Source organism: Sulfitobacter sp. AS92 (assembly GCF_038900015.1).
Lineage (GTDB): Bacteria > Pseudomonadota > Alphaproteobacteria > Rhodobacterales > Rhodobacteraceae > Sulfitobacter.
In genome coordinates, this window is record NZ_JBBMQL010000002.1 from 286006 (window position 1) to 341025 (window position 55020).

Annotated in this window: 60 protein-coding genes (2 of these 60 cut by a window edge); 27 read left to right on the forward strand and 33 right to left on the reverse strand. The window is 60.4% G+C overall.

Going from position 1 to position 55020, the window contains the following annotated elements; genetic code table 11:
* Positions 1–717: the 5' portion of an alkene reductase gene (locus WNY61_RS04555; protein WP_342850268.1), read on the reverse strand. 378 nt of this gene lie to the left of the window's left edge; 717 of the gene's 1095 nt are visible here — the first part of the coding sequence; the start codon lies at positions 715–717; its stop codon lies off the left edge, out of view.
* 106 nt (positions 718–823) lie between these two features.
* Positions 824–1951 (reverse strand): tRNA guanosine(34) transglycosylase Tgt, encoded by a 1128-nt coding sequence (gene tgt, locus WNY61_RS04560; protein WP_342850270.1) that lies wholly within the window; start codon positions 1949–1951, stop codon positions 824–826.
* Between the two features lie 126 nt (positions 1952–2077).
* Between tgt and WNY61_RS04565 the strand changes: the two genes are divergently transcribed.
* The 10 genes from WNY61_RS04565 (at position 2078) to tpiA (ending at position 11132) form a co-directional block, all read left to right on the forward strand.
* The gene (locus tag WNY61_RS04565; protein ID WP_040701502.1) at positions 2078–2956 is read left to right on the forward strand and encodes an SPFH domain-containing protein; all 879 of its coding nucleotides are present in this window, start codon (positions 2078–2080) and stop codon (positions 2954–2956) included.
* Complete coding sequence (locus WNY61_RS04570) at positions 2956–3231, forward strand: hypothetical protein (RefSeq protein ID WP_342850271.1); 276 nt, start codon at positions 2956–2958, stop codon at positions 3229–3231. Before WNY61_RS04565 ends, WNY61_RS04570 begins: the two co-directional genes overlap by 1 nt.
* A 152-nt stretch (positions 3232–3383) precedes the next feature.
* Positions 3384–5009 (forward strand): mechanosensitive ion channel domain-containing protein, encoded by a 1626-nt coding sequence (locus tag WNY61_RS04575; protein WP_342850272.1) that lies wholly within the window; start codon positions 3384–3386, stop codon positions 5007–5009.
* Positions 5010–5085: 76 nt separating this feature from the next.
* Positions 5086–6468 carry a 30S ribosomal protein S6--L-glutamate ligase gene (gene rimK, locus WNY61_RS04580; RefSeq protein WP_342850273.1) on the forward strand — a complete coding sequence of 461 codons (1383 nt, stop codon included), beginning with the start codon at positions 5086–5088 and terminating at the stop codon, positions 6466–6468.
* 91 nt (positions 6469–6559) lie between these two features.
* The gene (locus WNY61_RS04585; protein WP_120351293.1) at positions 6560–6922 is read left to right on the forward strand and encodes an SUF system Fe-S cluster assembly protein; all 363 of its coding nucleotides are present in this window, start codon (positions 6560–6562) and stop codon (positions 6920–6922) included.
* A gap of 187 nt (positions 6923–7109) precedes the next feature.
* Complete coding sequence (locus WNY61_RS04590) at positions 7110–8321, forward strand: glycerophosphodiester phosphodiesterase family protein (protein WP_342850275.1); 1212 nt, start codon at positions 7110–7112, stop codon at positions 8319–8321.
* Between the two features lie 114 nt (positions 8322–8435).
* Complete coding sequence (locus WNY61_RS04595; RefSeq protein ID WP_342850276.1) at positions 8436–9041, forward strand: hypothetical protein; 606 nt, start codon at positions 8436–8438, stop codon at positions 9039–9041.
* Positions 9042–9166: 125 nt separating this feature from the next.
* A complete protein-coding gene (locus WNY61_RS04600) occupies positions 9167–9880 on the forward strand; it encodes a DUF3307 domain-containing protein (protein WP_342850277.1) in 714 nt (237 codons plus the stop codon).
* Positions 9881–9934: 54 nt separating this feature from the next.
* Positions 9935–10297, forward strand: coding sequence for an iron-sulfur cluster assembly accessory protein (locus WNY61_RS04605; protein ID WP_067265014.1), 363 nt, complete (start codon positions 9935–9937; stop codon positions 10295–10297).
* 85 nt (positions 10298–10382) lie between these two features.
* Entirely contained in the window at positions 10383–11132 is a 750-nt protein-coding gene (gene tpiA / locus WNY61_RS04610) for a triose-phosphate isomerase (protein ID WP_342850278.1), read from the forward strand.
* 39 nt (positions 11133–11171) lie between these two features.
* Here the strand turns inward: tpiA and WNY61_RS04615 are convergent, their stop codons facing one another.
* Positions 11172–11633, reverse strand: a complete 462-nt coding sequence (locus WNY61_RS04615; RefSeq protein ID WP_007120312.1) for an Lrp/AsnC family transcriptional regulator — start codon at positions 11631–11633, stop codon at positions 11172–11174.
* Positions 11634–11777: 144 nt separating this feature from the next.
* Here WNY61_RS04615 and cysG point away from each other — a divergent pair, with 144 nt between their 5' ends.
* From cysG to WNY61_RS04670, 11 genes are all read left to right on the forward strand, one after another.
* Positions 11778–13172 carry a siroheme synthase CysG gene (gene cysG / locus WNY61_RS04620; RefSeq protein WP_342850279.1) on the forward strand — a complete coding sequence of 465 codons (1395 nt, stop codon included), beginning with the start codon at positions 11778–11780 and terminating at the stop codon, positions 13170–13172.
* 1 nt (position 13173) lies between these two features.
* Complete coding sequence (locus WNY61_RS04625) at positions 13174–13470, forward strand: DUF2849 domain-containing protein (protein WP_342850280.1); 297 nt, start codon at positions 13174–13176, stop codon at positions 13468–13470.
* Positions 13470–15146 (forward strand): nitrite/sulfite reductase, encoded by a 1677-nt coding sequence (locus tag WNY61_RS04630; RefSeq protein WP_342850281.1) that lies wholly within the window; start codon positions 13470–13472, stop codon positions 15144–15146. Before WNY61_RS04625 ends, WNY61_RS04630 begins: the two co-directional genes overlap by 1 nt.
* Complete coding sequence (locus WNY61_RS04635; RefSeq protein ID WP_342850282.1) at positions 15136–15927, forward strand: phosphoadenylyl-sulfate reductase; 792 nt, start codon at positions 15136–15138, stop codon at positions 15925–15927. Before WNY61_RS04630 ends, WNY61_RS04635 begins: the two co-directional genes overlap by 11 nt.
* Complete coding sequence (locus WNY61_RS04640; RefSeq protein WP_342850283.1) at positions 15924–16355, forward strand: DUF934 domain-containing protein; 432 nt, start codon at positions 15924–15926, stop codon at positions 16353–16355. The genes WNY61_RS04635 and WNY61_RS04640 overlap by 4 nt, the downstream gene beginning before the upstream one ends.
* A 68-nt stretch (positions 16356–16423) precedes the next feature.
* Positions 16424–17272, forward strand: coding sequence for a ferredoxin--NADP reductase (locus WNY61_RS04645; protein ID WP_342850284.1), 849 nt, complete (start codon positions 16424–16426; stop codon positions 17270–17272).
* 188 nt (positions 17273–17460) lie between these two features.
* Positions 17461–17721 (forward strand): hypothetical protein, encoded by a 261-nt coding sequence (locus tag WNY61_RS04650; protein ID WP_007120305.1) that lies wholly within the window; start codon positions 17461–17463, stop codon positions 17719–17721.
* A 65-nt stretch (positions 17722–17786) separates the two neighbouring features.
* Complete coding sequence (locus tag WNY61_RS04655) at positions 17787–18440, forward strand: SDR family NAD(P)-dependent oxidoreductase (RefSeq protein WP_342850285.1); 654 nt, start codon at positions 17787–17789, stop codon at positions 18438–18440.
* Between the two features lie 72 nt (positions 18441–18512).
* Positions 18513–19298, forward strand: coding sequence for a 5'/3'-nucleotidase SurE (surE, locus tag WNY61_RS04660; RefSeq protein ID WP_342850286.1), 786 nt, complete (start codon positions 18513–18515; stop codon positions 19296–19298).
* The gene (locus WNY61_RS04665; protein ID WP_007120302.1) at positions 19295–19951 is read left to right on the forward strand and encodes a protein-L-isoaspartate(D-aspartate) O-methyltransferase; all 657 of its coding nucleotides are present in this window, start codon (positions 19295–19297) and stop codon (positions 19949–19951) included. The genes surE and WNY61_RS04665 overlap by 4 nt, the downstream gene beginning before the upstream one ends.
* Positions 19952–20000: 49 nt before the next feature.
* The gene (locus tag WNY61_RS04670; protein WP_342850287.1) at positions 20001–21269 is read left to right on the forward strand and encodes a peptidoglycan DD-metalloendopeptidase family protein; all 1269 of its coding nucleotides are present in this window, start codon (positions 20001–20003) and stop codon (positions 21267–21269) included.
* A 64-nt stretch (positions 21270–21333) separates the two neighbouring features.
* On the opposite strand, the gene WNY61_RS04675 is transcribed toward WNY61_RS04670, so the two are convergent.
* From WNY61_RS04675 to WNY61_RS04690, 4 genes are read right to left on the reverse strand one after another with little or no spacing between them, the layout of a single operon-like run.
* Positions 21334–22182 carry an ATP-binding protein gene (locus WNY61_RS04675; protein WP_342850288.1) on the reverse strand — a complete coding sequence of 283 codons (849 nt, stop codon included), beginning with the start codon at positions 22180–22182 and terminating at the stop codon, positions 21334–21336.
* On the reverse strand, positions 22179–23036 hold the full coding sequence (tatC, locus tag WNY61_RS04680) for a twin-arginine translocase subunit TatC (protein WP_342850289.1): 858 nt from the start codon (positions 23034–23036) through the stop codon (positions 22179–22181). The genes WNY61_RS04675 and tatC overlap by 4 nt, the downstream gene beginning before the upstream one ends.
* A 5-nt stretch (positions 23037–23041) precedes the next feature.
* Complete coding sequence (tatB, locus tag WNY61_RS04685) at positions 23042–23704, reverse strand: Sec-independent protein translocase protein TatB (protein WP_342850290.1); 663 nt, start codon at positions 23702–23704, stop codon at positions 23042–23044.
* Between the two features lie 4 nt (positions 23705–23708).
* Complete coding sequence (locus WNY61_RS04690; protein ID WP_342850291.1) at positions 23709–23978, reverse strand: twin-arginine translocase TatA/TatE family subunit; 270 nt, start codon at positions 23976–23978, stop codon at positions 23709–23711.
* Between the two features lie 186 nt (positions 23979–24164).
* Between WNY61_RS04690 and WNY61_RS04695 the strand changes: the two genes are divergently transcribed.
* Complete coding sequence (locus tag WNY61_RS04695; protein ID WP_342850292.1) at positions 24165–24827, forward strand: HTH domain-containing protein; 663 nt, start codon at positions 24165–24167, stop codon at positions 24825–24827.
* Positions 24828–24834: 7 nt separating this feature from the next.
* Here WNY61_RS04695 and WNY61_RS04700 read toward each other — a convergent pair whose 3' ends face one another.
* The 6 genes from WNY61_RS04700 to WNY61_RS04725 all read right to left on the reverse strand — a co-directional run bounded on the left by WNY61_RS04700 (position 24835) and on the right by WNY61_RS04725 (position 30026).
* Positions 24835–25191 carry a Lin0512 family protein gene (locus WNY61_RS04700; protein WP_342850293.1) on the reverse strand — a complete coding sequence of 119 codons (357 nt, stop codon included), beginning with the start codon at positions 25189–25191 and terminating at the stop codon, positions 24835–24837.
* Positions 25184–25534: a Lin0512 family protein gene (locus tag WNY61_RS04705; RefSeq protein WP_342850294.1), complete on the reverse strand. Its 351-nt coding sequence runs from the start codon at positions 25532–25534 to the stop codon at positions 25184–25186. Before WNY61_RS04705 ends, WNY61_RS04700 begins: the two co-directional genes overlap by 8 nt.
* Positions 25531–26619, reverse strand: a complete 1089-nt coding sequence (locus WNY61_RS04710) for an ABC transporter ATP-binding protein (protein ID WP_342850295.1) — start codon at positions 26617–26619, stop codon at positions 25531–25533. Before WNY61_RS04710 ends, WNY61_RS04705 begins: the two co-directional genes overlap by 4 nt.
* A 42-nt stretch (positions 26620–26661) precedes the next feature.
* Entirely contained in the window at positions 26662–28020 is a 1359-nt protein-coding gene (locus WNY61_RS04715; protein WP_342850296.1) for a sodium:proline symporter, read from the reverse strand.
* A 93-nt stretch (positions 28021–28113) separates the two neighbouring features.
* Positions 28114–29241: a DNA alkylation repair protein gene (locus tag WNY61_RS04720; protein WP_342850297.1), complete on the reverse strand. Its 1128-nt coding sequence runs from the start codon at positions 29239–29241 to the stop codon at positions 28114–28116.
* A gap of 5 nt (positions 29242–29246) precedes the next feature.
* Complete coding sequence (locus tag WNY61_RS04725) at positions 29247–30026, reverse strand: SDR family oxidoreductase (protein WP_342850298.1); 780 nt, start codon at positions 30024–30026, stop codon at positions 29247–29249.
* 138 nt (positions 30027–30164) lie between these two features.
* On the opposite strand from WNY61_RS04725, the gene WNY61_RS04730 reads away from it, so the two are divergent.
* Complete coding sequence (locus tag WNY61_RS04730; protein WP_342850299.1) at positions 30165–31178, forward strand: Hint domain-containing protein; 1014 nt, start codon at positions 30165–30167, stop codon at positions 31176–31178.
* Here WNY61_RS04730 and WNY61_RS04735 read toward each other — a convergent pair.
* Positions 31175–31558 (reverse strand): nuclear transport factor 2 family protein, encoded by a 384-nt coding sequence (locus tag WNY61_RS04735; RefSeq protein ID WP_120352229.1) that lies wholly within the window; start codon positions 31556–31558, stop codon positions 31175–31177. The genes WNY61_RS04730 and WNY61_RS04735 overlap by 4 nt on opposite strands.
* Before the next feature lie 104 nt (positions 31559–31662).
* On the opposite strand from WNY61_RS04735, the gene WNY61_RS04740 reads away from it, so the two are divergent.
* The 4 genes from WNY61_RS04740 to WNY61_RS04755 all read left to right on the forward strand — a co-directional run bounded on the left by WNY61_RS04740 (position 31663) and on the right by WNY61_RS04755 (position 36785).
* Positions 31663–33282: a peptide chain release factor 3 gene (locus WNY61_RS04740; RefSeq protein ID WP_342850576.1), complete on the forward strand. Its 1620-nt coding sequence runs from the start codon at positions 31663–31665 to the stop codon at positions 33280–33282.
* A gap of 77 nt (positions 33283–33359) precedes the next feature.
* A complete protein-coding gene (locus WNY61_RS04745) occupies positions 33360–34295 on the forward strand; it encodes a glycosyltransferase family 2 protein (RefSeq protein WP_342850301.1) in 936 nt (311 codons plus the stop codon).
* A 149-nt stretch (positions 34296–34444) separates the two neighbouring features.
* Complete coding sequence (locus WNY61_RS04750) at positions 34445–36019, forward strand: DEAD/DEAH box helicase (RefSeq protein WP_342850302.1); 1575 nt, start codon at positions 34445–34447, stop codon at positions 36017–36019.
* 103 nt (positions 36020–36122) lie between these two features.
* On the forward strand, positions 36123–36785 hold the full coding sequence (locus WNY61_RS04755; protein ID WP_342850303.1) for a hypothetical protein: 663 nt from the start codon (positions 36123–36125) through the stop codon (positions 36783–36785).
* Here the strand turns inward: WNY61_RS04755 and WNY61_RS04760 are convergent.
* From WNY61_RS04760 to WNY61_RS04850, 19 genes are all read right to left on the reverse strand, one after another.
* Entirely contained in the window at positions 36769–38436 is a 1668-nt protein-coding gene (locus WNY61_RS04760) for a ribonuclease J (RefSeq protein ID WP_342850304.1), read from the reverse strand. The genes WNY61_RS04755 and WNY61_RS04760 overlap by 17 nt on opposite strands.
* 1 nt (position 38437) lies before the next feature.
* The gene (locus WNY61_RS04765; protein WP_342850305.1) at positions 38438–39214 is read right to left on the reverse strand and encodes a type III pantothenate kinase; all 777 of its coding nucleotides are present in this window, start codon (positions 39212–39214) and stop codon (positions 38438–38440) included.
* A 20-nt stretch (positions 39215–39234) separates the two neighbouring features.
* Positions 39235–39966 (reverse strand): biotin--[acetyl-CoA-carboxylase] ligase, encoded by a 732-nt coding sequence (locus WNY61_RS04770; RefSeq protein WP_342850306.1) that lies wholly within the window; start codon positions 39964–39966, stop codon positions 39235–39237.
* A gap of 32 nt (positions 39967–39998) precedes the next feature.
* A complete protein-coding gene (gene nuoN, locus WNY61_RS04775; RefSeq protein ID WP_342850307.1) occupies positions 39999–41444 on the reverse strand; it encodes an NADH-quinone oxidoreductase subunit NuoN in 1446 nt (481 codons plus the stop codon).
* A 14-nt stretch (positions 41445–41458) separates the two neighbouring features.
* Entirely contained in the window at positions 41459–43021 is a 1563-nt protein-coding gene (locus WNY61_RS04780; RefSeq protein ID WP_342850308.1) for an NADH-quinone oxidoreductase subunit M, read from the reverse strand.
* The gene (nuoL, locus tag WNY61_RS04785; protein WP_342850309.1) at positions 43021–45153 is read right to left on the reverse strand and encodes an NADH-quinone oxidoreductase subunit L; all 2133 of its coding nucleotides are present in this window, start codon (positions 45151–45153) and stop codon (positions 43021–43023) included. Before nuoL ends, WNY61_RS04780 begins: the two co-directional genes overlap by 1 nt.
* 4 nt (positions 45154–45157) lie before the next feature.
* Positions 45158–45463 (reverse strand): NADH-quinone oxidoreductase subunit NuoK, encoded by a 306-nt coding sequence (gene nuoK, locus WNY61_RS04790; protein ID WP_007119508.1) that lies wholly within the window; start codon positions 45461–45463, stop codon positions 45158–45160.
* 261 nt (positions 45464–45724) lie between these two features.
* Positions 45725–46327: an NADH-quinone oxidoreductase subunit J gene (locus tag WNY61_RS04795; RefSeq protein WP_342850311.1), complete on the reverse strand. Its 603-nt coding sequence runs from the start codon at positions 46325–46327 to the stop codon at positions 45725–45727.
* Complete coding sequence (locus tag WNY61_RS04800; RefSeq protein WP_259984919.1) at positions 46324–46740, reverse strand: carboxymuconolactone decarboxylase family protein; 417 nt, start codon at positions 46738–46740, stop codon at positions 46324–46326. Before WNY61_RS04800 ends, WNY61_RS04795 begins: the two co-directional genes overlap by 4 nt.
* Positions 46737–47231, reverse strand: coding sequence for an NADH-quinone oxidoreductase subunit NuoI (nuoI, locus tag WNY61_RS04805; RefSeq protein WP_007119504.1), 495 nt, complete (start codon positions 47229–47231; stop codon positions 46737–46739). Before nuoI ends, WNY61_RS04800 begins: the two co-directional genes overlap by 4 nt.
* A 1-nt stretch (position 47232) precedes the next feature.
* Positions 47233–48273 carry an NADH-quinone oxidoreductase subunit NuoH gene (gene nuoH / locus WNY61_RS04810; RefSeq protein WP_007119503.1) on the reverse strand — a complete coding sequence of 347 codons (1041 nt, stop codon included), beginning with the start codon at positions 48271–48273 and terminating at the stop codon, positions 47233–47235.
* Positions 48274–48279: 6 nt separating this feature from the next.
* Complete coding sequence (locus tag WNY61_RS04815; RefSeq protein ID WP_007119502.1) at positions 48280–48651, reverse strand: hypothetical protein; 372 nt, start codon at positions 48649–48651, stop codon at positions 48280–48282.
* A gap of 8 nt (positions 48652–48659) precedes the next feature.
* Positions 48660–50675, reverse strand: a complete 2016-nt coding sequence (gene nuoG, locus WNY61_RS04820; protein WP_342850313.1) for an NADH-quinone oxidoreductase subunit NuoG — start codon at positions 50673–50675, stop codon at positions 48660–48662.
* 4 nt (positions 50676–50679) lie between these two features.
* Positions 50680–51090 (reverse strand): DUF5333 domain-containing protein, encoded by a 411-nt coding sequence (locus WNY61_RS04825; protein WP_342850314.1) that lies wholly within the window; start codon positions 51088–51090, stop codon positions 50680–50682.
* A gap of 120 nt (positions 51091–51210) precedes the next feature.
* Positions 51211–51537 (reverse strand): hypothetical protein, encoded by a 327-nt coding sequence (locus WNY61_RS04830; protein WP_342850315.1) that lies wholly within the window; start codon positions 51535–51537, stop codon positions 51211–51213.
* Positions 51538–51676: 139 nt separating this feature from the next.
* Positions 51677–52972: an NADH-quinone oxidoreductase subunit NuoF gene (gene nuoF / locus WNY61_RS04835; protein WP_342850317.1), complete on the reverse strand. Its 1296-nt coding sequence runs from the start codon at positions 52970–52972 to the stop codon at positions 51677–51679.
* Between the two features lie 5 nt (positions 52973–52977).
* A complete protein-coding gene (locus tag WNY61_RS04840) occupies positions 52978–53211 on the reverse strand; it encodes a DUF5337 domain-containing protein (RefSeq protein WP_342850318.1) in 234 nt (77 codons plus the stop codon).
* 17 nt (positions 53212–53228) lie between these two features.
* Positions 53229–54179 (reverse strand): hypothetical protein, encoded by a 951-nt coding sequence (locus WNY61_RS04845; protein WP_342850319.1) that lies wholly within the window; start codon positions 54177–54179, stop codon positions 53229–53231.
* A 78-nt stretch (positions 54180–54257) separates the two neighbouring features.
* Positions 54258–55020: the 3' portion of an NADH-quinone oxidoreductase subunit E gene (locus WNY61_RS04850; RefSeq protein WP_342850320.1), read on the reverse strand. It continues 407 nt past the right edge of the window; only the last 763 of its 1170 coding nucleotides appear in the window; its start codon lies beyond the right edge, outside the window; its stop codon occupies positions 54258–54260.

Sequence of the window (55020 nt, forward strand, 5' to 3'; positions counted from 1 at the left end):
TTCGATCCCATTGGCGGGCGAGAAAGGCGAGAGCCGCAGGCCGACACGCTCACCACCCCAGACCTTTGTCACGGCATCCAGCACCTCAAACAGCAACCGCGCGCGGTTCTCCACGCTGCCGCCATAGGCATCGTCACGCTTGTTGCTGCCGGTCTTGAGGAATTGATCCAGCAGGTAGCCATTGGCGGCATGCACCTCGATCCCGTCGAAACCGGCTTTCTTTGCCATCTCAGCGGCATGGGCATAGTCGGCAACCAGACGTGGCATCTCATCCAAGTCCAGCGCGCGTGGCTCGGAAGTGTCTTCAAATCCATTGGCGGTGAATGTTTTCACCCCAGCAGCGATGGCCGAAGGCGCGACAGGTTTGGCGCCCTCGGGTTGCAGCGAGGTATGGCTGATCCGGCCCACGTGCCACAGTTGGATCACGATGCGCCCCCCTTCGGAATGCACGGCGTCCGTCACCTTGCGCCATGCGGCGACCTGTCCTTCGGTGTGGATTCCGGGGGTCTGAAAGTATCCTTTGCCCTCGGGGCTGATCTGGGTGGCCTCGGTGATAATGATGCCTGCCCCCGCGCGCTGGCGGTAGTACTCAACATGCATGTCCGAGACTTCGCCGGTCTCGTTATCTGCACGGTTGCGGGTCAGCGGGGCCATCACCAGACGGTTGTCGGCCACAATCTCACCGGCGGTGAAGGGGGTAAATAGCTTCTCGGTCATATTCGGGCCTTTCCTTGCAATAGACTGTGCAATGGCACCTAAGACCCTGCCGCGATGCAGCAAGGATCCTTAGCACAATTTCGCGTGAGAATACGCCGCCCTGCCCTTACAGCGGATCGATATCGCCCTGTTCGCGCCCTGCGTGGAAATCGGCCTGCCACTGGGTAAAGCGCCCTGCCGCGATGGCCTCGCGCATGCCCGCCATGATGTCTTGGTAATATTGTAGGTTGTGCCAAGTCAGCAGCATCGACGAGATGATCTCTTGGCTGCGGAAGACATGGTGCAGATAGGCCCGCGAGTAATTCTGGCAGGCCGGGCAGCTGCAATTCTCATCCAAGGGGCGCGGATCGTCCATGTGACGCGCGTTCTTGATGTTGAGCACGCCCATCCGGGTAAACACCTGCCCCGTGCGCCCCGAACGGCTGGGCAGCACGCAGTCCATCATATCAATGCCCCGCGCCACGGCACCGACGATGTCGTCAGGCTTGCCCACGCCCATCAGGTAGCGCGGCTTGTCCTCGGGCAGCATGTCGGTCGAGAAATCGAGGGTAGAGAACATCGCCTCCTGCCCCTCGCCGACGGCCAACCCACCGACGGCATAGCCATCAAAACCGATCTCGCGCAGTGCCTCGGCGCTCTCTTGGCGGAAGTCTTGCTCTAGCCCGCCCTGCTGGATGCCAAAGAGCATATGCCCCGGGCGGTCACCAAACGCCTCGCGGCTGCGTTTGGCCCACCGCATAGACATGCGCATGCTGCTGGCAATACGGCCGCGGTCTGCAGGGAGCGCGGGGCATTCGTCGAAACACATGACGATGTCGCTGCCCAAAAGCTCTTGGATTTCCATCGAGCGCTCGGGCGTGATCTCATGTTTCGAGCCGTCGATGTGGCTTTTGAAGGTCACGCCGCGTTCGGTCAGCTTGCGCAGCCCGGCAAGGCTCATCACCTGAAAGCCGCCGCTGTCGGTCAGGATCGGCTTGTCCCAATTCATGAACTTATGCAGCCCGCCGAGCTTTGCGATACGCTCCGCTGTAGGGCGCAGCATCAGGTGGTAGGTATTGCCCAGCAAGATGTCGGCCCCTGTCGAGGCCACACTCTCGGGCATCATCGCCTTGACCGTCGCTGCCGTCCCGACGGGCATAAAGGCCGGCGTGCGGATCTCGCCACGCGTGGTCTGGATCACGCCGCTGCGTGCCTTGCCGTCCTGCGCGTGTTTGGTGAATCCGGTGCTGGTCATACTCTGGCCCTCTCTGGCTGCGACTGGGGCGATAAACCAGTGGCGTGAAACATGCAATAAAGGTAAAATACAAGGAATTGCACGAATTTATCCCTTTAAAGGATTACCGCCTTGGACTTCGAAGACATGCTCATCGGCCTGCTGGAGAACAATCTTGCTTGGCTTTTACTGGCCCTGCTGGTCGTCATCCTAATCTTGAAATCAGTCAAAATTGTCCCGCAGTCTGAACAGCATGTGATCGAACGCTTTGGCCGGTTGCGCGCGGTCTTGGGGCCGGGGATCAACATGATCGTGCCCTTTATCGACAATGTGGCGCATAAAATCTCGATCCTTGAACGGCAGTTACCCACCGCCAGCCAAGATGCCATCACCCGTGACAACGTGCTCGTGCAGGTCGACACCTCGGTCTTTTACCGCATCACCGAGCCGGAGAAGACCGTTTACCGCATCCGCGACGTGGACAGTGCGATCTCGACCACCGTGGCGGGCATCGTGCGGGCCGAGATCGGCAAAATGGACCTAGACGAGGTGCAGGCCAACCGCAGCCAATTGATCACCACAATCAAGGCCAGCGTCGAAGACGCGGTGGACAGTTGGGGCATCGAAGTCACCCGGGCCGAGATTTTGGACGTGAACCTTGATGCAGCCACCCGCGCGGCGATGATGCAGCAGCTGAACGCCGAACGCGCCCGACGCGCACAGGTGACGGAAGCCGAGGGTAAGAAACGCGCCGTGGAACTGGCCGCCGAGGCCGAGCTTTACGCGTCAGAACAAACCGCCAAGGCGCGGCGCATTCTGGCCGATGCCGAAGCCTATGCTACGCAAGTAGTGGCAACGGCGATCAACGAAAATGGGCTGGCGGCGGCGCAATATCAGATCGCGCTGAAACAGGTCGATGCGTTGAACGCGATGGGCAAGGGGTCGGGCAATCAAACGATCGTTGTGCCCGCGCAGGCGTTAGAGGCCTTTGGCGATGCCTTTAAACTGCTGAAAGGCAAAGGCTGATGGCGGGCTGGTTGGCGCTTTGGTGGGTTTGGCTCTGCGCGGCACTGGCACTTGGCGTGGTTGAGCTTGTGTTGCCCGGCTCGATCTTTTTGGGCTTTGCCCTTGGCGCGTTCGCGATGGCGCTGGTCGTGGCATTTTGGGCGCCCGTCAATGTTGCGCTGCTGCTGGCCCTCTTTGCGGTCTTGTCGCTGATCGCTTGGGTGGTGCTGCGCCTACTGTTCAAACGCCAGTCTAGCGGGGCGCGGATCGTCACCCGCGACATTAACGACGGTTAATGGCGCCCAGATTGATCGCGTCCATTCGCGGCTTCCATTGCCTTGCGGCCTTGATTTGCGAAAACTCCCGCTACATTGCGCTATCCATGCAGCGGATTGCCCTACTCCCCCGCGCTTTTGCGTCTGTGTTTCCTCGTCTTGTGGGAGCATTTGTGCTGGGACTGGCGCTTTTTCTGGGCGCGACCGTCGGGCAGGCGCAAGAAGGATGGTTTGAAACCACTGAGCTAAACCCCGGCCTGCCGCCCCCGCCTGAGACATTGGATCGCGGCACACCGATGGCCGCACTTGAGAGTTTCATCTACCTGACCGACAATGGCCACTATTCAAGTGCTGCACATATTCTCGATCTGTCGGACCTGCCTCAAGGGGACCAAGCGGCCATAGGCGCAGAGCGTGCTTTTCAACTTTCGGTCCTGATGGAGCGCAAGGTCGTCGTGCCATGGGGGAAGCTGGCGGATCGCCCCGACGGGTGGCTTTCCGGCTCTGCTGAGAACAATGACACTGGACGCGTGCGCCGCTCTTTGCTGATCGACCGTCTGGAGCTTGGCGGCCATGAGGTGCCATTGCGGCTGAACCGGATCAAACCGGGCAAAGATGCTGAACCCGTTTGGGTTTTCTCACGCCAAAGCACGGACAACATCCCGCATCTTCACGCCCAATACGGCCCAACCGACCTTGAAACGATGCTACCCGATTGGCTTAGGATCAGGGCGTTTTGGGGGATGTATTTGTGGGAAGTGCTGTTTCTGCCCCTTCTGCTGGTGGGGGCATTCACCGCAGGTTGGTTCGCCTTCGGCTTTATGCGGCGTCTGGGTGAGGTCGCCAAGCGCCGGTGGATGCGCTTTGTGCTGCGGTCCTTCCGTTGGCCCGCGGCTATTGCGCTTTGTGCTGCCATCATCGGTACCGCGACCAGCCGGGTCTTGGTCGTGTCAGGCTTTATCGACGCGGTGCTCAGCCCCATTTTGCTAATCGCCTATGTGACGGCTGGCACCCTCGCCATCGTCTTTACCTTTGATGAGATTTTCGACCGGATCAGCCCTAACAACGCCTATGAGCTGGCCGATCCGATGAACGCGCATATGCGGTCGATCGCCACCACAATCGCGGCGGCGCGCAAAGGGGTGATCGTGATCGCGGTGCTGGTGGCCTCTGGCGTCATCCTGGTATCGAGCAACGCCGACAACACGATCGGCCTATCGTTGCTGGCCTCTGCGGGTGCGGTGACCATCGTGCTGGGTTTCGCCGCGCGCGAGGTCTTGGGAAATATCCTCGCCTCTATCCAGATCGCGCTAAACCGCTCCGCTCGGATTGGGGATCAGCTGATTTTTGAGGGGCATTTTTGCACCGTTGAGCGTATCCACTTCACCTACGTGCAACTGCTGAACTGGAACGGCACGCGTCTGATCGTTCCGGTCAGCTATTTCGTCTCTGACGCATTCGAGAATTGGTCGATCGAGGACCACGCCATGATCCGGCCCATCATCCTGACCCTGTCGCAGAATGCTGACGTAGCGGCCCTGCGCCGGGTCTTTTTTGACCTCCTTGCGCGGGAAAACCCTGACGATGTGAAGCCAATGGACAAGGCGAAGGTCCATGTCCTTGAACAAGACGCATTTGGCATAAAAGTTCGGTTTGAGCTGCCGACCGACAACGCGGCGACCTTCTGGGACATCGAATGCCGCGTGCGCGAAGAACTGTTGGCCGCGGCAGCAAAGATGGAACGAGAAGACAACATCCGCATGTTGCCTCCGGCCCCTGCGGATATGGGCAAACCCTAAAACAGCACCACAGCACCGCTTGAAGCAAACTCTGCCGCAGGTTAGGCAGACAGACCAATGATCCAAGGAGCAGGCAATGGAAAAACTAACATTCGGCTGGGAAGAATGGGTTGCCCTGCCCGATCTTGGCCTGCCCGCCATCAAAGCCAAAGTAGACACCGGCGCGCGCACCTCGGCGCTGCATGCCCATGATATCGAAGTTTTTGGCCCCGCGGCCAAACCCAAAGTGCGTTTTAACGTGCATCCCATTTCGGGGCGCGAAGATATCTCAATCACCTGTTCCGCGCCGATCATTGACCGGCGCGAAGTGACATCCTCCAACGGTGAATCTGAACATCGCTTCGTCATCGCCACAACCATTGAGGTCAATGGCCAAAGCTGGCCCATTGACGTGACCCTGACCAACCGCGCCGGGATGACGAGCCGCATGTTGCTGGGCCGTCAGGCGCTGACCGAGCATATCAACATTTCTGCAACCGAGCGGCGTTTGCAGCCTGACCTGAACTATGACGTCTACCATACCGCGAGCCTGCGCCACACGGCGCCACAGCGCGCGCTGCGCATCGCCGTACTCAGCCGGGAAGACAACTACTCAACCCGCCGTTTGGTCGAGGTCGGCGAAGCCCGTGGCCATGTGGTTGAGGTGATCGATACCACGCGCTGCTATATGGCGATCAACCAGCTGGCCCCCGAAGTGCATTACGACGGCAAGCGCCTGCCCCGCTATGACGCCGTAATTCCGCGTATCGGCGCGTCAATCACCCCCTATGGCACCGCCGTGATCCGCCAGTTTGAGACGATTGGCACCTATTGCGTCAACGGCTCTGCCGGGATCACTGCCAGCCGCGACAAGCTGCACGCGCATCAGGTGTTGGCCGCGAAAAAGATCGGCATGCCCACGACGGCCTTTGCCGCCTCGCCGAAAGATACGTCGAACCTGATGGCGCTGGTAGGCACCGCGCCGCTGATCGTAAAGCTGCTGGAATCGACCCAAGGTAAAGGCGTTGTGCTGGCCGAAACCAAAAAGGCCGCCGAGAGCGTTATCGACGCCTTCCGCGGGCTGCGTGCCAACTTCCTTGTACAGGATTTCGTCAAGGAAGCAGCCGGTGAAGACATCCGCTGTCTGGTGGTTGCAGGCAAGGTCGTGGCCTCGATGAAGCGTACCGGGGCGGACGGGGACTTCCGCTCGAACCTGCACCGGGGCGGCTCAGCCAAGGTCGTGCGCATCTCGAAAGAAGAGCGCGACACCGCCGTGCGTGCAGCGCGGGCCTTCAGCCTTGGTATCGCCGGGGTGGACCTGCTGCGCTCCGAGACGGGGCCGAAGGTGCTTGAGGTCAACTCCTCTCCCGGGTTCGAGGGAATTGAGAAGGCGACAAGCAAAGATATTGTCGGTAAGGTCTATGATGAGATCGAAGCCCGCGTGAAGCCGCAACCTGCGCGGCGTCGCAAGGGAGGATGACGGGGCAACGCCTGCCCCGCGTGCTCTGGGCCACTTTACGCCCCCGCCCGCAATCCCTATATAAAAAGTCGAGAATGATGCGAGGCTAGAAATGACCGAACAGACCCAACCGCTCGAAGGGACACCGCTGATTGCGCCCTCGTCCACCGATCACCCGCTTTACGAGCAGGTTGTCGAGGCTTGTCGCACGGTCTATGATCCTGAAATCCCGGTCAATATCTATGAGCTGGGGTTGATCTATACCATCGACATTAATGATGAGAACGAAGTCGACATTAAGATGTCGCTGACTGCCCCCGGCTGTCCCGTCGCAGGTGAGATGCCGGGATGGGTGGCCGATGCCGTTGAACCGCTCGCTGGCGTCAAGCAAGTCGAAGTAGCGCTGGTTTGGGAGCCGCCATGGGGCATGGACATGATGTCTGACGAAGCGCGGCTTGAACTGGGCTTCATGTAAGCTCTAGCGCCGCAGAGTGAATAATTAACGCCGTCAATATTGGAAATTGGCGGCGTTTTCTTTTGGCCCGGTCGCAGAATATGCATTTATCGTGCATAGTTCATTTGACTGACATCGCGCCGTCGTGAAGCCGTTACACCGGTCTTCCATAGAAGCCGCAGAACTTCACTCACGAACGGATAACATCATGCGTACACTTGTTTCTTTTGCCGCTCTGGCCCTCACGCCCGGTATGGCGCTGGCCGACGCCCATGCCGCCGCCACTGCAGTCAACTACGGGTCCCGTCCGGCCTATCTGGTGGATAAGCTTCCCGATGGCGAATTGAAGGACAAGCTGGCCTCCTGCATGGGTCAAGATGCCTCCAAGTCTGATTTCTCCATCGGTCACCGCGGCGCCCCGCTGATGTTTCCCGAACATACCGTGCAATCCAACGTCGCCGCGGCCCGCATGGGCGCTGGCATTCTGGAATGCGACGTGACCTTTACCGCCGATCATGAACTGGTCTGCCGTCACGCGCAGAACGACCTGCACACCACCACCAACATCCTTGTCTCCGATCTGGCCGAGAAATGCACCACCGGCTTTACCGCTGCCTCGGGCGACACGCCCGCCAGCGCCGAATGCCGCACGTCTGACATCACCTTGGCAGAGTTCCGCACCCTCACGCCCAAGATGGACAGCGCCGACAATACCGCCACGACAGCAGAAGACTATCAAGGCGGCGTGGCGAGCTTCCGCACCGAGCTTTACAGCGACAAAGCCGATCTGATGACCCATGCAGAATCCATCGACCTGTTCAAATCCTTGGGCGTCAAGTTCACCCCCGAGCTGAAATCCGCTTCCGTCGAGATGCCCCATGATGGTTTCTCTCAGGAAGATTACGCGCAAAAGCTGGTCGATGAATATGTCGCCGCAGGCATCCCCGCCTCTGATGTCTGGCCACAGTCCTTCGACCTCGACGATGTGCTCTACTGGGTTGAGAACACACCCGAATTCGGCAAGCAGGCCGTTTATCTGGTGCAGTGGGAAGACGGTTTTGACGAACAGAACCCCGAAACATGGGCCGAAGATTTCGCTGACTTGAAGGCCAAGGGCGTGAATTATCTCGCCCCATCGCTCAACATGCTGCTGACCAACAAGGATGGCGCGATTGCAGGCTCTGACTATGCCATGGCCGCGAAAGAGGCGGGTCTGACCCTGATCGCTTGGACGCTGGAGCGGTCCGGCCCGCTGGCCTCCGGTGGCGGTTGGTACTTCCAGTCGGTCAATGATGTTGTGAAAGATGACAGCGACTATCTGGTGGCACTGGATGTGCTGGCGCAAGACGTGGGCGTGGCCGGTGTCTTCTCTGACTGGCCCGCGACCGTGACCTACTACGCGAACTGCATGGGCCTCTGATCCGCCTCACGCTTTTGACCATTTGGGCCGCCCCTCACCGGGCGGCCCTTTTCTTTGGCCGGGCTTGCATGGGTTTCGCCTTCCTGCGACATTGTGCGAAACAAGAGGCAAGCCATGGAAACTTGGGCTATTTTTACCGGCGATATCGTAAAATCCACCGCGATGACACGCGCGGAATTGGACGCGGTTTTCGCCCGTCTTGATGACGCGGCCGACGCCGTCGCAACTTGGCAAAGCCATCCCACACGTATGACCCGCTTTCGCGGTGACGGCTGGCAAATGGCCGTGGCGCCTCAGTTCACCTTTCGCGCGGCCCTCGTCCTGCGGGCCGCCGTGCGCCGGTGCGGCAAGACCGCAGACACGCGTTTCGGGATCGGATTGGGTGATGCGCATTTCGCCGGTGATGACCTCTCCCGCGCCGATGGGACGGCGCTGGTTCGCTCCGGTCACGCGCTTGATGCCATGCCCCGCGCGCGGCGCATGAATGCGCCGGATGCCCCGCTCAGCCTGCGCGCGGCTCTCCCCCTCGCCGACCGGATCGTAGGGAGGTGGACGATGAGGCAGGCCGATGTCGCTTACTATATGCTCGCGCCCGAGCCCCCTGTGCAAGCCAGCCTCGCGCAGCAGTTCGACCTCACTCAGCAAAGCGTGCAGGGCCATGTCGACGCGGCGGGGATCGATGAGTTGCGAGAGGTCTGCGACATACTGGAGGAACAGTGAACAACCCATTAAAGCTGTTATATCCAATTACAGCCAAAAAAGACTGTATTTACTGCTGAGAAAGACCCTTGTCATAGCCCGCTGCAGCTTTTCAAATGCCCCCATCCTCAACAGCCGGAACCCATATGACCGAACAGGCCATCACCACCGCCCTCGCTTGCCTGCTCGCCCATCTGTTGGCAGATTTCGTCTTTCAGACGAATGCGATGGTGACTGCCAAACGCAAACCCCAAGTGCTCCTGCTGCACGGCGTCATCGTCTTTGCCCTGACGGCACTGGCCCTTGGTGGCAGCATCATCCCCGCCGCCCTTCTCGCCCTCGCCCACGTCGGAATTGATGCGGCCAAAACCTACGCCGTGTCAGAGCAGCACCGAGAACGACTTTGGCCCTATCTTACCGATCAGGCCGCGCATCTCGTCACCATCGCGCTCCTTGCCCTCTATGCGCCTGAGGCTTTCGCCAGCGGCATCTGGGCCGCCCACAGCACAACGCTTATTCCGCCCGCCCTCTTCCTTTCGGGGCAGATCACCGCCACCCTTGCAGGCGGCCCGGCCGTAGGTGGCTTGATGCTGCCTCATAAGGCGCAGGCCCAGCCCGATGGGCTTGATAATGCCGGCCGTATCATCGGCCTGCTGGAACGTGCGCTGATTTTCCTCATGGTTATGATTGGTGAGCCTGCGGGCATCGGCTTTCTCATCGCGGCAAAATCAATTCTGCGGTTCGATACGGTGAAAAAGAACCAAAAAATCAGCGAATACGTCATTATCGGTACGCTGGCGTCCTTTGGCTGGGCGCTCATCGTGGCCTTTGCCACCAAGGCTGCAATGAATTCCTACTGACGGCTTGAGATCGCCGCCGTGCACCCTTATCTTGGCGGCATAGGAGAATTTCTGATGTTTGGCATACCCGGCAAGCAAGCCGTCACCATGACCCCCAAAGCCGCTGGCCAGATTGCAAAGTTGATGCAATCGGCGGGCCACGCAGGGCTGCGCATTGGCGTCAAAAAGGGCGGCTGTGCGGGCATGGAATACACCATGGAATATGTCGAAGCGACCGACCCCAACGATGAGGTGGTTGAGCAAGACGGCGCGCGCGTGATGATCGCGCCGATGGCGCAGATGTTCCTATTCGGCACTGAAATCGACTATGAGACAACGCTGCTCGAGTCCGGTTTCAAGTTCCGCAATCCCAATGTGACCGAAGCCTGCGGATGCGGCGAATCCATCAAGTTCGACGAAAGCCTCGGGGCGAAGTAACCGCGCGGGTCCGGGCCACGGCCTTGACGAACGGCCACGGGCCTGCGAACTGATCTAGCAATATCAACAGATCAGGACGGATCCGATGCGCCCCAAAATCGCCGCCGGCAACTGGAAGATGAACGGCACCGCCGCCTCTTTGGCGGAGCTTCACAGCCTTGCCACTGGCCTGCCCGAAAACCCGCCTCAGGTCGTGATCTGCCCGCCCAGCACCCTGCTGTTTCGCGCCACCGACGCGACCCACGGCACCCCGATCCAAATCGGCGCGCAGGATTGCCACGCCGAGGACGCAGGCGCTTATACCGGTGATATCTCAGCCACGATGGTCGCCGATTCAGGTGCCACCCATGTGATCCTCGGCCACTCCGAGCGTCGCGATTTGCATCGTGAGATGGACGCCGACGTTAAGGCGAAGACCTGTGCCGCTTGGGCTGCCGGTCTCACCGCCATCGTTTGTATTGGCGAGAGCGAGGCCGAGCGGGTCGCCGACCAAACGCTCGACATCATTGGCGGTCAACTTGATGGCTCCCTCCCCGATGCTGTTGACGCTGAGAATGCCGTGATCGCCTATGAGCCGATCTGGGCCATCGGCACCGGTAAAGTGCCCAGCATCGCGCAGATCAAAGAAGTGCATGACTTCATCCGCACGCGCCTCATCAGTCGTTTCGGTGCAGATATCGGCAATGCGCTTCCCCTGCTCTACGGCGGCTCGGTCAAGGCCGCGAATGCTGTCGAGATTTTCGCCGTGGAAAACGTCGACGGCGCGCTGGTGGGTGGGGCCAGCCTCAAGGCCGAAGACTTCGCGCCCATTGTGACTGCTCTCACACAATCCTAAAAAAAACCGGGGCGGGCAGTGATGCCCGGCCCCGCGTTCTTACAGCGGCAGCATCGTCGTCGATTTGATCTCTTCCATCGACAAAAGCGCCGTCACGTTGTGCACCTTCACCTCTGAGATCAGCGCCTGATAGAACACGTCATAGGCCCGGGCGTTCTTGACCCGTACCTTAAGGATATAGTCGATATCTCCCGCCAAACGGTGCGCTTCTTGCACCTCAGGCCGATCTTGCAGCGCCTTGAGAAACGCTGCCTGCCAGGCGGCCTCATGCTCTGACGTGCGGATCAAAACAAAGAAACACGCCTCAAACCCAAGCGCCTCTGAATCCAGCACAACCGTCTGCTGGCCGATCACTCCGGCCTCACGCAACTTGCGGATGCGATTCCATACAGGTGTCTTCGAAGAGCCCACTTCGCGCGCAATATCGTCCAGCGATTGGCTGGCATCGCGCTGAAGCTGCGCCAAAATCTTCCGGTCGGTCTCATCTATTCGGACAGTCATTCTCTTCTTTCTCGTCCCGGCAGGACGTTCATGCTCAACCTACGGCCATAGCGAACACATGTTCTTATCTGCGCCAGCATATAGCCAATTATCGGGAATATTTCCTATATATGAGGTCAGGTCAAACAGAATACAGGACGCATCATGGATCACTTTCCCATCTTCCTCGCCACCAGCGAGCAAAAGATCCTCCTTTCCGGCGGCGGCGAAGCGGCGCTGGCCAAGCTGCGCCTGCTGATGAAAACCAAAGCAGCCCTGCACATCTTCGCGTCTGACCCCGCACCCGAGATCGTCGACTGGCACGTTGCAGGCAAGCTAACCCTCCATTGCCGCGCCCTCACCGCCGCCGACCTGCCCGGCGCGCTGCTGTTCTACGCCGCCGATGAAGACGACTTGTTGGATGCCGAGAACGCAGCCCTTGCCCGCGCGGCTGGTGTTTTGGTCAACATCGTCGACAATCTGCACGACAGCCAGTTCATCACCCCCGCCATCGTCGACCGTGACCCGGTGACCGTGGCCATCGGCACCGAAGGCGCCGCCCCGGTGCTGGCCCGCGCCATCAAAGCCGATTTGGAAGAGCGCCTGCCCGTCACCCTTGGCCCGCTCGCGCGGATCGGCAAAGGCTTTCGCAAACTGGCCGACGCCCTGCCCATGGGCCGCGCGCGCCGCGATTTCTGGCGTGAGTATTACTTCGCCACTGGCCCCCGCGCCATGGCCGAAGGCAAGGATACCGTGCACCCGGCGCTGAAAGACTTGCTGCAAACTCACCTTACCCGCGACGCCCGCGGCGGCCATGTGGCTTTCGTTGGCGGCGGCCCCGGCGATCCGGAACTGCTGACCCTCAAAGCCCGCCGCGCGCTGGATGAGGCCGATGTGGTGATCTATGATCGCTTGATCAGCCCCGAGATCCTCGAACTGGCCCGCCGCGAAGCGCTGATGATCGACGTGGGCAAGGAGGGTTTCGGCCCCTCCACTGCCCAAGATCACATCAACGCCCTGCTCGTCGAGCACGCTCAAAGCGGCGCGCAGGTCGTACGGCTGAAATCCGGCGATGCAACGGTCTTTGGCCGCCTCGACGAAGAGATCGACGCGGTCGACGCTTATGACATCGGCTGGCACATCGTGCCCGGCATCACCGCCGCCTCTGCCGCCGTGGCGGGCATCGGTCAAAGCCTGACCAAACGCGGCCGTAATGCCTCGGTCCGCTTCCTGACCGGGCATGATATGAAAGGCTTCGCCGATCACGACTGGGCCGCCCTTGCCCGCCCGAACGAGGTCTCCGCGATCTATATGGGCAAGAAATCAGCCCGTTTCGTCCAAGGCCGCCTGCTGATGCACGGCGCCGACCGCGCCACGCCCGTGACTGTGATCGAAAACGCCTCGCGCGCCGATCAACGGGTGCTGTCCACCACGCTCAACGATCTGCCGCGCGATCTGGCCGATGCCGAAATGACCGGCCCCGCGCTCACCTTCTACGGCCTCGCCCCGCGCGCCGCCGTCCAAGTTGCCAATGAAACCCCGCTAGAGGAGCTGGCCTGATATGCCCAAGCCTTTCACCCCCAAGGTCATCACCGCCAACGCCCTGCTCGAAGGCGATGTCGTCTATCAAACCGCCACAGGCTGGACCCGCAGCCTCGCCGAGGCCGAAGTGCTGACCGATGAGGCTGACGCAGACCTGCGCATGATCGACGCGCTGACCCAGCATGATCTGGTCGTTGGCGTCTACCTCGCCGATGTGGCCCCCGAAACGGGCGGCCCCCGCCCTACTCACTTCCGCGAAGAGTTCCGCGCCAAAGGCCCGTCGAACTACGCCCACGGCAAACAGGAGACCCTGTGATGTATAGCTATACCGAATTCGACGATAAATTCCTCGCCGAGCGCAACGCTCAGTTCCGCGCCCAAGTCGAGCGCCGCATCGACGGCTCGCTGACTGAGGATGAGTTCAAACCCCTGCGCCTGATGAACGGCCTCTATCTGCAACTGCACGCCTATATGCTACGCGTGGCGATCCCCTATGGCACGCTCAACAGCGCTCAGATGGACAAGCTCGCCTTCATCGCCGAGAAATGGGACAAGGGCTACGGCCACTTCACCACGCGCCAGAACATCCAGTACAACTGGCCTGAGTTGCGCGACGTGCCCGACATGCTCGATGCACTGGCCGAGGTGAACCTGCACGCCATCCAAACCTCCGGCAACACGATCCGCAACGTGACCGCCGACCATTTCGCCGGTGCCGCCGCCGATGAGGTCGCCGACCCGCGCCCCGTGGCCGAGTTGATCCGCCAATGGTCCACCGACCACCCGGAATTCCAATTCCTGCCGCGCAAGTTTAAGGTCGCCGTCACCGGTGCCGCCGCCGACCGTGCGGTCATCAAAGCCCATGACATCGGGCTGCGCATCGTCGAACGCGATGGCGAACAGGGCTTCGAAGTCATCGTCGGTGGCGGCCTTGGCCGCACCCCGATGATCGGCAAGGTCCTCTATGATTTCGTCAGTGCCGACGACTTGCTGCCCACGCTCGAAGCTATCGTCAGCGTCTATAACGTGCTGGGCCGCCGCGATAACAAATACAAAGCGCGCATCAAGATTACGGTGCATGAGAACGGCATCGAAGACATCCGCGCCCGTGTGGACGCGCAATATGCGCTGATCCGCAGCCAATTCACCGGCGTGGATCAACAAGTGCTGTCGCGCATCGAATCCGATTTCGCCGCACCCAAGTTCAAAACCGCCTCCCTCGCGGCCTACGAGTCTGCCTATACCAACGATCCCGTCTTCCGCGCGTGGGCCGACACCAACCTCGCCGAGCACCGCGCGCCGGGCTATGCCATTGTCTCGATCAGCCTCAAGGCCCACGGCGCCACACCGGGAGATGCCACCGCTGACCAGATGCGCGTGATGGCCGACCTCGCCCGCCGCTTCGGCCATGACGAGCTGCGCATCAGCCACGAGCAGAACGTGATCCTGCCCCATGTGCACCGCAGCGACCTGCCCGAACTGCATGCCGCCCTGAAAGAGGCCAAACTGGCCACCGCCAACATCGGCCTGATCTCAGACATCATCGCCTGCCCCGGCATGGACTATTGCGCGCTGGCCACCGCCCGCTCGATCCCCATCGCCCAAGAAATCGCCACCCGTTTCGACGAACTGAAGCTGGAGCACGACGTGGGCCCGCTGAAGATCAAGATCTCAGGCTGCATCAACGCTTGCGGCCACCACCACGTGGGCCATATCGGGATCCTCGGCCTCGACCGCGCGGGTGTGGAGAACTACCAGATCACGCTCGGCGGCGACGGCACCGAAAACGCCAGCATCGGTGAGCGCGCCGGCCCCGGTTTCTCGGCAGAGGAAATCATCCCGGCCATCGAACGTCTGGTGCTGGGATATCTCGACTTGCGCAACGATCCCACCGAGACCTTCCTGCAAGCCTACCGCCGCTTGGGTCTCGCGCCCTTTAAGGCCGTGCTCTACCCCGAGACGGCGGACAAGGACCGGGCCGATGCCGCTTGATACCCCTGAACTTCATCCTTTTTCAAATACCGCTGCGCGACCTCCCGAGGGGCTGCGCGCGGTCGAGGAAAAAGTCGCACAGCTCAACGCGGACCTGCGCCACCACGGGGCCACGGATGTCATCCGCCGCGCCTATGCCGAGATCGAGAACCTCACCCTCGTCTCAAGCTTCGGCGCGGAATCGGTGGCGCTCTTGCACCTTGCCTCAATGGTGTCGCGGGATATCCCGGTGCTCTTTATCGACACCGAGATGCTCTTTGCCGAAACGCTTGTCTACCAGCAGGAGCTGAGCGAACGCCTCGGCCTGCGCAAGGTCACCACGCTGCGCAGCGCAGAGATCGCAGCGCAGGATCCCGATGGCACGCTGCACCAATACGACACCGACGCCTGCTGCGCATTGCGCAAAACGCGGCCCCTGCAGAACGCGCTGGCGGGCTATGACGGCTGGATCACCGGGCGCAAACGCTTTCAATCCGGCAGCCGCGCGACGCTGAAGTTCTTTGAGGTGGAAATCCCCAAAGACGGTTCCGCCCCGCGCATCAAGGTGAACCCGCTGGCCTATTGGGCAACCTCGGATGTGGCCGATTACATCGCCGAGAACCGCCTGCCTCGACATCCGCTGGTGGCCAAGGGCTACCCTTCGATCGGCTGCGCGCCCTGCACCTCGCCGGTGGCACCGGGCGAAGACCCGCGTGCCGGACGCTGGCGCGATCAGAACAAAGAAGAATGCGGCATCCACTTTGTGAACGGCAAAGTGGTCCGAACAGGAGAAAAATCATGAGCGTACTCGTAACCGACAAGGGTTTCACCGCCGACGACTGGACCCATGGCTATTGTGGCGAAGGGGCGGCAAACGACTGCCGCGCTATCGATCTGGCCTCTGACGCCGACGCCCATGCCGTGACACTCAGCCCGGCGCTGGAGATGATCCGCGTCAATTTCCCCTCTTTCGCGGATGGGCGTGGCTTTACAATCGCCCGTATTCTGCGCTTGCGCGGCTACACGGGCCGCTTGCGCGCCCAAGGGCATGTGCTGGCCGATCAATATGCCATGGCGCGCCGCGCGGGTTTTGATGAAGTCGAAATCGACGATGATCTGGCCGCCCGCCAGCCAGAACACCAGTGGCTCGCCCGCGCCGATTGGCAGGCCCATGACTATCAATCGCGCCTGCGTGGCGCGGCTTCCCCGCAGGCAACGGCGGCCAAATAGGCCGCTACATTGCCCTCACCCCTTCCTTGCCATAAGTAGAGGCCGCAAACCGATTTGCGGAAACCATGATGACCGAGCAGAGCAAAGTGAACCAAACCGCCGCCAAACCCATCCCGACATTGCCGGACGCCCAGACCGTGACGTCGGTCACCCACTGGACCGACCAGCTATTTTCGTTCCGGGTAAGCCGCCCGGCGAGCTTGCGCTTTCGCTCAGGCGAGTTCGTCATGATCGGCCTCATGGGCGATCCGCACCCCGAGACCGGCAAGCAAAAACCGCTGCTGCGCGCCTATTCCGTTGCCTCGCCCGCGTGGGACGATGAGTTGGAGTTCTACTCAATCAAGGTGCAGGATGGCCCGCTGACCTCGAAACTGCAGCACATCCAGCCCGGCGATCAGATCATCCTGCGGCCCAAGCCAGTCGGCACGCTGGTGCATGACGCGCTGCTGCCCGGCGACCGGTTGTGGATGTTTGCGACTGGCACCGGCTTTGCCCCCTTTGCAAGCCTGCTGCGCGAGCCGGAAACTTACGAGAAATTCGACGAGGTTATCGTCACCCACACCTGCCGCGATGTGGCAGAGTTGGAATATGGCCGCCAGCTGATCGAAGGGCTAAAAGCCGACGAGCTGATGCAAGAGCTGATCGGCACCGAAAACCTCGCTAAGATTCGCTATTACCCGACCACCACCCGCGAAGAGAGCCCCAAAATGGGCCGTATTACGAACCTTTTGCAGGACGGCACCGTGTTCAAAGATCAGGGCGTGCCTCAGATCAATGCCGCCCATGACCGCGCTATGGTCTGCGGCAGCTTGGGCTTCAACAAGGATATCATGGAGATTCTAGAAGGCTTTGGTCTGACCGAGGGTGCCAACTCCGACCCCCAACATTTCGTCGTTGAAAAGGCCTTTGTCGGCTAACGCAAATTAAGCCTTCCGAAAGGTCGCAACGTTACACCAAGCATCGTCGGCGCTGCGTTGCCGACGATCAGGCAGAACCCTGCGCATCCAAAATCCGCCCCCTTCCGCCGCACTGCGGCACGGGTTAGCTGACGGCTTGCACGCGCGGGGGACTGCCGCGCGGAACGTAACAAGGCGAAAGGCATATCATGGCGAGCACTGGGACCCCGACCCCTAAGAAAGTCACCGATCTGGCAACCGAAAAAGCCGACCTGTCTAACACGGCGCTGATTGGCATCTTTGGCAGCGACTCCACGCCCGGCGCACTGATCCGCGAAGGCGGTGGCAAAATTTCCCGCGTCGAAGTGGGCGATCAAGTTGCTGGCGGCGTTGTGGCGGCTATTGGACAGGGCACACTCGTGCTCTCCAGCCGTCGCGGCAACAAAGTCCTGCGCTTGCCGCAAGGCTGACGCGTCCAAAGAGGCGCGACACCGCGCCTCTTGACCTGCCGCGCGGGGCAGTGCACATCGCGGGCATGAGCAAGACAGCATTAATCACCGGCGCGTCGCGCGGCCTTGGGGCCGCATTGGCAGAGGCTTTGGCCCCTACCCATCACATCATCGCCGTGGGTCGCACGACCGGCGCGTTGGAAGAGTTGGATGACCGCATCCAAGCCAAGGGCGGCAGTGCCACATTGGCTCCGATGGACATCACCAACGCCGATGCGATGGCCGTGCTCTGCCGTGGAATCCACGACCGTTGGGGCGGGCTTGACCTCTGGCTCCACTGCGCCGTGCATGCCGCCCCGCTGACCCCTACTGACCACATCGACGCCAAGGATATGGAGAAATCCATCGCGGGCAATATCACCGCCACGGCGCGGCTGATCACCTTTGTCTCGCCGCTTCTTGGGGCGGATGGCACAGCGGTCTTCTTTGACGATCCGCGCGCTGGCACGAAGTTCTTTGGCAGCTACGGCGCCACCAAGGCCGCGCAGATCGCACTGGCGACCTCTTGGCAGGTTGAGACCGCACAAATCGGCCCGCGCGTGCATATCATCACGCCCCAGCCGATGCCCACCGCCACCCGCGCGCGTTTCTTCCCCGGTGAAGACCGCACGGCGCTCAGCGACACGGCTACGCAGGCCGCTGCGGTATTGGCGCAACTTTCGGAAAACTCCGCCTCCTGAACCGCGCGGCACCGGCGCGCTGCGCTTGCCGCCGGTCCGCCCCTCGCCTATCAAGGCAAAAAGGGGCCTTTCATGCGTATTCTGATTACCAACGATGACGGCATCAACGCGCCCGGTCTGGCCGTGCTGCGCGCCATCGCCGAGGAATTGGCCGGGCCCGAGGGCGAGGTCTGGACCGTTGCACCTGCGTTTGAGCAATCCGGCGTGGGCCATTGCATCAGCTACACCAAGCCGATGATGATCTCGCAATTGGACGACCGTGTCTTTGCCACCGAAGGCTCCCCCGCCGACTGCGTGCTCGCCGCTATCCATGACACGATGACGGCAGCGCCCCCCGATCTGGTGCTTTCCGGCGTGAACCGGGGCAATAACGCTGCTGAGAACGCGCTTTACTCTGGTACCCTTGGCGGCGCGATTGAGGCCGCTTTGCAAGGTTTGCCCGCCATCGCCCTGTCGCAATACTACGGCCCCGCCAACCGCGATCTTGCCGATCCGTTTGAAGCGGCCGCCCAACACGGCGTTGAAACCTGCCGCCGCATTCTGGACCACAGCCCCACCGAAGACGCCGCCTATGGTCTTTTCTACAACGTTAACTTCCCCCCCGTCGCGGGCGCGGACGTGCGCGGCATCCGGCTCGCCCCTCAGGGCCGCCGCCCCGGCACCGGCTTTGCCACCGAAGCGCATCTGTCCCCGTCGGGCCGCCGCTTTCTGTGGATTAAAGGCGGCGATCAGCGCGTGCAAACAGCACCCGGCAGTGACGCCTGCGTGAATCTTGATGGTTATGTCTCGGTCACGCCAATGCGCTGTGACCTGACGGACCACGCAGCGCTTGAAACACTCACAGGCATCAACGGATGAACGAAGAGCCGATCTCTGAGGCGGAACGCAAGATGCAGTTCCTCTACGCGCTGCGCTCCAAGGGCGTGACCGATGCGCGCGTGCTGACAGCGATGGAAGCGATTGACCGCGGCCCCTTTATCCGCGGCCTCTTTGCCAGCCGCGCCTATGAGGACATGCCCCTGCCCATCGCCTGCGGCCAGACCATCAGCCAGCCCTCAGTGGTGGGGTTGATGAGCCAGGCCTTGCAAGTATCGTCGCGCGATAAGGTGCTCGAAATCGGCACCGGCTCGGGCTATCAGGCCGCGATCCTCAGCAAGCTCGCGCGGCGGGTCTATACAATCGACCGACACCGCCGTCTGGTGCAAGAGGCGCGTGGCGTATTTGAGGCGATGGATCTCAACAACATTACTGCGATCACCGCCGACGGCAGCTTTGGCCTTGCCGAACAGGCGCCGTTCGACCGGATCATCGTGACCGCCGCCGCCGAAGACCCGCCCGGCCCCCTGCTCGCCCAGCTCAAAGAAGGCGGCATCATGGTGCTGCCCGTGGGCCAATCCGACACCGTGCAACACCTCATCCGCGTGCGAAAGACCGCCGATGGGCTGGAATACGACGAATTGCGTGCCGTGCGCTTTGTCCCCCTGCTGGAAGGCTTGGGCAAGGACGGTTAATAGGTTAGAGAGACAGCGCCCCATACCATTCAGGGGCGAAGATGAGGACATGCAGATGCGCCAAACACGATTGCGCCGCCCCACGCGGCTGACCCTAATGGCCGGAACCAGTGCGATATTGCTGGCCGGTTGCGAAAATCAGCCGCTTGATTACGATATGCGCAGTACCTTTGGTGATGGTTTTTCAACTGCCGAGGCCGCGCGCGGCCCGCTTGCGGACCGACCCAAAGCCGATGCGCGGGGCGTGATTGCTTACCCCAATTACCAAGTCGCCGTCGCGCGCCGCGGTGATACGCTGGCGGATGTGGCCGGGCGCGTGGGGACCGACAGCAACGAATTGGCCCGGTATAATGGCATCGAACTGGGCGTGCCACTGCGCCAAGGCGAAATCATCGCCCTGCCGCGCCGCGTGGCCGAACCCGCGCCCGGCACCAATGGCAGTGTTGATATCACCACCCTCGCGGGCAGTGCCATCGACCGCGCGCCTGCGACCCCCAATGTGCAAACCCAAAGCCTGCCGCCCGTAAGCAGCAGCATCAGCACTCCTGCGACTCGTCCAGCACCATCGCCCCAGCCCGCACCATCGCCATCGACAGAACCGGTGCGCCACCGGGTCGAACGGGGCGAGACCGCCTATACCGTTGCGCGGCTTTACAACGTGCCGGTTAAGGCGCTGGCCGAGTGGAATGGCCTTGGCCCTGATTTCGCAATCCGGGAAGGGCAATTCCTTTTGATCCCGGTTGAGAAACAAGCGCCCCCACGTCAAGCAACAAACACCGCTTCCAGCGCCATTGCATCGCCTCCCCCGCCACCGGTCACCAGCGCGCCGGGCGCGGGCAGCCCCACGCCGACACCACCGTCGGCAGCCAAACCGCTGCCCCAAGATGACACAGCGCAGCCGCTGCCGCCCAAGGCCGAGCCTGCGAAACCTGTCGCCGATGTCGGCAAGCCGACTGCACCTGCCAAAGCCTCCAAGATGACACCGCCCGTCCAAGGCTCGATCATCCGCGCTTATTCGAAGGGCAAGAACGAGGGCATCAACATCCAAGGCAGCCCCGGTGCGCCGGTGAAGGCCGCCGAAGGGGGCACCGTAGCCGCCATTACCAAAAGCGCCGACGGCATCCCGATTGTCGTGGTGCGTCACCCCGACAACCTGCTGACCGTCTATGCAAATGTGGAGGGCGTGAACGTCGCCAAAGGTGACAGCGTCAGCCGAGGCCAGCAGATCGCCAAACTGCGCGGCGGATCGGAATCGCATGTGCATTTCGAGGTGCGCAAAGGCTTTGAGAGCGTCGACCCGACGCCCTACATTCAGTAAGACAACAAACAAAGGGGTCTGCAGATATTGCAGACCCCTTTGCTACTCTCCGACAGATCGCTGCTCAGCCTCCTGAGACGGCGACACCCTTTCGGCCAGCCAAATCCACAAAATATTGCCACGCCACACGGCCTGAACGCGCACCACGTGTGGCCTGCCATTCTACTGCTTCCACGCGCAGAGTGTCATCGTCGATCTTGACGCCAAACGCATCGCAATAGCCGCGGATCATCGCCAAATATTGATCCTGATCGCAGGGGTGGAACCCCAGCCAAAGCCCGAACCGATCAGAGAGAGAGACCTTCTCCTCGACCGCCTCGGAAGGGTTTATCGCACTGCCACGTTCATTTTCGATCATGTCACGCGGCATCAGGTGACGACGGTTGGAGGTGGCATAGAGCACGACGTTATCGGGCCGCCCTTCGATACCGCCATCCAGCACGGCCTTCAGCGACTTATAATGCGCGTCATCATGGCCAAAGCTGAGATCATCGCAGAACAGGATAAACCGCTGCGACGCACCCCGAAGCAGGCTTAGCAGACGCCCGACTGAAGGCAGATCTTCGCGCTGCAATTCCACGATACGCAAACCTTCATGTGATGACTGAACATCCGCATGTATCGCTTTGACAAGGCTAGATTTCCCCATACCGCGCGCGCCCCATAGAAGCGCATTATTGGCGGGCAATCCGGCCGCAAACTGACGCGTGTTGGCCAGCAGCGTATCCCGCGCACGGTCAACGCCAATCAACAGCGGCAGATCAATTCGCGCAACCTTTGCCACCGGAACCAGACGTTCGGGGTCTGTATGCCAAACAAAGGCCGTCGCCGCGTCAAAGTCGGGGGCTGAGAGCGGCGCCGGAGACATACGCTCCAGCGCCGCGGCGATGCGGTCCATCGGGTCATCGATCACAGCAGGTCTTCCTCGTCCTCATCATCGAAGTAACCTTCTTCGCGCAGTTTTTCGTCGCGCTTTTTCTCAACACGGCGCACGAGGAAGATCGAGATTTCGTAAAGGCCGTAGACAACGACGAAGAGGATCACCTGCGTGATCACATCCGGCGGTGTGACAAGGGCTGCCAGTAAAAGGATCGCCACCACAGCATATTTACGTACGTTTCCCAGACCCTCGGAGCTGACCAGCCCGGCCTTGCCCATAAGGGTCAGCAGAACGGGAAGCTGAAAGCACAGACCAAAAGCCACGATAAACTTGATGGTGAGCGACAAATACTCCTGCGCCGAGCCTTGGAAGGCAATGGCCGCAATGCCGCTCTCACCATCCGGCCCTTCACCGACGAGCGTGCCCGCCTGCTGGAACCCGAGGAAGAAATCGAACGCCAGCGGGGTGACGACGTAGAAGGCAAAGGAGGCGCCGAGGAAGAACATCGCCGGCGAGGAGATCAGAAAGGGCAGGAACGCCCCCTTCTCGTTTTTATAAAGCCCCGGCGCGACGAAGCGCCACAACTGGTAGCTAATGAAAGGAAAGCCCAGCACAAGACCGCCTAAGAGCGAGATTGAGATCGCGACGAAGAAACCTTCCTGCAGTTTGATCAGGATCAGCCCGCAATCTTCTTGTCCCCGCTCCGCCATGGCCGAGCACAGGGGCTCGGTTAGGAAGTTGAAGATCGGGTTCCAAACGGTAAAGCAGATCACCATCCCAATGATGAAAGCGATGACAGAGTGGATGAGCCGCGTGCGCAGCTCGGCCAGATGCTCGATCAGCGGGGCCGAGCTGTCGTCGATATCGTAATCGTCAGAGGCGCTCATTCAACTTACTCTTTTTTCGCGGCAGGTTTGGCTGCCGCTGGCTTCTTGGCGGCAGGCTTTTTCGCAGCGGGTTTCTTAGCGGCAGGTTTCTTGGCGGCAGGCTTTTTGGGCGCTGCTTTGGCAGGGACGGGTTTGGCCGCATCTTTTTCGATCACGGGCCGCGCAGGTGCCGTCTTTTTCGCAGGCGTCTTGGCAGTGGCGGTCTTGGCCCCTGTCTCTGCCGGGGCCGCGTCAGACAGCTTCGCCTCTGCCGCATCGGCCTGCGCCATGGCCTCTGTCGCCTCGCGTTGTTTGCGTTCTGCTGCTGCGCGGGCGGTGCTGGCTTGGATCTTTTTCACATCCTCCGCCTTTTGCGCCGCGAGTTTGCCGGTCTCGCTCTCGGGGTCGAAATTCGTCAGCGAGCGGGTCGCGTCTTTTACCTCGTCCATGGCACTGCCAAGCGGGTTGGTCGCGGTTTTCAACGACTTGTTCAACGACGAGGACATCTCGCGCATGCCGCTATCATCAGCGGCATCGTTCATGGCTTGGCTGAATTCACGCGCCATGCCCTTGGCTTTGCCCACGAATTGCCCGACGCGCCGAAACAGCACAGGCAGGTCCTTGGGGCCGACCACGATCAAGGCCACGACGCCGATGACCAGCAGTTCCGTCCAACCCAGATCGAACATGCGGTTACACCCGGTCTTTGTCGGTCTTCAAGTCGGTGCGAGGATGCGTGCCCTGATCGGTATGCTCTGGCAGGTCAGCGTGATGCACTTCGTCGACGTGTTTGATGTCGTCCGTGTGCTTGCTCTCTTCTTCGCCTTCGCTGATGCCCTTTTTAAAGCTGGTGATGCCTTTGCCGACTTCGCCCATGAGCGAGGAAATTTTGCCGCGGCCAAAAAGCACCAGCACGACAACCGCGATCAGCAGTAGGCCCGGCAGTCCGATATTGTTCAACATGTCTGTTCTCCCATCATGTTTGGCGCAAGTCATGCAGCGCCTGTCCTGCCTGTGATAGCGGGCCGCGCCGGGACCATGAAGGGGCAAAGCGGCGTGGCGGCGGTTCTGCGTGGGGTGGGAGGCAGAAATTCGGGCGTGCAATCTCTATTGTGACATGTTTTTGTCAGGAGCGCTGAATAGGAGCCGATGGTGTCAGTAAGAACCGAAGACCGCCTTGTGGCGCTGATCGACCGGCTGCGGGATGGGCAGGTGCACCGGGCCGAGGATCTGGCCCGTCGCTTTGGCGTCTCCACCCGCACGATTTATCGCGATATGGACAAGCTCAGCGCCTCAGGCCTCCCCATTGCAGGCACACGTGGCGAGGGCTACCGGATCACGCCCGCGATCACCCTGCCCCCGCTGACCCTGACCCCGGCAGAGCTTGAAGCGCTGAACCTCGGCCTTGCGGTGGCGGCGGAGGTTGGGGATCCCGCCCTGCAAGAGGCGGCAGAGACTTTGGCCGCGAAGTTCGACGCGGTCTTACCGACCGAGACCGTCGCCGAGGGGGCCGCTTGGTCTCAGGCGCTGAGGTCGCAGGGCAAAGCCACACGGGTCTTCGCCCATCTCCCGGTGCTGCGGGCTGCGGTTCAGGCGCGTCAGAAGTTACGGATCGGGGTGGCGGACAGCGGCAGCCAAGTCGTCCGCCCCCTCAAGGTTGAGAATTTGGGCCGGTTCTGGGTGTTGACCGCGTGGTGCGAGGGTACAGAGGGCTTCGCCACCTTCCGGCTCGACTTGATCAAGAGCGCCGAGGCCCTGCCCGAACTTTTCGTCGACGAGCCGGGGAAGACCTTGGCGGATTACTGGACCTGAACGCGGGTCAACGTTTGAGCCGCCAACCGGTTTGGGGGGGCAAGAACGCCTCGACACTCGCCTGTGCCACCACGATCGTATCCTGCCCCGTCGGCACATTCAGCCCGCCCATCACGGCACGCACCTCAGCCCGACCGCGCGGCAGCTTTGCCACCAGCGCGTCGATATCCACCTTTTCAGGCTCCTGCACCGCCACGGTGACCTGCACGCGCATTTGGTCTGGCGTCACATCCAACGCGCCAAACAGCGGCAGGGAAGAATGGCGCAAGGCGTCTTCGATCGCGCGGGCGCAGGCTTTGGTATAGTCCATCCCATGCAGATCGTTGCCCATGCCCATCTCGATGATGATCCGTTGTTCAGCCATCGCTGCGCTCCATGTCAAACCCCACGGAGAGCGCCACATTGGCCATCACGGTCGGGTTGCCCTCCCCTTCGGGGCGCGGCACGTCGAGGCCGCCGTGGTGCAGGTTCACCGTCACTTCGCCGTAAGGGAAGACTGCCCGCAGTGCGCCGGCATCCACCAGATCGGGGCGCTGCACGCCCACGTCGAGGGTGATGCGCATGTCGGCTTTATCAAAGCCAAAGAGTTCGGCCAGATTGATTGATTTATGCCACAGCGCATCCTGCACGGCGCGTTTGGCGGCTTGGGTATAGTCGCCCCGGCGCAGGGACGAGCCCATGCCGAATTCCACCATTAACGGGGTCATGATTTCACCGGAAAGACAAAGCAGCGGTCGCGGCGGACGGTCAGCCACATGACAGCGCCGGGTTGCGGCAGGAAAACGTTCGGCACCGTGGCTTTGAGCCGCGAGCCGTCTTGGTCGAGGACAAATTCCACAAGGCTTTCGTTGCCCATAAAGCGCGCGCGTTCGACCACCGCGCGTGCCGGGGTGCCATCGGTCGATGTGGGGCGCGGCCCTTGCCCGGCGCGGTCGAAGTCGATCCGTAGATGCTGCGGGCGGAACACGATATTCACCTTGGTGCCATCCGGCAGACCGGGGGCGAGGAACTCACCAAAGACCGTCTCGGCCAGTGCACCGTTCACCGTGGCCTCCAACACATTGGCATCGCTGAAAAATGCGACCGAAGCGCGGTCAACGGGCCGGGTATAGACATTGTAAGGCGCGCCTTGCTGGACGATCTTGCCATCACGCATCAGGGCGATCTCATCGGCCATGCGCATTGCCTCATCCGGCTCATGGGTGACCAGAAGAACGGCGGTGTCCTCTTCTTTCAGGATGCTCAGCGTCTCATCGCGGATGCCGTCGCGCAGGCGGTTGTCGAGGCCGGAGAAGGGTTCATCCATCAACATGATACGCGGTTGCGGGGCGAGTGCACGGGCCAGCGCCACACGTTGCTGCTCACCGCCCGAAAGCTGGTGCGGGTAGCCGTCAATGTAGCGCAGCAGGTCCACCCGTTCGAGCAGCAATTCAATCCGGGCGCGTTTTTCGGCCTTGGTGCCCTTCTTGAGACCAAAGCCCACGTTGTCGGCCACGCTCAGATGCGGAAACAGGGCGAAATCCTGAAACATCAACCCAATCTCGCGCCGCTCGGGCGGGACACGAAATACCGTGTCGCAGATCAACTTGCCATCGACATGGATCGTGCCACTGTCTTGCATCTCAACCCCCGCGATCATCCGCAGGGTCGTGGATTTGCCGCAGCCCGAGGGGCCAAGCAGGCAGGTCACCTGCCCCGGCATGATCTGCAGGGACACGTCGTCGACCACCTGCCGCCCGCCATAGCTGCGGCGCAGGTTCTTGATTTCCAGTCGGGGGGTGGGGTCACTCATGGAACTTGCGGTATCCGATCAAATCGCTCGGGAACCCAGCTATCAGCCTCGCCGCGCCCCCGCAAGCACCGCTGCGAAACCAGCGAGGAGTACAAGCACACAGATTGCCAGCAATTGCTCGTATTTATGCCCCTCAGGCAAAAGCGCTGCGACGGGCGCCCAGCCCCGTGCGAAGTACACCGTCGCCCCAAACATGGCAGCGGCGAAGGCGGCAAGGTAACTCCAAACCGCAATCCGCCGTCCGGCCACCAGCCCGACCAGCAGCACCGGGGTGAGGAACATCGACGCCGTCCCGCTGACCGCCACTGCGTCGAACAGCGTGGCATTGCCCCAAAGCGTCAGCAGCGCGCCCAAGATCATGAACCCTGCCATTACCAGCCGCCCGCCCATCAGGCTGCGCGGTGCGATGCGCCATTCCTCAACCATCAGCCGCGCGGCGGACGCCAACGCCGAGTCGAGCGTGGAGAGCGCCGAGACCAGCAAAGACAGCATCAGCGCCACGAAAATCCAGCCGGGGAACATCAGCCCCCATGTGCCGATCAGCTCGCCCTCATAGGCCGCCCCAGTCAGGCTGGCTTGGATGCCAAAAAAGCCGAAGCCGATGATACACAGCGTTGAAATCCAAAAGGCGTGGAGGAAGGAAGCCCGCGTCGTCGCCTCATCCGCAAGAAAGCCGCGGTCCATCATCACCGGATCATGGGCGGGATAGGAGAACACCTGCAGCAGCGCCACGACTAAAAGCACCCAGCCATTATAGGGCCCCGACACGCCCGGGGCGCTCAGCACCGCGCCAAGCTCGAAACCGGGGCTGAGCAGCAGCGCGCCGAGCGCGAGGCCAAAGACCACGAGAAACACCAGCATCTGCACCACGTCTGTGCGCAGCGCGGCAGACAGCCCGCCCCATGCCGAATAGCCAAAGCCCAAAGCGGCCACGATCAACACTGCCAACGTGCCCGACCCGGGCCAGACCGCTTCGAAAATCAGCGCCACGACCAGCAGGTTGGCAAAGACCTCGGACAAGAGCCGCAGGCCGATCACGAGGTTATAAGCCCCCGTTCCCACGCGCCCGAACTGCCCGTTCAGCCAATCCTGCACAGACCGAGCGCCGCCGCGGCGCAGGTGCCCGACGATGAAACCACCCGTGAGGAACGAGCCGTAGTAGGCTGCATAAGCCACCGTGCCCGCAATGCCGTAGAAATAGCCCAAGATCGCCGCGTTCATTAGGCTGCGGGCGAAAATCCATGTGGTGACTTGGCTTAGCACCAGCACCCAAAGCCCCGGCGCGCGGCCTGCCGCATTGGCTCCGCCAAAGAAACCTTCGACCGTGGCGCGACGTGGCGCGACCAGCAGGCTGGCAAGGATGACAGCGGCGAAGAGGACAATCAAAACGGTGGTTTGCATGGGCGCGGGCCTTTCTTGGCGGATCCTTAAAGCGTTAGCGACCTCACTCAGAGCAGACCATAGCTGAAACCGATGCTGGCAGAAACGTGACCGTTAGCGAGCAGGTAGCAGGTCGAAACTCACCTCAGCTACGTCGCGCCCGTTGACCTGCAAGGTGACCCGGTGCGGGCCCGGATGGAGGCGAAAGGTCGTCGCATTTCCTTTAAGCCGATGGCGCGTCGCAACTTGCAGGGTCTTTCCTGCCGCCAGCTTGGTAGCCTTCAGCTTAAACACCTTTTCCGCCTGTTTCCCGCCGGGTCGGGCAAAGCGGATGCGGTAGTCGACCATCACTGGCAAGCTTTGCTCTGCATGCAGGTCGCAGGTAATCTCCAGCACATCGCCGATCCTGACCTCCCCCGCCGCCAACCGCAGGTCAGCACGGATTAGCACATCGTCGCGATACCCCAGAAGACCAAGCGCGCCCCGGTGGCCCTGCTTCACCAAAACCCGCAGCGCATGGCGGGTGATCCAAGCCATCTCTTGCGCACCTTGTCGGCCCTCTGCCGCCCAGTCTTGAAGGGTTGCAACCACCAAATCGGGGTCATGCCTGGCAATGTCGTTAAGATGGTTGGCAACCGAGCGGGTGACGTAGCGTGTCGGGTCTGCATGGAGCCGCGTGAGCAGCGGCAGGGTCTGCGCCGGGGTCAAGCTGACCGCCCGCGCCCATGGCAGCCGAGGACGGGTGCCTTCGCTCACCAACCGCCGGACGTGGTAGTTTTCATCACCTGCCCAGAGTTCGAGACGTGCTAAAGTCTCCTCGGGCCAGCGGTTCAGGAAGGAACGGATGTAGAATTCCATTGAAAAGCGTTGCGTGGCCGCATGGATCAGGTCGAGCGCGCATTCGCGGTGATGCTCCAACCCATGCCGGACTGCCAGAATGCCGGGCATCGCATGGATGAAATGGCCAAAATCATCGTCGCGCCGCGATGGGTCCAATGCGGGCGGCATCGCGGCCTGCAACTGCTTGGCCATCGTGGGAAAGTCAGACGCCAACTGCGGCTCTAGACAATCAGCGATCCACTCCATCCGCTCCATAAGGGCACGGTCCGGCAGGCCGGCCATGACCTCGGCATGAAAGCGCGCAGCATCGAAACCCGGCAGGGCGGCGGCAAATTCACTTGACAGCCGCCCCACCGTATCTGCGTTGAACAGATGGTCCTTAAGGGAAAATGCCTCGGCCACCCCACTTACATCGTGATGTTGGTGCCGCCGCCGTCCAGCAACAGATTTTGGCCCACGATAAAGCCCGCGTGCTGTGAGCAAAGGAAAGCACAGGCCGCGCCGAATTCCTCGCGGGTGCCATAGCGGCCCGCCGGGATGGCTTCCTGACGCTCCGCACGAGCTTCATCCAGTGTGATCCCCTTGGCCTTGACCACCGCCCCATCGAGCGAGTCGGCCCGGTCGGTCGCATGTATCCCCGGTAGAAGGTTGTTGATCGTCACCCCCTTGCCCGCCACCTGACGCGAGGTGCCTGCAACATAGCCGGTCAGACCGGTACGCGCCGAATTGCTCAAGCCCAGCACCCCAATCGGCGCGCGCACGGATTGGCTGGTGATATTGACCACCCGGCCCCAGCCACGGTCCATCATGCCCGGCACCAGCGCTTTGATCAGCGCGATGGGGGCCAGCATATTCGCGTCGAGCGCCTTGATAAAATCTTCGCGGTCCCAGTCATGCCACATGCCCGGAGGGGGGCCGCCCGCGTTATTGACAAGGATGTCACAGCCCTCAGCGGCTTTGATGACCAGCTTTTGCCCCTCTTCGGTGGCCACATCCGCCGCCACGGTGACGACCTCGACGCCATAGTCCTGACGGATACGTTCTGCCGACGCCTCAAGCGCCTCGGCGCCGCGTGCGTTCATCACAAGGCTGACCCCTGCCGCCGCAAGCGCTTCGGCGCAGCCAAGGCCAAGCCCTTTGGACGAGGCGCAGACAAGCGCCTTCTTACCCTTAATTCCCAAATCCATTATGCGATTCCTCCTGTGCATTTGCATATGCCTACCACGGCCTGCGGCCAATGCCAGCAAATCACCCGAGCCTTGACCCATGGGGGCCACAATTCTACCTTATCCCGCTGGCGAAAGCCCCTAAATCAAAGGCCCGTCATGTCCAGCACTCGCACCGCCCCCGCCCAGAGCATCGCCGTTTACCGCGCAGCGGAATTGCGTGCGAGTGATGGGGCGAATATGGGTGATACGCTGTCTTTTGCCGCTGAACTGGTGCTTGACGATACCTATGAGTTGGATCGCGCAGCAGAGCCACGGCGGCTGTCATTGCTGACCCTTCCAGGCAACCACTTGCGACTTGCCGAGGATACCGCCGTGGGCAGCCCCGGTGCTGATCTGCACCTCGACAGTCTGCTGACGCTGATGTCGCCCGAAGGCCAAACCCAAGAGGCGCTGCTGCTGGTCGAAGTCGATGGCCAAGGGCGCGCGGCTGAGGTTTATCTTTTGCCACTGGGGCCACTGACCCCGCAAACGGGGTACTGCATCGTCGGGATTGATACCCAGACCGCGCAGCAGAAATTCGGCCAACTGGCCTGCGTCTCATTCACACGGGGCACCCATATCTCGCTCAGCACCGGTGAGTTGCGGCCCATCGAAGACCTCCGTATCGGTGACCGCATCCTGACCCGCGACGACGGTGTGCAGACCCTACGCTGGATCGGCCAGAGCACCCTGCGCGCGGTGGGCGATTTCGCGCCCATCTGCATTCGGGCGGGCACCTTGAACAATGAACATGACCTGATCGTCAGCCCCGACCACCGCCTCTTCATCTATCAGCGCAGTGATGAGATGGGCGCGGGCCGGTCAGAACTGCTCGTGAAAGCGCGGCATCTGGTGAACGGCGACAGCGTGACGGTGCAGGACGGCGGGTTTGTTGACTACTTCCAACTGCTCTTTGACGGGCATCAGATCATCTATGCCGAAGGGATCGCCGCCGAATCTATGCTGGTCGACAGCCGCACCCGCGCGGTTCTGCCGCCGGAAATGGCCGCTGCCTTGGGCGAGGTGATCCCCGGCCATTCCGATCTGCCCCATGCGGGGCTTGATCTGGCCGAGGCGCTGCTGAACCGCCCAAATGCGGCGGCGCTGCTGAGAAAAGCTTCAACCCGTTAGGGCGCCTCAACGGCGTAGTGAAACTCTTCCCGGACGATTTTGCCGTCTTTCACGTGGTAAACGCCGATCTCTTCCATCTGAAAGCGATCGCCGCTCTGCTTGTCGGTGGCGTCGACCTTGAAGACCGCGCTGAACTGCTCATCACCAAAATAGAACGGGCCTGAGACTTCACTCGCGTGTTCCTCCATCGCGTTTTCCCACCAGTCGTGTTTGCCGTGGATTGCTTTGATTCCATGGGTCTCACGCCCCTGCCCGCCCATATCGGCGGCCTCTACGGATACGGCATCTTCGGCATATAACTTATCTAGGTTCTCGCGCACTTTGGCCGCACCGGCACGGCAGCCGTTAACCAACTCTTGTGCAATCTCTTTCAGTTCCATCGCAAATCCCTCCATGTACCACTTATGTTCTCATGCTAGGCCTACGGTCGATTCGCAGCAATGCCCAGATTGCGCCCGGCCACGGCGCAGCCTATATGGGGCGGATGTTGGACACGCCGCAAAACCGCCCCGCCCTGCCCGCCGAGATTGCGCGCCGTCGCACCTTTGCGATCATCAGCCACCCTGACGCGGGCAAGACCACGCTGACTGAAAAGTTCCTGCTGTTTGGCGGGGCGATTCAGATGGCTGGCCAAGTGCGCGCCAAGGGCGAAGCGCGGCGCACGCGGTCAGACTTTATGGCGATGGAAAAGGACCGGGGGATTTCGGTCTCCGCCTCGGCCATGTCGTTCGATTTCCACAGCGGCGATACCAATTATCGATTCAACCTCGTTGATACGCCCGGCCACTCGGATTTTTCCGAGGATACCTACCGCACGCTGACGGCGGTGGATGCCGCCGTGATGGTGATCGATGGCGCCAAAGGTGTGGAAAGCCAAACGCAGAAACTGTTTGAAGTCTGCCGTATGCGCGACCTGCCGATCCTGACCTTCTGTAATAAGATGGACCGGGAAAGCCGCGATACATTTGAGATCATTGATGAAATTCAAGAGAATCTCGCCATCGACGTGACGCCCGCAAGCTGGCCCATCGGTGTGGGCCGCGATTTCGTGGGCTGCTACGACATGCTGCGCGACCGCCTGGAACTGATGGACCGCGCCGACCGGAACCGCGTGGCGGACAGCATCAAGATTGAAGGGTTGGATGACCCCAAGCTCGAACAGCACGTCCCCGCCGCGCTGCTGGAAAAGCTGCGCGAAGATCTGGAGATGGCGCGTGAACTGCTGCCGCCCTTGGACCTCAAAGCGATGCACGAAGGAACGCTGACCCCGATCTGGTTCGGCTCTGCTATCAACTCTTTCGGCGTGCGTGAATTGATGGAAGGCATCGCCAAATACGGGCCGGAGCCACAGATTCAGGCCGCCACGCCGCGCCAGATTTTACCCGAAGAAACAAAGGTATCCGGATTTGTCTTCAAGGTGCAGGCGAATATGGACCCCAAACACCGCGACCGCGTGGCCTTTGTCCGCCTCGCCTCGGGGCATTTTGAGCGGGGCATGAAAATGACCCATGTCCGCACCAAGAAACCGATGACAATCTCCAACCCGGTGATGTTTTTGGCCTCCGACCGCGAATTGGCCGAAGAGGCTTGGGCGGGTGACATTATCGGCATCCCCAACCACGGCCAATTGCGCATCGGCGATACGTTGACCCAAGGCGAGGCGCTGCGCGTCAGCGGCATCCCCTCCTTCGCGCCGGAACTGCTGCAATCGGTCCGCGCGGGCGATCCGTTGAAGGCCAAGCACCTCGAAAAAGCGCTGATGCAATTTGCCGAAGAAGGTGCCGCGAAAGTGTTCAAACCTTCGATCGGCTCGGGTTTTGTCGTGGGCGTTGTCGGGCAGTTGCAGTTCGAAGTGCTCGCCAGCCGGATTGAGTTGGAATATGGGCTGCCGGTGCGGTTTGAGGCGTCGCAATTCACCTCGGCTCGCTGGGTGAACGGTGCCAAGCAGGCCGTTGATAAGTTTACCGAAGCCAACAAACAACATATTGCCCATGACCACGATGGCGACATCGTTTACCTAACCCGCCTGCAATGGGACATCGACCGGGTTGAGCGCGATTACCCGGATGTGAAACTCACCGCGACCAAAGAAATGATGGTCTGACGCATCCCCCAAGCACAGGCAGAAAGCCTTGATTTCGCGGTCGATCGTGGCATGCTGCCCTCAGCCGGGGAGATGCAATGACGGAGACGAGGAAATGGGGCCTTGCCGCTACGATCTTGGCCCCTGCAGATGAAATAAAACGCTTTGCCGCCTACCATCTGGAGGCGGGCGCTCATCGGCTTTATCTCTATCTCGACGCCGAAAACCCTGAAGCCTTTGCATCCCTAAAGGGTCATCCAAAGATACGCGTCACCACCTGCGATGACGCCTATTGGCAAAAGCTCTGCGGTAAGCGCCCTAAGAAACATCAGGTGCGTCAAACCCATAACGCGACCCATGCCTATCATCGCGCGGATGACGTGGATTGGCTGATCCATATGGATGTTGATGAGTTTTTGGTCGCGGATCGCGATGTTGGCGAGGTGCTGACTGACCTGCCCACTGATCAAAGAATCGCCCGGATCCGCCCGATGGAGGCATTGTCGGGTGATGCGACTGCTTTCAAAGCCTTTGTCCCGAATGGCCCAAACCGCGCCCAGATCGTATCTGAGCTTTATCCGACCTATGGCAACTACATCAAAGGTGGTTTCCTTAGCCATCTGGCGGGAAAGGTCTTTGCGCGGACCGGTATGGCGGGCATTCGTGTGCAAATTCATAACGTCTTTCAGAACGACGCGATCCTTGATGGACCTGAACAGAACCCCGACATTGATCTTGCGCATCTTCACGCCAAAAGCTGGCCCGAGTGGCTCGCCGCCTATCGCTACCGCATAGAAAAAGGGTCTTATCGGTCTGAGTTGGCTCCGAACCGCCTTCGCGATCGGGGCGGTCTGTCGATGCATGAGTTGTTTGCCATGATCGAAACCGAAGGGGGCGAGCCGGGCTTGCGCGCATTCTTTGATGAGGTCTGCGCCGATACGCCAAGCCTGCGCGCCGCACTTGATGCGCACGGCCTACTGCGCCACGCCGATCTTGATCTTGATGCAAAGATGTTGCGCCAATTCCCCAGATAAACGCCTGAGGGGTCAAGTGTTTGACGGCGCAGCCGCAACTTGCTATGCGCTTTTGGAACATGCCGCGGCAGTTGCCGCCTTTAGGGCCATTCGGGCCGGCTTGTATTGCTGCCGCGGGCCAAGTCAGTGTCCGCTCAACCCGGACGCACATGACAAAATTTACCGATCTAAACTTGAACGCCAAGGTTCTCAAAGCTGTTGTAGAAGCTGGCTACGAATCGCCCACGCCTATTCAAGCGGGCGCCATTCCCCCTGCCCTAGAAGGCCGCGACGTTTTGGGCATCGCCCAAACCGGCACCGGGAAGACCGCCAGCTTCACGCTGCCGATGCTCTCGCTGCTTGCCCGTGGCCGCGCCCGCGCCCGGATGCCGCGCAGCCTGGTGCTTTGCCCGACCCGTGAATTGGCGGCGCAGGTTGCTGAAAACTTCGACACCTACTCCAAGCACCTCAAGCTGACCAAGGCGCTGCTGATCGGCGGCGTGAGCTTTAAGGAGCAGGACAAGCTGATCGACAAAGGCGTCGACGTTCTGATCGCCACGCCGGGCCGCCTCCTGGATCATTTCGAGCGCGGCAAACTGATTCTGTCTGACGTGAAAGTCATGGTTGTGGACGAAGCCGACCGGATGCTCGACATGGGGTTCATCCCTGATATTGAGCGCATCTTCGGCCTCACGCCCTTCACCCGGCAAACGCTGTTTTTCTCCGCCACCATGGCGCCCGAAATTGAGCGGATCACCAACACATTCCTCAGCAACCCTGAGCGGATCGAAGTGGCCCGTCAGGCGACGACGAGCGAGAATATCACCCAAGGTGTGGTGATGTTCAAAGCCTCGCGCAAGGATCGTGAAGCCACCGAAAAGCGCAAGCTGCTGCGGTTGCTGATCGACGCTGAAGGCGAGAAATGCACAAATGCGATCATCTTCTGTAACCGCAAGATGGACGTGGATACCGTTGCCAAATCGTTGAAAAAATACGGCTATGACGCGGCACCGATCCATGGCGATCTGGACCAAAGTCAGCGGACCAAGACATTGGACGGCTTCCGCAAAGGAGAACTGCGATTCCTTATTGCTTCCGATGTGGCCGCCCGCGGCCTTGATGTGCCAAGCGTGAGCCATGTGTTCAACTTCGACGTGCCCAGCCACGCCGAAGACTATGTTCACCGCATTGGACGGACGGGCCGTGCCGGACGTGATGGCAAAGCGATCATGATCTGCGTGCCACGCGACGAGAAGAATTTCGAAGACGTTGAGCGTCTGGTGCAAAAGGAAATTCCCCGCTTGGAGAACCTGCTGCAAACCGACGCGCCCACCGCAGAAGAGGCAACCGCCGAAGCGCCAGCCAAGGCCGACGACAAGCCTAAGTCTGCCGACAAACCCAAGCGGACCCGCTCTCGCAGCCGCAAATCTGACGCCCCGCGCGCCGACAAAGCGGCCGCCGAGCAAGTTGCTGCAGACAAACCTGCCGAAGACAAACAGGCGCAAGCGCCAAAGGTCGAACCCAAGGCTGAGCCGAATTCCGAACCTGCCCCGCAGGCAGAGGTCGCTCCGGCGCAGGATGCTCCGGCGCAAAATGACCACCGATCAAACCGTGGGGGCAACAACGACAAGCCCCCGCGCGGCCGGGGACGCAATGACAAACGTGGCGGCAACGACAACCGCGTTGTAGGACTGGGCGATCACACGCCTGACTTCATCGGTCTAAGCTTTCGTGAACGTATCTAATCCAGCCTAACCGCTGGCATGAATTCGCCGCCGATCCTGACCGGGATTGGCGGCTTTTTCGTCTGTGCTATGTGAGATTTGAACCGTCTCAGATAGGACCATCATGCTGCGCCCTGCCCTCATCACCCTTGCCCTTACCCTCACGACATTTCTGGCCACCCCCGCCAGTGCCGAACGCTGCCGTGCGTTGGTGAATGGCGCCGAAGTCGTCATCGAGGCTGAGAATTTTGCTAATTTCGCAGATGAGGTCGGCACCCGCGAACGGCTCATGAACTGGCCCGCCCGCAAATGGAGCAACCTGTGGGGTGCGCCGCCCGCGTGCAACAGCGGCGTTCTGTTTGACTACCTTGCAACGACCGTACCGCTAGATCAGATCAACGGCTATTGTTTGACCGCCACTGATGAGGATGGCCACTTCCTGATCCCCGGCGAACGTAACTATCGCGGCAATTGCAAAAAGACTTTTTGTGAGAGGGTGAACACCACCAAAGAAGAGACCGTCAGCATCAGCAAGAGCATCGCACGCTCTGCCGTGGATACGATCAGCCAGCCAGACAACCTACGCGCCGTGGCGCATAAGTCTGGGGCGTTCATTCTGACGGGAGGGGCATCTGCCCTGAGCGCCAATCTGGCAACCACAGGCACGACGCTGGCCACTGCACTGTCGACCCCCGCCGCCCTTGCGGCCACGGGCGTAAGCGTGGTTGCAGTGGGCGGCGCGGTCTATATGTGCAGCGGTGGGGAGGAGGTCAGTTCAGACGACTGACCACCACGGTGACTTCGGGCTTTTTGCCAATCTCATCGTACGATGACTGACGCGCGACCTTTTTAAGACCATCGTTCAGCTTGTCATCGTCACGCAATGTGGCGGCCTTTTGACGGTTCAGCCACTGGCTTAGGTCTTGCTCCAACACGTCGACCAAGGGCGCGTTAGAGCGGCCTTTTTCTGGCAGACCCATCAGATCAACCCAAGGATCACCCAAAGGCTCATCATCGGCGTCAAGAATCATCGTCACGGTCGCATGACCGTTCAGCGCCATACGGATACGGTCGCGGATCACACCATCAAGGGCGCCGACCTGCACCGAGCCGTCCAGATACATGCGACCGGTGTCGACATGCTCAACCACCTTAGGCTTGTTGCCCGACAGATCGATCATCATGCCATTGACGGCCAGAACGCCGGTGATGCCCTTGGCGTTCGCAATCTTCACATGCTCGCGCAGGTGACGATGCTCGCCATGCATCGGGATCAGCACCTGAGGCTTCACAATCGCGTGCAGCGTTTCAAGGTCCGGACGGTTGGCGTGGCCCGAGACGTGGTAAAGACCAGAGGAATCATCCACAACATCAACGCCCTTTTCAGAGAATTGGTTGATGATGCTGATCACACCGCGCTCGTTGCCCGGAATGGTTTTCGAGGAAAAGAGGAACAGATCGCCCTCTTTCAACTCAATGCCTTGATACTTACCGCGTGCAAGCTGCGCAGAAGCCGCGCGGCGCTCACCTTGGCTGCCGGTGACCAGCAGCATCAGGTTCTCACGCGGGATCGCGCGGGCGTTCTCGGGGGAGATGACCGGAGGGAAATCCTTCATCACACCTGTTTGGATCGAAGCTTCGACCATGCGGTTCATCGCGCGGCCCAGCAGAACGATCGACCGCCCTGCCCGTGCACCAGCCTCTGCCAGCGTTTTGACCCGCGCCACGTTGGAGGCAAAGGTCGTGGCGATAACCATGCCTTCGGCACTGCTGACCAGCTTCTCAATCTCAGGACCAACAGTGGCTTCCGAGCGGCCGGGATGCGCGGAGAAGACGTTCGTGCTGTCGCAGATCAGCGCGTTGACGCCGTCTTTGCAAACATCGGCCCAAAGTGCATCGTCGAAGGCTTCGCCAACACCGGGCGTGCGGTCGATCTTGAAGTCGCCCGAGTGGATCGTACGCCCTTCGGGCGTGTCGATAACCATGGCCGAGGATTCAGGGATTGAATGCGAGATTGGCAAGAAGCCCACTTTGAACGGACCGGCTGTGATCTGCTCAGGCCATGTGCTGACCGTGGTGATCGCATCCTCAGGATGGCCATGCTCTGACATCTTGCGACGCGCGATATTCGCGGTAAAGGCGCGCGCATAGATCGGTGCCTTGAGCGCCTCATAGGAATGGGCGACCGCGCCGATGTGGTCTTCGTGCGCGTGGGTGATGAAAATCGCTTCGATCTGGTCGCGGCGTTTCTTCAGCCATGTGATGTCGGGCAGGATCAGGTCCACGCCGGGTGTGCTGTCCATATCCGGGAAAGCCACACCAAGGTCGACGACGATCAGCCGTTCCTTACCCGGTTTGCCGTAGCCATAGACATAGGCGTTCATGCCAATTTCACCCGCCCCACCGAGGGGCAGATAGATAAATCGTTCGCTGCTCATATTATTCAGCTTTGTCCTTATTATAATCGTGGATCACGGTCAGACCGTGCATCGTGAGTTCATCTTGATAATCATCGAACAGGTCGACTGCCTGCTGAAACAGCGGTGCCAGACCCCCCGTGGCGATAACGCGCATGGGTCTCGCACGTTCCGCCCTTATGCGCTCACATATCTCACGAACCAGTCCGACATAACCCCAAAAGACACCAGACTGCATGCAGGCCACCGTATTGGTGCCGATGACATTCTGAGGCTTGGAGATATCGACATGCGGCAGCGCGGCCGCAGCATTGTGCAGCGCCTCAAGGCTGAGGTTCACGCCGGGCGCGATCACGCCCCCGATATAGGCCCCATCATCGGCCACCACGTCAAAGGTGGTGGCTGTACCAAAATCCACCACGATCAAGTCGCCGCCATAAAGGTCAAAGCCCGCCACAGTGTTCACCAACCGGTCCGGCCCCACCTGCGTGCCTCCATCTACGCGCACGTCAATCGGCAGCTCGCAGCCCGGTTTGCCCACCACGAAAGGACGCGTGTTGAAGTAACGATCGGCCAGAACGCGCAGGTTGAACACCACCCGTGGCACGGTGGAGCTGATGATCATATCAGTGATGTCTGCGTCTATATTTTGCAGGCGCATCAACGTGTTGAGCCAAACGTAATATTGGTCCGCCGTGCGTTTCCATTCGGTCGAGGTGCGCCAAGTGGCGATGAACTCTTTCCCGTCCCAGATCGAGAAAACCGTGTTGGTGTTGCCGCAATCAATTGCCAGAAGCATGCTGCCCCCCTCCCCCGAATTTAGAAAAACACGTCCGCTGCGGTGATGGGCACCGCGCCGTCACGGGTGCGCAGGATCAGATTGCCTGCGCTGTCTACATCTTCAAAGACGCCGGTGATCTCATCGCGCATGGTACGGGCGGTGATGACCTCTCCCAACCGCGCGGCATGGGCGAGCCACGCGCTGCGGATCGCGGCGAAACCATAGGTGGTGAACTGATCTTCAAGACCGGCATATTCTTGCGCAAGGACATCGAGGAAGTCTTCGGCGGTCACATTGGCCCCCGCTTCGCGCAGGGTCACCGCAGGCAGGGCGTGTGCCTCCAGGGTACTAGCCTCCGGGGCATGGGCAAGGTTCACGCCAATCCCGATCGCCAAATGATCGCCGACGCTTTCCAAAAGGATCCCTGCCACCTTGCCACCGCGCAGCAGCACATCGTTCGGCCATTTCAGGGCAAAGGCATCCTCGCGCCCGGTCACCGCAATAAAGGCGCGGAAGAGCGCCAGCGATGTCACGAAGGACCGCAGCGCTGCAACGCCCGGTGGCTCTTTACGGGGCATCATCAGGGTTGCCGCGAAATTGCCACGCGGGGTGGTCCAACTGCGGCCACGGCGGCCCCGCGCGGCGGTCTGCTCCAGCGCCAAAATCCAAGTCGGCGCGGTCAGCTCTTGCTGTAACCGCGCCGCCTCTGAGAGGGTGGAATCGAGCGAGTCATAGACGCGCCGGCCATAGCCTTCCGGCCAGTCGGTCATGCGGTGGTCCGGCCAATCTTGCGCCGCACCGCTCAGTTCACCAGCGACGCCGCAGCCGAGGCGGCCATGCCTTCGACACCGAACATATTCGCGATCCCGACGATCATGATGACAGCCGAGGCCATCAGCACCACGGTCAGCACGCCGCCGTTCTGGTGATCCAGCGTGTCAGAACGCTCTTCGCCAAAGTACATGTAAAAGACGATCCGCAAGTAGTAGTACGCACCGATCACACTGGCGATCACACCGGCCACGGCGAGCCATGCCATATTGGCGTCATAGGCCGCGCGCAGCACATAGAACTTGCCGAAGAAACCCAGCATCGGCGGTACGCCCGCCAGGCTGAACAGCAGCACCAGCATGGCCAGCGCCCGGCCCGGATTGGTCTTGGCATACATGTTGAGCATGGTGATATCGGTCACCGGCGCGCCGTCTTTCTGCATCAGCAGGATGAAAGCAAAGGTGCCGAGGTTCATTGTCACATAGATCGCCATATAGACCAGCATCGCCTGCACGCCGAAGGCTGTGCCCGCAGCCAAGCCCATCAGCGCATAGCCCATGTGGGCAATCGACGAAAAGGCCATCAGACGTTTGATATTGGTCTGACCAATCGCGGCGACAGACCCGAAGAACATCGACAGCACCGACAGCAGCGCCACGATCTGGCTCCAATCGCTGACGATCTGGCCGAAGGCGTCATGCATCACACGCGCGAAAAGGGCCATGGCGGCGACTTTGGGCGCGGTCGCAAAGAAGGCTGCAATCGGGGTCGGCGCGCCCTCATAGACGTCCGGTGTCCACATGTGGAAGGGCACGGCAGAGACTTTGAAAGCGAGGCCCGAGATCAGGAAGACCAGACCAAAGAGCAACCCGAGCGAGGTTTCACCGGTTTGCGCGGTGGTGATGATCCCGGCAAAGGCCGTGGTCCCGGCATAGCCATAGACAAGCGACGCACCGTAAAGCAGCAGACCCGAGCTGAGTGCGCCCAGAACGAAATACTTCAAGCCAGCCTCAGTCGATTTGACCGAGTCGCGGCGCAGGGAGGCGACAACGTAAAGCGCCAGAGATTGCAGTTCCAACCCCATATAGAGCGCCATCAGATCGCCCGCGCTGACCATCACCATCATGCCGACAACTGCCAACGAGACCAGAATGGGATACTCAAACCGCAGCAAGCCGCGCAATTTCATGTAGCTTTCCGACATGACCAAAACAGCCGCCGCCGACAGCAAGATCGCCACTTTGGCAAATCGCGCAAAACTGTCGTCGATGAACATGCCGTAGAAGGCGATATTGGTCGTGCCGTCGCCCGACATGGCGACCCAACCGGCCAGCAGCACCATCACCACCGCGGTCACCCAGACGAGCACCCCGGCGGCCTTGTCTTTCGACGTATAGACCGCGCCAAGAAGGCCAAGCAGGGCAAACCCCGCAAGCACAATTTCGGGCAGAATGATGTTCAGATCAGCGGAAATCATGCGCCAAGTCCTTCTTAATGCGAGGCATCGGCGGTCTGCACAGCGGTATCAGCCGCCTCCAGCGCCATGTCGTAATTTTCAACGAGAGCAGCCACCGACGGCCCGATCATATCCAGGACCAGTGCCGGGTAGACGCCCAGGATCAGGGTCATCGCCACCAGTGGGGCTATGATCCATTTCTCACGCGCGGTCATATCGGTGATCGCCTTGAGGCTTTCTTTGATCAGATCGCCCATCACCACGCGGCGATAGAGCCACAGCGCATAGGCCGCCGAGAAGATCACGCCCGTGGTCGCCACAGCCGCCACCCAAGTGTTCACTTGGAAGGTCGCCATGAGCGTCAGGAATTCACCCACGAACCCGGATGTGCCCGGCAGACCCACGTTCGCCATGGTGAAGAACATGAAGACCATTGCATAGGCCGGCATCCGGTTCACCAGACCGCCGTAGGCGTCGATCTCACGGGTGTGCATCCGGTCATAGATCACGCCAACGCTAAGGAAGAGCGCGCCGGAGATGAAGCCGTGGCTGATCATCTGGAAAATCGCCCCGTCGACCCCCTGCTGGTTCGCAGCAAAGATGCCCATGGTCACAAAACCCATATGCGCGACCGAGGAATAGGCGATCAGCTTTTTCATGTCCTGCTGCACCAGCGCCACTAGCGAGGTATAGACGATGGCAATGGCCGACATCCACAGGATCAGCGGCGTCATCACCTCGGACCCGACGGGGAACATCGGCAAGCTGAAGCGCAGGAAGCCGTAGCCGCCCATTTTCAGCAGGATCGCCGCCAGAACCACAGAGCCCGCCGTAGGGGCCTGAACGTGCGCGTCGGGCAGCCAAGTGTGAACCGGCCACATCGGCATCTTAACTGCAAAGCTGGCAAAGAAGGCGAGGAACATCAGTGTCTGCATCCCGCCTACAACTTGAATGCCCAGAAGCTCAAAGTTGTCGGACCCGAAGTTATGCGTGAGCAGGCTGATCTCACAGCCGCCGATGCAGGTTGTGCCCGCTTCGGTAAACATCGCCACCATTGCCACCAACATCAGCACCGAGCCGAGGAAGGTATAGAGGAAGAACTTGAAGCTTGCGTAGATACGCTCTTTCCCGCCCCAGATGCCGATGATCAGGAACATCGGGATTAGACCGGCCTCGAAGAACAGGTAGAACAGCACCAGATCCAGCGCCATGAAGACGCCGAGCATCAGCGTTTCCAAGAGCAGGAAAGCGATCATGTATTCTTTGACGCGGTGCTCTACGTTCCAGCTTGCCGCAATGACCAGCGGCATCATGAACGTGGTCAGCATCACGAAAAGGATCGAGATGCCGTCAACGCCAAGGCGGTACTTAAGCCCCAGCAGCCAATCGGCCTCGTCCACGAACTGGAAGTCGGTGTTCGAAGGGTCAAACTCGAACAGTACGAAAAGCGAGATCAAGAACGTGACCGTCGTGGTGATGAAAGCCAGCCATTTCGCGTTGCGCCCGGCGGCGGCGTCATCGCCCCGCAGGAAGACCGCGAGGATCAGCGCAGCAAAGGCCGGAACAAAGGTAATGATTGAAAGCAGATGCGTATCCATCAGTTCGCTCCTCCGCTCATCGTCATCCATGTCACCAGAACGGCAATCCCGATCACCATCGCGAAGGCATAGGTAAAGATATAGCCCGTCTGTGCCTTACCCGCGAGGCGGGTGAAGAAAGGGATGATGCCCATGGCGATGCCATTCAGCGTACCATCGATCACATTGCCATCGCCGCGTTTCCACAGGAACCGGCCGATCGTCTTGGCGGGACGCACGAAAATCACGTCGTAAACCTCATCAAAATACCATTTGTTTTTCAGGAACAGGTACAGCGGTCGTTGATTGGCCGCCAAACGTCCGGGGACAGTTGGGCTCCAGATATAGAACCACAGCGCCATGAGCAGACCGGCCAGCATGGCGATGAACGGGGAAACCTTGACCCATGTCGGTGCTGCATGCGCGTCGTCCAGCACATGGTTGTCAGGCCCAAAGTAAAGTGCCCCCTCACCCGGCGCACCGCCGAAGCTCTCGTGATGCGTACTTGCGTCCTGGTGACCCTCAACCAGCGCCTCGGCACCTTCGTCCCCATCGACCGGACCGGTGGCACCGTGATCGTCCTCGGCCCCTTCCACATGCGCATCACCGCCTGCGGCCATCTCGGCCATCGGGATGCCGTAGAACTTGCCGACTTGGTCGGCATGGCCAAAGAAGTTGCCGTACCAGACCATCCCGGCAAAGACCGAGCCGAGCGCCAAGACGCCAAGCGGGATCAGCATGACCATCGGGCTTTCATGCGCATGCTCATGCGTATGTTTGTTGCCGCGCGGCGCGCCGAAGAACGTCAGGAAGATCAGGCGCCAGCTGTAGAAGCTTGTCATCGCAGCGGCGATCACCAGCAGCCAGAAACCATACATGGACCCACCGCCCCAAGCGCTCTCGATGATCGCGTCTTTGGACAGGAAACCAGCGAAACCGATATGGGTCAGCGGAATACCGACACCGGTAATAGCCAGCGTGCCGATCATCATGGCAGCAAAGGTATAGGGGATCTTTTTGCGCAGACCGCCGTAGTTGGTCATGTCCTGCTCATGGTGCATCGCGTGGATGACCGAGCCCGCGCCCAAGAACAGCATTGCCTTAAAGAAAGCGTGCGTGAACAGGTGGAACATCGCCGCCGAATACATGCCGACGCCAGCGGCTACGAACATATAGCCGAGCTGGGACATGGTCGAATAGGCGATGACGCGTTTGATGTCAGTCTGCACAAGACCGATCGTCGCCGCGACGAAAGCGGTGGTTGCCCCGATGACGGTGACAAAGGCCATCGCCTCGGGCGCGAATTCCATCACGGGCGACATGCGGCAAACGAGGAAAACACCCGCCGTCACCATGGTCGCCGCGTGGATCAGCGCCGACACGGGTGTCGGGCCTTCCATCGCGTCCGGCAGCCATGTGTGCAGGAACAGTTGCGCCGATTTACCCATCGCACCGACAAAGAGCAGGAATGCGATCAGGTTCGCCGCGTTCCAGTCGGCCCAAAGGAAAGTGACGGACTGCTGCGCCAAATCGGGAGCCGCGGCAAAGATATCATCAAAGCGGATCGAGTCCGTCAGCATATAGAGGCCAAAGATGCCCAGCAGGAACGCAAAGTCCCCTACCCGGTTCACGATGAATGCCTTCATCGCCGCGGCATTCGCGCTTGGCTTACGGAAGTAGAAACCGATCAGCAGATAGGACGCGACACCGACGCCTTCCCAGCCAAAGAACATCTGCACGAGGTTGTCGGCTGTCACCAGCATCAACATCGCAAAGGTAAAGAAGGACAGATAGGCAAAGAACCGGGGACGATAGCTTTCGTTATCGCGGAAGTTCTCATCATGCGCCATGTAGCCGAAGGAATAGAGGTGCACGAGGCTCGAAACCGTAGTGATCACAATCAACATGATCGCGGTCAGACGGTCCATGCGGATCGCCCAATCGGTGCTCAGCGTGCCGCTTTCGATAAAGCGCAGGATCTGGATTTGCTCGGTCGGGCCGTCCAGCGTCAGGAAGACCACCCAAGATAGTAAGGCCGCGAGGAACAAAAGCCCCGTGGCGATCCACTGGGCAGCTTTCTCGCCGATGATCTTCCAGCCGAAACCGCAGAGGATGGCACCCACCAGCGGGGCGAATAGGATCGTGGTTTCCATTGCCTCAGCCCTTCATCACGTTGACATCTTCCACCGCGATCGAGCCACGGTTACGGAAGAAACAGACCAGAATGGCAAGGCCGATGGCGGCCTCGGCGGCGGCGACGGTGAGTACGAAAAGCGTAAACACCTGCCCCGTCAAATCACCAAGGAAACTGGAGAAGGCGACGAGGTTGATGTTCACCGCGAGCAGCATCAATTCGATGCTCATCAGCAGAATGATCACGTTCTTGCGGTTCAGGAATAGCCCGAAGATGCCGATGACAAACAGCGTCGCCGCTACCGTCAGGTAATGCTCAAGTCCGATCATGTCGTCCCTTACGTTCCCGCCCCTTAATGGGCTTTGGTCGCGCCCCATTTAATGGGGCTTTTAGTATCACTTTGCCCCGGCTGCCACCGGGATTGACCGGGTTTTAGCCGATAAAGCTGTAGCCGCCGAAGAATACGACGATCAAAACCACGACCAGCACCACGATTGTTGTTCTCGACATCTCGACGTCCCTTTTCTCTCTTGGTTGAGCCGCTCTCTTCCAAAGAAAACGGCCACGGAATTTTCAAAAAATTCCGGTGATTACAGGCCCTGCCCCGACTTCACGTCGCGCAGTTCCATCGCCTTGGCCGGGTCGCGCATCATCTGCGCCACCACGTCTTGGCGTTTCACGTCCTTACGGTGACGCAGTGTCAGCACGATCGCCCCGATCATTGCCACCAGCAGGATCAGACCCGCCAGTTGGAAGAGCAGGAAGTAGCGATCATAAAGCAGCAGACCAAGCGCTTCGGTATTGAAGCGGGTCGGATCAATTGCATTGGCGCGCAGGCTCTCTGCCGCAGCGCTCTGCTCCCATGCGCCAAAGGCCATGACAAACTGCATCAAGATCACCAGCGCGATCAGCAGTGCCAGCGGCATATAGCGCGCCATCTCGGCCTTAAGCTCAGCAAAATCCACATCGAGCATCATGACGACAAAGAGGAACAGCACCGCCACCGCGCCGACATATACGATCACCAGCAGCATCGCCACGAACTCTGCGCCGAGCAGGACGAAAAGCCCCGCCGCCGAGAGGAAGGACAGGATCAACCAGAGCACCGAATGCACCGGGTTGCGGCTGATCACGGTGAACAGCCCACCGGTGATGACGCTGATCGCGAAGAGGTAAAATGAAAAGACCGTCATGCGCCGTCTTCCTTCTTGGTGTCTTTGTTCTCGTCCAGCACCGATTGCGCCAGTTCCAGCGCGCGGGTCATCGCCGGAATACCGGCAAAGGCCGACATCTGGCCGATGGTCTCGACGATATGTTGTTTCGTGGCCCCGGCCTCGAGCGCGTGGCGCACGGTTTGGCGCACCCCCACATCATTCTGCGCGCCCTGCATGGTCAGCCCGGCCAGTGTCAGCAGCAGCCGCGTGCGGGCATCAAGACCGCCTTTGTTGACCGTGTCGCCGAACCAGAAATCCATCATTTCCTTGGGCATGGTGCCCATCATCGCCTCAAACCCTTTGGGCGAAAAGGCGTCCATCGCCGGAAAGGCTTTCGCCATTTCCTGCGCCTGTTTCATCATCGCATCAAAGGGGTTTGTTGGATCACTCATCGGTAGGGTGCATCCATTTCGAGGTTACGGGCAATCTCTGATTCCCAACGGTCGCCGTTGTCCAGCAGTTTGGCCTTGTCGTAATACAGCTCTTCGCGAGTCTCGGTCGAGAATTCGAAGTTCGGGCCTTCGACAATGGCATCCACTGGGCAGGCTTCCTGACAGAAACCACAGTATATGCATTTGGTCATATCGATGTCATAACGCGTCGTGCGGCGACTGCCGTCCTCGCGCGCTTCGGCGTCGATTGTGATGGCCTGCGCGGGGCAGATCGCTTCGCACAGCTTACACGCGATGCAACGTTCCTCGCCGTTTGGATAACGGCGCAACGCATGCTCACCACGGAAACGGGGCGACAGTGGCCCCTTCTCATGCGGGTAGTTGATGGTGGTTTTCGGCGCAAAGAAATAGCGCATCCCCAGCATGAACGCCTTGGCGTAATCTGCCAGCAGGAAGTATTTCGCGGCGCGGGTGTAATCCATCTGTGCCATATCAGCCCCCTACGGTCCAACGGGCATAGATGCCCCAGAACCAATCGAATTTTGCAGCAAAGGCCACGAAGACCACCCAGAACAGCGAGAACGGCAGGAACACTTTCCACCCCAGACGCATCAGCTGGTCATAGCGGTAGCGTGGCGTGATCGCCTTCACCATGGAGAACATGAAGAAGACCATCAGCATCTTGATGAACATCCAGAAGAACCCGTCAGGCAGGAACGGTACGGGCGACAGCCAGCCACCGAAGAACATCAGCGACACAAGCGCGCACATCAGCACCACGGCCACCAGCTCGCCAATCATGAAGAGCAGGAAGGGCGTGGAGGAGTATTCCACCTGATAGCCCGCCACCAGTTCTGATTCCGCTTCGGGAAGGTCAAACGGTGGGCGGTTGGTTTCGGCCAGCGCCGAGATGAAGAACAGGATCAGCATCGGGAAGTGCGGCAGGAAGTACCAGTTGAACAGGCCCCAGTCGCCATCCTGCGCGGCCACGATGGACGAGAAGTTCATCGAACCGGTGGAAAGGATCACGCCGATGATGATGAGACCGATGGACACTTCATAAGAAATCATCTGCGCGGCAGAGCGCAGCGAGCCAAGGAACGGGTATTTGGAGTTCGACGCCCATCCGCCCATGATCACGCCGTAAACCTCGAGCGAGGAGACGGCGAAGACATAGAGGATCGCCACGTTGATGTCCGACAGGATCCAGCCTTCGTTAAAGGGGATCACCGCCCAAGCAATCATCGCCATGACAAAGGAAATCATCGGTGCAAGGAAGAAGACCCCCTTGTCTGCACCCGCAGGGACCACCACTTCTTTAACGATGTATTTAAGAAAGTCCGCGAAGCTCTGCAGCAGGCCGAAAACACCCACAACGTTGGGTCCGCGACGCATCATCACGGCGGCCCAAATCTTGCGGTCGGCATACATGAGGAAGGCCAGCGCCAACAAAAGCGGAACGACAAGCAGCAAAACCTGCCCAACCGTCAGCAGGGCAATGCCAAGCCCGGTGTTATAAAAGAAGTCAGCCATAAGTCCTCACACCGTCGGAATGCCGCGTTCCGCGCATTGAAACGCGGTCACTTCGGCATCAATTGTCTTCAAGCCTTTCGGCAGGCTCGGCGAGATCGTGTAAACAGCATCTGCCCGCCATATGCCACCCTCTTCGGTCACATTTGTCCGCACATGTCGTGCAAAACCGTAGCCCCGGATCAACGTATACTGCGCTGCAGCACATTCGGCGTAATCTGACACATCTTGGTTCGACAGTGCCTTGGTCATCGCCACGTTGAACTGCACCAGATCCCCGTCCAAAAGCTGTGTTTCCACCCCCTTGTAGTCGGGGATGAAATCCTCGGCCACCGGCACCTGCGGTTCACAGGCGGCCAGCAGCATCAAGGGGGCCAGCATCATGGCTCTCACTCCGCCGCCATCGGCTCGGCCCGGCGCGCGGCGGCCAGTGCCGACAGTTCGGCCATCAACTGGCTGGCGCGGGCGATTGGGTTGGAGAGGTAGAAATCATGCACAGCGGGCTTAAAGGACGCATCGCCCAATTTTCCAGCAGGCAGCGCGGTCCACTTATTTTCCGGCACCTCATCGACATTTGCCAGATGTGGCACGGCCTCGGTCAGCTTGCGGCGCAACTGCGCGATGGAATCATAGCCCAATTGCGCGCCCAACTCAGCTGAGAGCGCCCGGAGAATCGCCCAGTTTTCCTTGGCTTGACCGGGCGCGAACCCGGCGCGCTGCGCAATTTGCGGTCGGCCTTCAGTGTTAACGAAAAGCCCCGGCTCTTCGGTATAGGCGGCACCCGGCAGGATGATGTCGGCGCGGTGCGCACCACGGTCGCCGTGGCTGCCTTGGTAGATCACGAAAGGACCGGCACCGATTTCGACCTCATCCGCGCCGAGGTTATAGATCACTTCTGCCGCGTTCACATCATCCATGCCGTTCTCAGCAGTCGCACCAATGTCCATCGCGCCAACGCGCGAGGCCGCGGTGTGTAGAATCATCAGCTTGCTCTTGGTCTTCTCGGCCAGTTCCATCGCTTTCGCCAGAACCGCCGCACCATCGGCTTCGCGCAAGGCGCCTTGGCCGACGACAACCACCGAAGGCTGCTCCAACACTTCGTCGAAATCACTTCCCATCAGTTTGTCGAGCGTGGCGCGGTCATTTCCGAGATGATGATGCGGATAGGTCAGATCAGCGGCTTCGCCAATCAGACCGATCTCTGCGCCCTTGCTCCACGCCTTGCGGATGCGCGCGTTCAACACTGGCGCCTCAATCGCTGGGTTGCAGCCGATCAGCTGGATCATCTTAGCATCGTCCAGATCTTCGATCCGTGCGTTGCCAACATAGCCAAAACGGTTGCCCGCAGGCAGCTTCGCACCATCGGTACGGCATTCGACGACACCGCCCTGCCCTTCGATCAACTGCTTCAGCGCAAAGGCGGCCTCAACCGACACCAGATCACCGACCAAACCAGCAAGCTTTTTGCCCTTCATCGCCGCCGCAGCCGCGTTCAACGCTTCAGGCCAGGTGGCTTTGCGCAGCTTGCCGTTCTCGCGGATGTAGGGTGTGTCGAGACGCTGGCGGCGCAGACCGTCCCAGACAAAACGGGTCTTGTCGGAAATCCACTCTTCGTTCACGCCATCATGGTTGCGCGGCAGGAACCGCATCACTTCGCGGCCTTTGGTATCCACACGAATGTTGGAGCCAAGCGCATCCATCACGTCGATGCTCTCGGTCTTGCTCAACTCCCAAGGACGGGCAGTAAAAGCGTAGGGCTTGGAGACCAGCGCGCCGACGGGGCAAAGGTCGATGATATTGCCCGACAGGTTGCTGTCGATCAGCGAGCCAAGATAGGTCGTGATCTCGGCATCCTCGCCACGGCCGGTCTGACCCATGACATGCTGCCCCGCGACCTCAGTCGTGAAGCGCACGCAACGGGTGCAGGAAATGCAGCGAGTCATATGGGTTTCGACCAGCGGGCCGAGATCGAGATCCTCGGTAGCCCGCTTCGGCTCGCGGTAACGCGAGAAATCGACGCCGTAAGCCATCGCCTGATCCTGCAGATCACACTCACCGCCCTGATCGCAGATCGGGCAATCGAGCGGGTGGTTGATGAGCAGGAACTCCATCACGCCCTCGCGGGCCTTTTTGACCATCGGCGAGTTGGTTTTCACCACCGGCGGCTGGCCTTCTGGCCCGGGCCGCAGGTCGCGCACCTGCATGGCGCAGGAGGCGGCGGGCTTGGGCGGCCCGCCGACGACTTCCACAAGACACATCCGGCAGTTGCCAGCGATCGACAGACGTTCGTGGTAACAGAAGCGCGGCACTTCGATGCCGACTTGCTCGCAGGCCTGAATGAGCGTCATCGCCCCTTCGACTTCGACTTCTTTACCGTCGATGATGATCTTGCGGATATCGCTCATAAGCTCACTTTGCCTTCAGTAACGAACCGATCCGGCTCGATTTTTGAATCTCTTCGCGTCCAAGCGCACAATAGCTTTGCGGGTCCGAAGTATCGACCCCCTTGGCCTTAAAAAACGCAGCCCCGCGCGCTTTCATCCGTGCTTTTTCAGCGTCACTATCGATATAGGCGTCGATCTCGGCGTCGGAGTAGCCCAGATCGCCTGCCTTGCCTTTCAAATCCCACGCCATCTTGACCGCGCGCAGCATTCGCGCACTGATGTCGGGGCAGTTCTTGCGGATGATGTCGGCCACGCCGATGTCCAAAAGCGCGTCGTCGATGGCAGCCACTTCGCGCAGTGGCGGCTTGGCCATGGCGGGTGTCACGGTGGCGGCGGTCAGGCTCAGGCCCATCACAGCGATCATCAGGGTGCGCATATCAATTCTCCTTCATGCAGCGGGCCGGAACGGCCCGTCTGACAGATGGAGTTCGAGGTGCATGATATTCAATATCACCGCCCCCATAGGCCACAGCCCTGCGATATGTCGCCGATGCGATCACTGTGGGCAGCGCCCCTGAAAGGTCAGCGCGCCGCCTTCAAGCCGCAGAGAACCTGCGGGCGCGTCGGGCCCAAAAGTCCATTCGATGTCTGAGCTGCCATAGGTGCCGACGCAGTATTTAACGGCCTCGTAACGCGCCGCAGCACGGGCCCCGTCGATCGACTTGCCAGCATCCTTAACCGTCACTTGAAAGACGTCCCGCTGCCCATCCACCTTGCGCAGTTTGGTGCTGAAATACTGCCCGTCAAAGGCCACACGCTCACTGTCATTGGCACAGCCTGCCAGCAAAGCGCTGACCGTCAAAAGCGTCAAAGCATATTTCATAGACCTACTCCGCTGCGCGTTGTGCCCGGCCCTGCCGAACGTCCCCGCGCCTGTTGTGGAACGGACGCGTCAAACGCGCGCCCGCTATCGCCCCTACTGCGTCAAGCGTCAAGCCACCGGCCCGCTGCCTTGCACAGTTTTACTCCGCCGCGACCGCGCTAACACGGCCCGTGCGCTTGTGTTTGATCCGGTCTTCGATCTCATCCCGGAAGTGGCGGATCAGACCTTGGATCGGCCAAGCCGCCGCATCGCCAAGCGCGCAGATCGTATGGCCTTCGACCTGCTTGGTCACATCCAGCAGCATGTCGATCTCTTCAGGTTCCGCGTCGCCAGTTACCAGACGGTCCATCACGCGCATCATCCAGCCGGTGCCTTCGCGGCAGGGCGTACATTGCCCGCAGCTTTCGTGCTTGTAGAACTTCGACAAGCGCCAGATCGCTTTGATCACATCGGTCGAGTTGTCCATCACGATCACCGCCGCCGTGCCAAGGCCGGAGCGTTGTTCGCGCAGATAATCAAAATCCATGATCGCGTCACGCATGTCTTTGCCCGGGATCAACGGGACCGAAGACCCGCCGGGGATCACGGCCTTGAGGTTGTCCCAACCGCCGCGGATGCCGCCGCAGTGCGTCTCAATCAGCTCTTCAAACCCAATGCTCATCGCTTCTTCGACAACGCAAGGGTTGTTGACGTGACCCGAGATCGCGAACAGCTTGGTGCCTGCGTTGTTGGCTCGTCCAAAGCCCGCGAACCACTCCGGCCCGCGGCGCAGGATGGTCGGCACGACGGCGATGGATTCGACGTTGTTCACCGTGGTTGGGCAACCATAAAGGCCCGCACCCGCAGGGAATGGCGGCTTCATCCGCGGCATGCCCTTCTTGCCTTCGAGGCTTTCCAGCAGCGCAGTTTCTTCGCCGCAGATATAGGCGCCTGCACCGTGGTGCAGGTAGATATCAAAATCCCAGCCCGACTTGCTGGCGTTCTTGCCCACCAGCCCAGCCTCATAGGCCTCATCAATCGCTGTCTGCAGCGCTTCGCGCTCGCGGATGTATTCGCCACGCAGGTAGATGTAGCAGGCATGCGCATTCATCGCGAAGGACGCGATCAGGCAGCCCTCGATCAGCGTATGCGGATCATGGCGCATGATCTCGCGGTCTTTACAGGTGCCCGGCTCGGATTCGTCGGCGTTGACCACCAGATAAGATGGGCGGCCATCGCTTTCCTTGGGCATGAAGGACCATTTGAGGCCCGTCGGGAAGCCCGCCCCGCCGCGGCCCCGCAGGCCAGAAGCTTTCATCTGATCCACGATCCAATCGCGGCCCTTGCCGATGATCCCGGACGTGCCATCCCAATGGCCGCGCGACTGCGCGCCTTTCAAGGTGCGGTCATGCATGCCGTAGATGTTGGTAAAAATGCGGTCTTTGTCCTGAAGCATGATGCCTACCTTTGGTTCTTACGGCTGGCCGCGCGGGCCTGCCACATTTGATAAATCACGACCATCGCCCAGAAAAGCGCGGCCAGTGCAGCAAAGTCGAAGAGCAACGCATAACGCCCCGGCAACCCAATCGCCGGGGCGACCCATTGCAAGAGCACCCATAGGGTCATGGTCACGGCAATGACCAGCCCTGCGATGCGGCCCTTGCGGGCAAGTGCTTTGTCTTCGGCTTCGCTCATAAGTCTTTCGTCGCCTGTCAGCTCTGGGATTCGCTGGCGTCAGCGAGGGATTTCGCCTGCCCGACCCAGTTGTCTCGCTCAATCCGGCCCCTAAACCGCAACCGAGAATCGACCCATGCGATCTCTGCGTCGGTCAGGTTGGCCAGCTGGTCAAAGTGATAGATGCCCAGCTCATTGAGCGTCTGTTCCATCTTCGGTCCGATTCCGCCAATCCGTTTGAGGTCATCAGCACCCTCAGCGCGCGGGGCGTCAAGAAGCGCGGGCTGTTCTGCTGCGGAGGCATCGCTGGCGCTCCCCGTGTCCGGCATGGTCGTTGCTTCAGGCGCAGATGCCGCAATCGGTGCCGTATCGGGAAGCGGCGCCTCTGGCGTTTCATCGAGCGAGGCAGTGGCGGCCCTATGGACGTCTTGTTCAGCCTTTATAACGGGTTCAGAACTTGGGGCTTCGTCCACGGCCGCCGTGTCAGCAACTGACGCCGCAGTGTCCGCTTTTTCCGAGTCAGCAACTGGCGCCGCGGTTGGCTTGGGCGCTGGCGCATCCTCGGCCACTGTCGCTGTATCTGCAATCGGCGCGCGCGGTGCGGCCTCAGCAGGCTCTTCTTTAACAGGCGTCACCGGGCCGCTTGCACGCTCTGCAGCGCCTATACCTGCGTCGCCCGCAGGCACCGTGCCGATGGCCGAAGAAACAGTTTGCGGGGTTGTTGGGGCCGAAGCTGTTGGAGCCGACGCAACAGAAGCCGCTGCCGCGCTACGGGTACTGTCCTGCGGTGCGTTGGCAGGGGCGTCTTTGCACAGCAAGGTCATCAAAAGATACCCTGCGATCACTGCAATCAGCGCGCCAACAACGATGGCCTTCAAAAGGCCCGAGGCGCCGAAAACCAGCATAAGGAATGCCACCAACAAGCCGATGCCACCGCCCATGTACCAGCTGCGCTTGGTACAGGCCTCTCGTTCCGAAATCTGTGTCATGACTGTCCTTCTCCCCCTTGTTGCGGGCGATGCGGCTGATTATCGGCGCCGTCTTCGGCTGCCCGTTGCGAAACTCTGTTAGTCCTTGGCGAGGCTCCCGGCCTGTTCTACCCAATTGTCGCGGCTGACCCGGCCTTTGAACCCCTCAAGGTTCTGATCGACCCATGCGACCTCCTCCGGGCCCCAGTTGGCGATCTGGTCAAAATGATAAAAACCCATGCCGTTAAGCATCTGCTCCAGTTTCGGCCCGACACCTTTGATCCGCTTAAGGTCATCCGCACCAGACTCGCGCGGTGCGTCCAACTGATCCGGCTTCTTGCCTGCACCAGCAGCAGGTGCCGCAGCTTTTGGCGCGGTCGCCTCTGGCTTTTCATCCTGCGAGGCTTCCCCTTTGGGGTCATCGCTGGAGGGCGGCTTGCTCTTAGAGGCCGCCTCGGCCTGTTGTTCTGTCACGCCGGTCTTGTCGGCACCCTCGCCCTTCGCGGGACGCGGTTCTTCGGCTTCGACCTCTTCGGTCGTTTCCGCCTGCGGGGTTTCGGGTTGTTTCTGCCAAGGCGTCAGCAGCGGCACTTCGGTGCCATCGATCCGCTTGACGGTATCACCAATGTCGACCGCCGCTTGCACGCTAGCGTTATACTGTGTGCGACCGCTCTCATGGTCGGTCAAGCTGGTCAGACCGCCCAGAGGCTCGGATGCATAGCGCCCGTTCTGCGGGCCGGGCACGGGCACGCGCCCGTCGCTCAACTCATCAAGAATTTCGTTCAGCCGCGCGGTGGTCAGGTCTTCGTAATAGTCTTTGCCGATCTGGGCCATGGGCGCGTTGGAGCAGGCCCCTAGGCAT

Excerpts from the sequence above, each read along its gene's own strand:
- WNY61_RS04670 (WP_342850287.1), top strand. The coding sequence starts at position 20,001 with ATGCAGATGCGCCAAACACGATTGCGCCGCCCCACGCGGCTGACCCTA.
- WNY61_RS04640 (WP_342850283.1), top strand. The coding sequence starts at position 15,924 with ATGAGCGTACTCGTAACCGACAAGGGTTTCACCGCCGACGACTGGACC.
- tpiA (WP_342850278.1), top strand. The coding sequence starts at position 10,383 with ATGCGCCCCAAAATCGCCGCCGGCAACTGGAAGATGAACGGCACCGCC.
- WNY61_RS04665 (WP_007120302.1), top strand. The coding sequence starts at position 19,295 with ATGAACGAAGAGCCGATCTCTGAGGCGGAACGCAAGATGCAGTTCCTC.
- WNY61_RS04765 (WP_342850305.1), bottom strand. The coding sequence starts at position 39,214 with ATGCTTCTGGCAATTGATTGCGGCAACACCAACACGGTTTTCTCGATC.
- WNY61_RS04565 (WP_040701502.1), top strand. The coding sequence starts at position 2,078 with ATGCTCATCGGCCTGCTGGAGAACAATCTTGCTTGGCTTTTACTGGCC.
- tatB (WP_342850290.1), bottom strand. The coding sequence starts at position 23,704 with ATGTTCGATCTGGGTTGGACGGAACTGCTGGTCATCGGCGTCGTGGCC.
- WNY61_RS04745 (WP_342850301.1), top strand. The coding sequence starts at position 33,360 with ATGACGGAGACGAGGAAATGGGGCCTTGCCGCTACGATCTTGGCCCCT.
- WNY61_RS04815 (WP_007119502.1), bottom strand. The coding sequence starts at position 48,651 with ATGCTGGCCCCCTTGATGCTGCTGGCCGCCTGTGAACCGCAGGTGCCG.
- WNY61_RS04690 (WP_342850291.1), bottom strand. The coding sequence starts at position 23,978 with ATGTTGAACAATATCGGACTGCCGGGCCTACTGCTGATCGCGGTTGTC.
- nuoI (WP_007119504.1), bottom strand. The coding sequence starts at position 47,231 with ATGGCACAGATGGATTACACCCGCGCCGCGAAATACTTCCTGCTGGCA.
- WNY61_RS04645 (WP_342850284.1), top strand. The coding sequence starts at position 16,424 with ATGACCGAGCAGAGCAAAGTGAACCAAACCGCCGCCAAACCCATCCCG.
- WNY61_RS04625 (WP_342850280.1), top strand. The coding sequence starts at position 13,174 with ATGCCCAAGCCTTTCACCCCCAAGGTCATCACCGCCAACGCCCTGCTC.
- WNY61_RS04760 (WP_342850304.1), bottom strand. The coding sequence starts at position 38,436 with ATGAGCAGCGAACGATTTATCTATCTGCCCCTCGGTGGGGCGGGTGAA.
- tgt (WP_342850270.1), bottom strand. The coding sequence starts at position 1,951 with ATGACCAGCACCGGATTCACCAAACACGCGCAGGACGGCAAGGCACGC.
- surE (WP_342850286.1), top strand. The coding sequence starts at position 18,513 with ATGCGTATTCTGATTACCAACGATGACGGCATCAACGCGCCCGGTCTG.
- WNY61_RS04735 (WP_120352229.1), bottom strand. The coding sequence starts at position 31,558 with ATGGAACTGAAAGAGATTGCACAAGAGTTGGTTAACGGCTGCCGTGCC.
- nuoN (WP_342850307.1), bottom strand. The coding sequence starts at position 41,444 with ATGATTTCCGCTGATCTGAACATCATTCTGCCCGAAATTGTGCTTGCG.
- nuoF (WP_342850317.1), bottom strand. The coding sequence starts at position 52,972 with ATGCTTCAGGACAAAGACCGCATTTTTACCAACATCTACGGCATGCAT.
- WNY61_RS04795 (WP_342850311.1), bottom strand. The coding sequence starts at position 46,327 with ATGACGGTCTTTTCATTTTACCTCTTCGCGATCAGCGTCATCACCGGT.
- WNY61_RS04730 (WP_342850299.1), top strand. The coding sequence starts at position 30,165 with ATGTCCAGCACTCGCACCGCCCCCGCCCAGAGCATCGCCGTTTACCGC.
- WNY61_RS04750 (WP_342850302.1), top strand. The coding sequence starts at position 34,445 with ATGACAAAATTTACCGATCTAAACTTGAACGCCAAGGTTCTCAAAGCT.
- WNY61_RS04715 (WP_342850296.1), bottom strand. The coding sequence starts at position 28,020 with ATGCAAACCACCGTTTTGATTGTCCTCTTCGCCGCTGTCATCCTTGCC.
- WNY61_RS04825 (WP_342850314.1), bottom strand. The coding sequence starts at position 51,090 with ATGCGCACCCTGATGATCGCTGTGATGGGCCTGAGCCTGACCGCCGCC.
- WNY61_RS04700 (WP_342850293.1), bottom strand. The coding sequence starts at position 25,191 with ATGGCTGAACAACGGATCATCATCGAGATGGGCATGGGCAACGATCTG.
- WNY61_RS04695 (WP_342850292.1), top strand. The coding sequence starts at position 24,165 with ATGGTGTCAGTAAGAACCGAAGACCGCCTTGTGGCGCTGATCGACCGG.
- WNY61_RS04830 (WP_342850315.1), bottom strand. The coding sequence starts at position 51,537 with ATGAAATATGCTTTGACGCTTTTGACGGTCAGCGCTTTGCTGGCAGGC.
- WNY61_RS04650 (WP_007120305.1), top strand. The coding sequence starts at position 17,461 with ATGGCGAGCACTGGGACCCCGACCCCTAAGAAAGTCACCGATCTGGCA.
- WNY61_RS04755 (WP_342850303.1), top strand. The coding sequence starts at position 36,123 with ATGCTGCGCCCTGCCCTCATCACCCTTGCCCTTACCCTCACGACATTT.
- WNY61_RS04585 (WP_120351293.1), top strand. The coding sequence starts at position 6,560 with ATGACCGAACAGACCCAACCGCTCGAAGGGACACCGCTGATTGCGCCC.
- WNY61_RS04705 (WP_342850294.1), bottom strand. The coding sequence starts at position 25,534 with ATGACCCCGTTAATGGTGGAATTCGGCATGGGCTCGTCCCTGCGCCGG.
- WNY61_RS04710 (WP_342850295.1), bottom strand. The coding sequence starts at position 26,619 with ATGAGTGACCCCACCCCCCGACTGGAAATCAAGAACCTGCGCCGCAGC.
- WNY61_RS04615 (WP_007120312.1), bottom strand. The coding sequence starts at position 11,633 with ATGACTGTCCGAATAGATGAGACCGACCGGAAGATTTTGGCGCAGCTT.
- WNY61_RS04845 (WP_342850319.1), bottom strand. The coding sequence starts at position 54,179 with ATGACACAGATTTCGGAACGAGAGGCCTGTACCAAGCGCAGCTGGTAC.
- nuoG (WP_342850313.1), bottom strand. The coding sequence starts at position 50,675 with ATGAGCGATATCCGCAAGATCATCATCGACGGTAAAGAAGTCGAAGTC.
- WNY61_RS04740 (WP_342850576.1), top strand. The coding sequence starts at position 31,663 with ATGTTGGACACGCCGCAAAACCGCCCCGCCCTGCCCGCCGAGATTGCG.
- WNY61_RS04595 (WP_342850276.1), top strand. The coding sequence starts at position 8,436 with ATGGAAACTTGGGCTATTTTTACCGGCGATATCGTAAAATCCACCGCG.
- WNY61_RS04630 (WP_342850281.1), top strand. The coding sequence starts at position 13,470 with ATGTATAGCTATACCGAATTCGACGATAAATTCCTCGCCGAGCGCAAC.
- nuoK (WP_007119508.1), bottom strand. The coding sequence starts at position 45,463 with ATGATCGGACTTGAGCATTACCTGACGGTAGCGGCGACGCTGTTTGTC.
- WNY61_RS04570 (WP_342850271.1), top strand. The coding sequence starts at position 2,956 with ATGGCGGGCTGGTTGGCGCTTTGGTGGGTTTGGCTCTGCGCGGCACTG.
- tatC (WP_342850289.1), bottom strand. The coding sequence starts at position 23,036 with ATGAGCGCCTCTGACGATTACGATATCGACGACAGCTCGGCCCCGCTG.
- WNY61_RS04840 (WP_342850318.1), bottom strand. The coding sequence starts at position 53,211 with ATGAGCGAAGCCGAAGACAAAGCACTTGCCCGCAAGGGCCGCATCGCA.
- nuoL (WP_342850309.1), bottom strand. The coding sequence starts at position 45,153 with ATGGAAACCACGATCCTATTCGCCCCGCTGGTGGGTGCCATCCTCTGC.
- WNY61_RS04635 (WP_342850282.1), top strand. The coding sequence starts at position 15,136 with ATGCCGCTTGATACCCCTGAACTTCATCCTTTTTCAAATACCGCTGCG.
- WNY61_RS04655 (WP_342850285.1), top strand. The coding sequence starts at position 17,787 with ATGAGCAAGACAGCATTAATCACCGGCGCGTCGCGCGGCCTTGGGGCC.
- rimK (WP_342850273.1), top strand. The coding sequence starts at position 5,086 with ATGGAAAAACTAACATTCGGCTGGGAAGAATGGGTTGCCCTGCCCGAT.
- WNY61_RS04725 (WP_342850298.1), bottom strand. The coding sequence starts at position 30,026 with ATGGATTTGGGAATTAAGGGTAAGAAGGCGCTTGTCTGCGCCTCGTCC.
- WNY61_RS04590 (WP_342850275.1), top strand. The coding sequence starts at position 7,110 with ATGCGTACACTTGTTTCTTTTGCCGCTCTGGCCCTCACGCCCGGTATG.
- WNY61_RS04605 (WP_067265014.1), top strand. The coding sequence starts at position 9,935 with ATGTTTGGCATACCCGGCAAGCAAGCCGTCACCATGACCCCCAAAGCC.
- WNY61_RS04780 (WP_342850308.1), bottom strand. The coding sequence starts at position 43,021 with ATGGATACGCATCTGCTTTCAATCATTACCTTTGTTCCGGCCTTTGCT.
- WNY61_RS04600 (WP_342850277.1), top strand. The coding sequence starts at position 9,167 with ATGACCGAACAGGCCATCACCACCGCCCTCGCTTGCCTGCTCGCCCAT.
- WNY61_RS04800 (WP_259984919.1), bottom strand. The coding sequence starts at position 46,740 with ATGAGTGATCCAACAAACCCCTTTGATGCGATGATGAAACAGGCGCAG.
- nuoH (WP_007119503.1), bottom strand. The coding sequence starts at position 48,273 with ATGGCTGACTTCTTTTATAACACCGGGCTTGGCATTGCCCTGCTGACG.
- cysG (WP_342850279.1), top strand. The coding sequence starts at position 11,778 with ATGGATCACTTTCCCATCTTCCTCGCCACCAGCGAGCAAAAGATCCTC.
- WNY61_RS04770 (WP_342850306.1), bottom strand. The coding sequence starts at position 39,966 with ATGACCGACTGGCCGGAAGGCTATGGCCGGCGCGTCTATGACTCGCTC.